The sequence below is a fragment of the Streptomyces prunicolor genome (assembly GCF_045162825.1).
GTDB lineage: Bacteria > Actinomycetota > Actinomycetes > Streptomycetales > Streptomycetaceae > Streptomyces > Streptomyces prunicolor.
Window position 1 is genome coordinate 2,617,199 of the sequence record NZ_CP108676.1, and the last position, 55,658, is coordinate 2,672,856.

56 protein-coding genes and 2 pseudogenes (2 of these 58 running past the window's edge) are annotated in these 55,658 nt (G+C 70.8%); 29 read left to right on the forward strand and 29 right to left on the reverse strand.

The genetic code is table 11. From position 1 onward, the window contains the following. A protein-coding gene (locus OG588_RS11750; protein ID WP_405947222.1) for an extracellular solute-binding protein crosses the window boundary here: on the reverse strand, positions 1–64 show its start. Its footprint begins 1,343 nt before the window's first position; the window shows 64 of its 1,407 coding nt (coding positions 1–64); it begins with the start codon at positions 62–64; its stop codon lies off the left edge, out of view. Positions 65–236: 172 nt separating this feature from the next. Here OG588_RS11750 and OG588_RS11755 point away from each other — a divergent pair, with 172 nt between their 5' ends. Further along, positions 237–608, forward strand: a complete 372-nt coding sequence (locus OG588_RS11755; RefSeq protein ID WP_405947223.1) for a response regulator — start codon at positions 237–239, stop codon at positions 606–608. A 213-nt stretch (positions 609–821) separates the two neighbouring features. Continuing rightward, on the forward strand, positions 822–1,769 hold the full coding sequence (locus tag OG588_RS11760; RefSeq protein ID WP_405947224.1) for a hypothetical protein: 948 nt from the start codon (positions 822–824) through the stop codon (positions 1,767–1,769). 29 nt (positions 1,770–1,798) lie between these two features. Here OG588_RS11760 and OG588_RS11765 read toward each other — a convergent pair whose 3' ends face one another. Beyond that, a complete protein-coding gene (locus OG588_RS11765) occupies positions 1,799–2,221 on the reverse strand; it encodes a Rieske 2Fe-2S domain-containing protein (RefSeq protein WP_405947225.1) in 423 nt (140 codons plus the stop codon). A gap of 217 nt (positions 2,222–2,438) precedes the next feature. On the opposite strand from OG588_RS11765, the gene OG588_RS11770 reads away from it, so the two are divergent. Both OG588_RS11770 and OG588_RS11775 read left to right on the forward strand, forming a co-directional pair. After that, positions 2,439–3,488 (forward strand): LacI family DNA-binding transcriptional regulator, encoded by a 1,050-nt coding sequence (locus tag OG588_RS11770; protein ID WP_405947226.1) that lies wholly within the window; start codon positions 2,439–2,441, stop codon positions 3,486–3,488. After that, positions 3,485–4,396, forward strand: coding sequence for a carbohydrate kinase (locus OG588_RS11775; RefSeq protein ID WP_405947227.1), 912 nt, complete (start codon positions 3,485–3,487; stop codon positions 4,394–4,396). Before OG588_RS11770 ends, OG588_RS11775 begins: the two co-directional genes overlap by 4 nt. A gap of 99 nt (positions 4,397–4,495) precedes the next feature. Here OG588_RS11775 and uvrA read toward each other — a convergent pair whose 3' ends face one another. Then, positions 4,496–7,474: an excinuclease ABC subunit UvrA gene (gene uvrA, locus OG588_RS11780; RefSeq protein WP_405947228.1), complete on the reverse strand. Its 2,979-nt coding sequence runs from the start codon at positions 7,472–7,474 to the stop codon at positions 4,496–4,498. 225 nt (positions 7,475–7,699) lie between these two features. Between uvrA and OG588_RS11785 the strand changes: the two genes are divergently transcribed. Further along, positions 7,700–8,386 carry a maleylpyruvate isomerase family mycothiol-dependent enzyme gene (locus tag OG588_RS11785; protein ID WP_405947229.1) on the forward strand — a complete coding sequence of 229 codons (687 nt, stop codon included), beginning with the start codon at positions 7,700–7,702 and terminating at the stop codon, positions 8,384–8,386. Here the strand turns inward: OG588_RS11785 and OG588_RS11790 are convergent. Together OG588_RS11790 and OG588_RS11795 are read right to left on the reverse strand one after the other, a co-directional pair. Then, complete coding sequence (locus tag OG588_RS11790; RefSeq protein ID WP_405947230.1) at positions 8,381–8,671, reverse strand: hypothetical protein; 291 nt, start codon at positions 8,669–8,671, stop codon at positions 8,381–8,383. The genes OG588_RS11785 and OG588_RS11790 overlap by 6 nt on opposite strands. Beyond that, complete coding sequence (locus tag OG588_RS11795) at positions 8,668–8,880, reverse strand: MYXO-CTERM sorting domain-containing protein (protein WP_405947231.1); 213 nt, start codon at positions 8,878–8,880, stop codon at positions 8,668–8,670. Before OG588_RS11795 ends, OG588_RS11790 begins: the two co-directional genes overlap by 4 nt. On the opposite strand from OG588_RS11795, the gene OG588_RS11800 reads away from it, so the two are divergent. The 4 genes from OG588_RS11800 (at position 8,789) to OG588_RS11815 (ending at position 12,306) form a co-directional block, all read left to right on the forward strand. Further along, positions 8,789–9,445: an MBL fold metallo-hydrolase gene (locus OG588_RS11800; protein ID WP_405947232.1), complete on the forward strand. Its 657-nt coding sequence runs from the start codon at positions 8,789–8,791 to the stop codon at positions 9,443–9,445. The genes OG588_RS11795 and OG588_RS11800 overlap by 92 nt on opposite strands. A gap of 304 nt (positions 9,446–9,749) precedes the next feature. Continuing rightward, the gene (locus tag OG588_RS11805; RefSeq protein ID WP_365307566.1) at positions 9,750–10,634 is read left to right on the forward strand and encodes an ABC transporter substrate-binding protein; all 885 of its coding nucleotides are present in this window, start codon (positions 9,750–9,752) and stop codon (positions 10,632–10,634) included. Next, positions 10,631–11,548: an amino acid ABC transporter permease gene (locus OG588_RS11810; RefSeq protein ID WP_405947233.1), complete on the forward strand. Its 918-nt coding sequence runs from the start codon at positions 10,631–10,633 to the stop codon at positions 11,546–11,548. Before OG588_RS11805 ends, OG588_RS11810 begins: the two co-directional genes overlap by 4 nt. Beyond that, complete coding sequence (locus OG588_RS11815; RefSeq protein ID WP_019060487.1) at positions 11,545–12,306, forward strand: amino acid ABC transporter ATP-binding protein; 762 nt, start codon at positions 11,545–11,547, stop codon at positions 12,304–12,306. The genes OG588_RS11810 and OG588_RS11815 overlap by 4 nt, the downstream gene beginning before the upstream one ends. Positions 12,307–12,351: 45 nt before the next feature. Here OG588_RS11815 and aroQ read toward each other — a convergent pair whose 3' ends face one another. Continuing rightward, positions 12,352–12,825, reverse strand: coding sequence for a type II 3-dehydroquinate dehydratase (gene aroQ, locus OG588_RS11820; RefSeq protein WP_405947234.1), 474 nt, complete (start codon positions 12,823–12,825; stop codon positions 12,352–12,354). A gap of 173 nt (positions 12,826–12,998) precedes the next feature. Here aroQ and OG588_RS11825 point away from each other — a divergent pair, with 173 nt between their 5' ends. Then, the gene (locus tag OG588_RS11825) at positions 12,999–14,276 is read left to right on the forward strand and encodes an MFS transporter (protein ID WP_405947235.1); all 1,278 of its coding nucleotides are present in this window, start codon (positions 12,999–13,001) and stop codon (positions 14,274–14,276) included. Positions 14,277–14,410: 134 nt separating this feature from the next. Here OG588_RS11825 and OG588_RS11830 read toward each other — a convergent pair whose 3' ends face one another. From OG588_RS11830 to OG588_RS11855, 6 genes are all read right to left on the reverse strand, one after another. Continuing rightward, positions 14,411–15,514 carry a calcium:proton antiporter gene (locus tag OG588_RS11830; protein WP_405947236.1) on the reverse strand — a complete coding sequence of 368 codons (1,104 nt, stop codon included), beginning with the start codon at positions 15,512–15,514 and terminating at the stop codon, positions 14,411–14,413. Between the two features lie 174 nt (positions 15,515–15,688). Continuing rightward, entirely contained in the window at positions 15,689–16,681 is a 993-nt protein-coding gene (locus OG588_RS11835; RefSeq protein ID WP_405947237.1) for a TerC/Alx family metal homeostasis membrane protein, read from the reverse strand. Positions 16,682–16,915: 234 nt separating this feature from the next. Then, positions 16,916–18,931, reverse strand: coding sequence for a TerD family protein (locus OG588_RS11840; RefSeq protein WP_405947238.1), 2,016 nt, complete (start codon positions 18,929–18,931; stop codon positions 16,916–16,918). A gap of 48 nt (positions 18,932–18,979) precedes the next feature. Next, entirely contained in the window at positions 18,980–19,558 is a 579-nt protein-coding gene (locus OG588_RS11845) for a TerD family protein (RefSeq protein WP_019060481.1), read from the reverse strand. 158 nt (positions 19,559–19,716) lie between these two features. Next, complete coding sequence (gene uvrB, locus OG588_RS11850; RefSeq protein WP_405947239.1) at positions 19,717–21,849, reverse strand: excinuclease ABC subunit UvrB; 2,133 nt, start codon at positions 21,847–21,849, stop codon at positions 19,717–19,719. 40 nt (positions 21,850–21,889) lie between these two features. After that, positions 21,890–22,753, reverse strand: a complete 864-nt coding sequence (locus OG588_RS11855) for an MHYT domain-containing protein (protein WP_405947240.1) — start codon at positions 22,751–22,753, stop codon at positions 21,890–21,892. Positions 22,754–23,031: 278 nt separating this feature from the next. Between OG588_RS11855 and OG588_RS11860 the strand changes: the two genes are divergently transcribed. Beyond that, the gene (locus tag OG588_RS11860; RefSeq protein WP_405947241.1) at positions 23,032–23,907 is read left to right on the forward strand and encodes a glycerophosphodiester phosphodiesterase; all 876 of its coding nucleotides are present in this window, start codon (positions 23,032–23,034) and stop codon (positions 23,905–23,907) included. Positions 23,908–23,952: 45 nt separating this feature from the next. Then, positions 23,953–24,507: a methylated-DNA--[protein]-cysteine S-methyltransferase gene (locus tag OG588_RS11865; protein ID WP_405947242.1), complete on the forward strand. Its 555-nt coding sequence runs from the start codon at positions 23,953–23,955 to the stop codon at positions 24,505–24,507. 163 nt (positions 24,508–24,670) lie between these two features. Here OG588_RS11865 and OG588_RS11870 read toward each other — a convergent pair. After that, positions 24,671–25,042 (reverse strand): annotated as a pseudogene (locus OG588_RS11870) (MFS transporter); the annotation flags it as partial. Between OG588_RS11870 and OG588_RS11875 the strand changes: the two are divergent. The 4 genes from OG588_RS11875 to OG588_RS11890 all read left to right on the forward strand — a co-directional run bounded on the left by OG588_RS11875 (position 25,030) and on the right by OG588_RS11890 (position 28,463). Continuing rightward, entirely contained in the window at positions 25,030–25,203 is a 174-nt protein-coding gene (locus OG588_RS11875; RefSeq protein WP_405947243.1) for a hypothetical protein, read from the forward strand. The pseudogene OG588_RS11870 and the gene OG588_RS11875 overlap by 13 nt on opposite strands. A gap of 70 nt (positions 25,204–25,273) precedes the next feature. Further along, positions 25,274–26,506 (forward strand): formaldehyde dehydrogenase, glutathione-independent, encoded by a 1,233-nt coding sequence (gene fdhA, locus OG588_RS11880; protein ID WP_405947244.1) that lies wholly within the window; start codon positions 25,274–25,276, stop codon positions 26,504–26,506. 137 nt (positions 26,507–26,643) lie between these two features. Then, positions 26,644–27,552, forward strand: coding sequence for a pseudouridine-5'-phosphate glycosidase (locus tag OG588_RS11885; protein ID WP_405947245.1), 909 nt, complete (start codon positions 26,644–26,646; stop codon positions 27,550–27,552). After that, positions 27,549–28,463, forward strand: a complete 915-nt coding sequence (locus tag OG588_RS11890; protein ID WP_405947246.1) for a carbohydrate kinase family protein — start codon at positions 27,549–27,551, stop codon at positions 28,461–28,463. The genes OG588_RS11885 and OG588_RS11890 overlap by 4 nt, the downstream gene beginning before the upstream one ends. A 149-nt stretch (positions 28,464–28,612) precedes the next feature. On the opposite strand, the gene OG588_RS11895 is transcribed toward OG588_RS11890, so the two are convergent. Continuing rightward, positions 28,613–29,407, reverse strand: a complete 795-nt coding sequence (locus OG588_RS11895; RefSeq protein WP_405947247.1) for a methyltransferase domain-containing protein — start codon at positions 29,405–29,407, stop codon at positions 28,613–28,615. A gap of 261 nt (positions 29,408–29,668) precedes the next feature. Between OG588_RS11895 and corA the strand changes: the two genes are divergently transcribed. Continuing rightward, the gene (gene corA, locus OG588_RS11900; RefSeq protein WP_405947248.1) at positions 29,669–30,796 is read left to right on the forward strand and encodes a magnesium/cobalt transporter CorA; all 1,128 of its coding nucleotides are present in this window, start codon (positions 29,669–29,671) and stop codon (positions 30,794–30,796) included. A gap of 48 nt (positions 30,797–30,844) precedes the next feature. Here the strand turns inward: corA and OG588_RS11905 are convergent, their stop codons facing one another. Next, positions 30,845–31,273: a CBS domain-containing protein gene (locus tag OG588_RS11905; RefSeq protein ID WP_019067604.1), complete on the reverse strand. Its 429-nt coding sequence runs from the start codon at positions 31,271–31,273 to the stop codon at positions 30,845–30,847. A 176-nt stretch (positions 31,274–31,449) separates the two neighbouring features. Then, positions 31,450–32,082 carry a uridine kinase gene (locus OG588_RS11910; protein WP_405947249.1) on the reverse strand — a complete coding sequence of 211 codons (633 nt, stop codon included), beginning with the start codon at positions 32,080–32,082 and terminating at the stop codon, positions 31,450–31,452. Between the two features lie 262 nt (positions 32,083–32,344). On the opposite strand from OG588_RS11910, the gene OG588_RS11915 reads away from it, so the two are divergent. The 3 genes from OG588_RS11915 to OG588_RS11925 are packed head-to-tail and all read left to right on the forward strand — an operon-like array spanning position 32,345 to position 33,824. Next, entirely contained in the window at positions 32,345–32,734 is a 390-nt protein-coding gene (locus tag OG588_RS11915) for an NAD(P)-dependent oxidoreductase (protein WP_405947250.1), read from the forward strand. Then, positions 32,734–33,045: a hypothetical protein gene (locus OG588_RS11920; RefSeq protein ID WP_405947251.1), complete on the forward strand. Its 312-nt coding sequence runs from the start codon at positions 32,734–32,736 to the stop codon at positions 33,043–33,045. Before OG588_RS11915 ends, OG588_RS11920 begins: the two co-directional genes overlap by 1 nt. A 44-nt stretch (positions 33,046–33,089) precedes the next feature. Beyond that, a complete protein-coding gene (locus tag OG588_RS11925; protein ID WP_405947252.1) occupies positions 33,090–33,824 on the forward strand; it encodes a DUF2293 domain-containing protein in 735 nt (244 codons plus the stop codon). Positions 33,825–33,859: 35 nt separating this feature from the next. On the opposite strand, the gene OG588_RS11930 is transcribed toward OG588_RS11925, so the two are convergent. Further along, on the reverse strand, positions 33,860–34,015 hold the full coding sequence (locus OG588_RS11930) for a hypothetical protein (protein ID WP_405947253.1): 156 nt from the start codon (positions 34,013–34,015) through the stop codon (positions 33,860–33,862). Between OG588_RS11930 and OG588_RS11935 the strand changes: the two genes are divergently transcribed. Both OG588_RS11935 and OG588_RS11940 read left to right on the forward strand, forming a co-directional pair. Beyond that, positions 34,014–34,493: a DUF1772 domain-containing protein gene (locus tag OG588_RS11935; protein ID WP_405947254.1), complete on the forward strand. Its 480-nt coding sequence runs from the start codon at positions 34,014–34,016 to the stop codon at positions 34,491–34,493. The two genes, OG588_RS11930 and OG588_RS11935, sit on opposite strands and share 2 nt — an antisense overlap. Before the next feature lie 179 nt (positions 34,494–34,672). Next, positions 34,673–36,160: a glutamate synthase subunit beta gene (locus OG588_RS11940; protein ID WP_405947255.1), complete on the forward strand. Its 1,488-nt coding sequence runs from the start codon at positions 34,673–34,675 to the stop codon at positions 36,158–36,160. Positions 36,161–36,169: 9 nt separating this feature from the next. Here the strand turns inward: OG588_RS11940 and OG588_RS11945 are convergent, their stop codons facing one another. Then, the gene (locus OG588_RS11945; RefSeq protein ID WP_405947256.1) at positions 36,170–36,691 is read right to left on the reverse strand and encodes a carboxymuconolactone decarboxylase family protein; all 522 of its coding nucleotides are present in this window, start codon (positions 36,689–36,691) and stop codon (positions 36,170–36,172) included. Between the two features lie 46 nt (positions 36,692–36,737). Here OG588_RS11945 and OG588_RS11950 point away from each other — a divergent pair, with 46 nt between their 5' ends. From OG588_RS11950 to OG588_RS11960, 3 genes are all read left to right on the forward strand, one after another. Further along, entirely contained in the window at positions 36,738–38,207 is a 1,470-nt protein-coding gene (locus tag OG588_RS11950) for a PLP-dependent aminotransferase family protein (RefSeq protein WP_405947257.1), read from the forward strand. Between the two features lie 83 nt (positions 38,208–38,290). Further along, positions 38,291–38,617 carry a hypothetical protein gene (locus tag OG588_RS11955; RefSeq protein ID WP_405947258.1) on the forward strand — a complete coding sequence of 109 codons (327 nt, stop codon included), beginning with the start codon at positions 38,291–38,293 and terminating at the stop codon, positions 38,615–38,617. Then, positions 38,557–39,150: a fused DSP-PTPase phosphatase/NAD kinase-like protein gene (locus OG588_RS11960; RefSeq protein WP_405947259.1), complete on the forward strand. Its 594-nt coding sequence runs from the start codon at positions 38,557–38,559 to the stop codon at positions 39,148–39,150. The genes OG588_RS11955 and OG588_RS11960 overlap by 61 nt, the downstream gene beginning before the upstream one ends. A gap of 126 nt (positions 39,151–39,276) precedes the next feature. On the opposite strand, the gene OG588_RS11965 is transcribed toward OG588_RS11960, so the two are convergent. From OG588_RS11965 to OG588_RS11975, 3 genes are all read right to left on the reverse strand, one after another. Further along, entirely contained in the window at positions 39,277–40,080 is an 804-nt protein-coding gene (locus tag OG588_RS11965) for an SAM-dependent methyltransferase (protein WP_405947260.1), read from the reverse strand. Between the two features lie 92 nt (positions 40,081–40,172). After that, positions 40,173–40,427, reverse strand: a complete 255-nt coding sequence (locus OG588_RS11970) for a DUF397 domain-containing protein (RefSeq protein WP_019060458.1) — start codon at positions 40,425–40,427, stop codon at positions 40,173–40,175. Beyond that, complete coding sequence (locus tag OG588_RS11975; protein WP_405947261.1) at positions 40,428–41,288, reverse strand: helix-turn-helix domain-containing protein; 861 nt, start codon at positions 41,286–41,288, stop codon at positions 40,428–40,430. 359 nt (positions 41,289–41,647) lie between these two features. On the opposite strand from OG588_RS11975, the pseudogene OG588_RS11980 reads away from it, so the two are divergent. The 3 genes and pseudogenes from OG588_RS11980 to OG588_RS11990 all read left to right on the forward strand — a co-directional run. Next, positions 41,648–42,256, forward strand: a pseudogene (locus OG588_RS11980) (ATP-binding protein); the annotation flags it as partial. Between the two features lie 404 nt (positions 42,257–42,660). Next, complete coding sequence (locus OG588_RS11985; protein ID WP_405947262.1) at positions 42,661–43,104, forward strand: hypothetical protein; 444 nt, start codon at positions 42,661–42,663, stop codon at positions 43,102–43,104. 303 nt (positions 43,105–43,407) lie between these two features. Continuing rightward, positions 43,408–45,342: an ABC transporter ATP-binding protein gene (locus tag OG588_RS11990; RefSeq protein ID WP_405953097.1), complete on the forward strand. Its 1,935-nt coding sequence runs from the start codon at positions 43,408–43,410 to the stop codon at positions 45,340–45,342. 4 nt (positions 45,343–45,346) lie between these two features. Here OG588_RS11990 and OG588_RS11995 read toward each other — a convergent pair whose 3' ends face one another. The 4 genes from OG588_RS11995 to OG588_RS12010 form a co-directional block, all read right to left on the reverse strand. Beyond that, entirely contained in the window at positions 45,347–45,529 is a 183-nt protein-coding gene (locus tag OG588_RS11995; RefSeq protein ID WP_405947263.1) for a hypothetical protein, read from the reverse strand. A gap of 168 nt (positions 45,530–45,697) precedes the next feature. Continuing rightward, a complete protein-coding gene (locus tag OG588_RS12000; protein ID WP_405947264.1) occupies positions 45,698–46,387 on the reverse strand; it encodes a DUF899 domain-containing protein in 690 nt (229 codons plus the stop codon). Between the two features lie 113 nt (positions 46,388–46,500). Then, positions 46,501–47,691: a cytochrome P450 gene (locus tag OG588_RS12005; RefSeq protein WP_405947265.1), complete on the reverse strand. Its 1,191-nt coding sequence runs from the start codon at positions 47,689–47,691 to the stop codon at positions 46,501–46,503. A gap of 21 nt (positions 47,692–47,712) precedes the next feature. Further along, positions 47,713–49,065, reverse strand: coding sequence for an amidohydrolase (locus tag OG588_RS12010; protein WP_405947266.1), 1,353 nt, complete (start codon positions 49,063–49,065; stop codon positions 47,713–47,715). A 161-nt stretch (positions 49,066–49,226) separates the two neighbouring features. Between OG588_RS12010 and OG588_RS12015 the strand changes: the two genes are divergently transcribed. Then, positions 49,227–50,177, forward strand: coding sequence for an endonuclease/exonuclease/phosphatase family protein (locus OG588_RS12015; RefSeq protein WP_405947267.1), 951 nt, complete (start codon positions 49,227–49,229; stop codon positions 50,175–50,177). A 46-nt stretch (positions 50,178–50,223) separates the two neighbouring features. Here the strand turns inward: OG588_RS12015 and OG588_RS12020 are convergent, their stop codons facing one another. From OG588_RS12020 to OG588_RS12035, 4 genes are all read right to left on the reverse strand, one after another. Beyond that, positions 50,224–52,083 carry an FUSC family protein gene (locus tag OG588_RS12020; protein WP_405947268.1) on the reverse strand — a complete coding sequence of 620 codons (1,860 nt, stop codon included), beginning with the start codon at positions 52,081–52,083 and terminating at the stop codon, positions 50,224–50,226. Between the two features lie 588 nt (positions 52,084–52,671). After that, positions 52,672–53,403, reverse strand: a complete 732-nt coding sequence (locus OG588_RS12025) for a hypothetical protein (RefSeq protein WP_019060447.1) — start codon at positions 53,401–53,403, stop codon at positions 52,672–52,674. A gap of 41 nt (positions 53,404–53,444) precedes the next feature. Then, positions 53,445–54,233 carry a nucleotidyltransferase domain-containing protein gene (locus OG588_RS12030; protein WP_405947269.1) on the reverse strand — a complete coding sequence of 263 codons (789 nt, stop codon included), beginning with the start codon at positions 54,231–54,233 and terminating at the stop codon, positions 53,445–53,447. A 126-nt stretch (positions 54,234–54,359) separates the two neighbouring features. Further along, positions 54,360–55,658, reverse strand: the 3' portion of a protein-coding gene (locus tag OG588_RS12035) for a TIR domain-containing protein (RefSeq protein WP_405947270.1). Its footprint extends 612 nt past the window's final position; only the last 1,299 of its 1,911 coding nucleotides appear in the window; the start codon falls outside the window, past its right edge — the gene reads right to left on this strand; its stop codon occupies positions 54,360–54,362.

Below are 55,658 nucleotides of genomic sequence, written 5' to 3' on the forward strand. Positions count from 1 at the left end.
CCCGACGGGCCCGACCGGCCCCGCGGACACCAGGCCACGCGCGCGTGGCACTCGTTCCGTTCATCGCACACCCCCACCCGACCGGACGACATGGTCTCCCCAGGGCGCCGTCATGCTACCGCCCGTCGTATCCCCCTCGCCCTGCGTGCACGAGAACCTTCGGTCGCGGCACGGGAGTTCAGCACTTTCCGGCTAGCTGGAAGGCGCGACCGACCACTGGTTGGCAAGCTGGGCACATGTCGCTGCGCTGTCTCCTCGTCGATGACAGCGCCCGGTTCCTGGAGGCGGCTCGCGCCCTGCTGGAACGTGGCGGGGTGGAAGTCGTCGGCATCGCCTCGACGGGCGCGGACGCCCTCTCCCAGGCCCGGGAAAGGGCCCCTGACGTCGTCCTGGTCGATCTCGACCTCGACGGCGAGAACGGCTTCGACGTCGCGCGCCGACTGGTGGGCAACGTACCGGCGGTGATCCTCATCTCGACCCACTCCCGGGAGGACTTCCAGGAACTCATCGCCGCCAGCCCCGCACACGGCTTCCTCCACAAGTCGGCCGTGTCCGCGCGGGCGATCAGGGACGTGCTGGGCGACGACGGGCCGCCCGCACCGCAATGAGCGCACCCACCGCGACCCGGCCAAGTCACATATGCCTGATGGACGACAGGTGTTGTCGGGACTTGGTCAACACGCTTCAATGCGGGGGAACTCGGGGCGTGAATATCGGCGTACGGATGTGAAGACCTTTCTCCGGTGCCGACGGGGGCCCCGAAGCAACTCGCGTGAACGGCCTGACCAGCCGTTGTGAACATTCACAGAAAGGGCCCCTGCATGCCGCACGCCACACAGCAGGCGGACGTCGCCACCGCGGAACTGGACTCGGCCCTGCGCGGCGGCCCCTTCCACGTCGCGCTGCGCGCCGCCATCGCCGCCCGCGGACTGCCGCTGCAGCGCGTCCAGCACCACCTGACGCGCTACGGGGTCAAGGTCGGTGTCACCAGCCTGAGTTACTGGCAGCAGGGCGCCCGCCGCCCACAGCGCCCCGAGTCGCTGCGCGCCGTACGCGCGTTGGAGGAGATCCTCCAGCTCCCGGAGGAGTCACTGATCCGGCTGCTCGCCGAGGCCGAGGAACGGTCCGTCGCGCAGCGCCCGGCGGCCCGCTCGTACCGCTCCTTCGTCGAGGCCTCCGGCGTCCTGGAGCAGCTGCTGGCCGAGCTGGAATCCTCGCTCGACAGCGGCCTGCACACCCTGGGGCACCACGAGCGCGTGCGCATCGGGCCGCACCGCGAGTTGGCCGGCCGCGAGTCGCACCACATCGTCCGCGCCCACCGGGACGGCATCGACCGCTTCATAGCCGTCCACTACGGAGACCCCGGCTGCGCCCCGGACCGCATGACCGTGCATGCCCTGGAGAACTGCCGCACCGGCCGCGTCCGCCGCCACCACGAGACCGGCATGCTGGTCGCCGAGCTCCTCTTCGGCACCCGCCTGCGCTCCGGAGATACGTTCCTCTTCCGCTACGGCGTCGAGGACGGCACCGCCGGCGTCTCCCGCGAGTACGTCCGTGACTTCGGTATCGCGGGCGGCCAGTACGCGCTCCAGGTGCGCTTCGACGAGAACGCGCTGCCGGTGCGCTGCCACCGCTTCACCCAGCACTCGGCGGCGGCCCCGCGCAGCGGCCGCCAGGAGCTGCGCCTGACCGGAGGGCACCACTCGGTGCACCTCGTGGAGCCGCGGATGCGGTCGGGGATCGTGGGCATCGGCTGGGACTGGGAGTGAGCCGTCGGGGCCCGGACGCGTCCTGAGGATCAGGCGGCGGGCCCCGCGACGATCTTGCCGTTCTCGGCCGTCACCTTCAGCTCGTGCAAGGGCTCGGTGGCCGGCGCCTGCACCACCTTGCCGGTCATGGCGTTGAACTCGCTGCCGTGGCACGGGCAGATGAGCGTCGTGCCGTCCAACTTGTTGATGGGGCACTGCGCGTGCGTGCAGATCGTGCTGTACGCCTTGAGGGTGCCGTTCGCCGCGCGGCTGACGACCACGTTCTGATCGCGGTACAGCTTGGCGCTCCCCTTGGCGACCTCGCTCTCCGCGCCGAGCTCCACGGGCGCGGTCGGGGTCGCGGCGGCCCCCGAGCCACCGCCCGAGCAGGCGGCGAGTCCGAGCCCGGCGACGGGCGTGAGGGCCGCTCCGCGCAGGACGGTACGACGGCTCGGGGCGGGGCGGCCGGGCATGGGGGTCTCCAGCTGTTGTTCGGGCTGCTCAAGGGGGACTGCACGGCGACGATACCCGCGCGGTTCCGCCCGCTTTGAGGTGGGTTCACCGGAGAGGCGCTCACGGTACGTAAACGTTTGCGCAAGCGTTTACGTCTGGCGGCGGATGGGATACGTTCCCGACCAGAAGGCCAGCCACATTCCAAGGCCCGCCGCACCTCGGGGAGGGGGATCCGCGATGGCCACCATGGTCGACGTCGCTCGGAGCGCCGGTGTGTCCGTAGCGACCGTCTCGCACGTCCTGAACGACACCCGTCCGGTGCTGCCCAGCACACGAGAGGCCGTACTGACCGCGATCGAGGAACTGGGCTACACCCCCAACACCCTCGCCCGCTCGCTGGTCACGTCCCGCACCCGCTCCATCGGCCTCGCGGTCTCGGCGATCAGCAACCCGTACTTCACGGAGATCCTCCAGGGCATCGAGGCCGGCGCCCTGGAAGAGGGCTACAGCCTGCTCATCGCCGATCCGCACGACGACCCGGAGCACGAGCGCAAGGTCGTCCAACTCCTGCACGAGCGCCGGGTGGACGGCATGATCGTCGCCCCGTCGGCGGCCCCGGACGCCCTGGTCGCCTACCTCGGCCGGCACTCCGTACCGACGGTGTTCCTCGACCGGGTGGTCGAGGCGCCCTCGGCAGACGCGCCGCCCGTCGACCAGGTGTGCGCCGAGAACGTCGAACCGACGGCCCAGCTCGTCACCCACCTCGCCGGACTCGGCCACCGCCGCATCGGCCTGGTCGCGGGCCTGCCCGGGCTCAGCACGACCCGCGAGCGGATCACCGGATACCGCTACGGCCTCGCCGCCGCCGGACTCCCTTACGACGAGCGGCTGTTGGCGTACGGCGACTCCGAGTCGGCCGCCGCCGAGCGGGCCACCGAGAAGCTGCTCTCCCTCGCCGCCCCGCCCACCGCCCTGGTCACCGCCAACAACGCGATGACCATCGGCGCCCTGCGTGCCCTGCGCGAGCGCGGCCTGTCCGTCCCCGGCGACCTGGCGCTGTGCTGCTTCGACGACTTCACCTGGGCCGACCTGTTCGAGCCCCGGCTGACCGCGATCGCCCAGCCCAGCAAGGAGATCGGCGCCCAGGCCGTACGGCTGCTGCTGGACCGGCTCTCCGCGCCGGACCGGCCCGCCCGCGTCCTGCGCCTCCCCTGCACCTTCGTCCACCGCACGTCCTGCGGCTGCCCCACCCCGTCCGAACAGTCCCAGAAGGGAAACATCTCGTGATCGTCGTAGCCGGTGAGGCCCTGATCGACCTGGTGCCGCAGGGCACGGGCCCCCTCGCCGCCCTGAAGCCGGCGCTCGGCGGCGGCCCGTACAACACCGCCGTCGCCCTCGGCCGACTCGGCTCCCCCACCGCCTTCTGCTCCCGCGTCTCCTACGACGCGTTCGGCGAGGCCCTCCTCGCCGGGCTGCGCCAGGCCGACGTGGACGTCCTGGACGTACAGCGCGGCCAGGAGCCGACGACCCTCGCGGTCGCCACGCTCGACGCGAACGGCTCGGCCACGTACTCCTTCTACGTCGACGGCACCGCCGACCGGCTCTTCGAGGTGCCCGCCGCGCTGCCCGCCGAGACCGAGGCGGTGTCCTTCGGTACCTGTTCGCTCGTCCTGGAGCCGGGCGCGAGTGCCTACGAGGAGTTGATGCGGACCGCGTCCGGGCAGGGCGTGTTCACCCTGCTCGACCCGAACATCCGGGCCGGGCTGATCCCCGACGCGGACGCGTACCGGGCGCGTTTCAAGAGCTGGCTGCCGTACGTGTCGCTCCTCAAGGTGTCCGAGGAGGACGCGCTGTGGCTGGGCGGCACCCCGCGCGAGTGGCTGGACGCCGGTCCCTCGGCGGTCGTGATCACCCATGGTGGCGACGGCCTCGCCGCGTACACCCAGGACGGCACGGTGTACCCGATTCCGGGCGAGAAGGTCGACGTCGTGGACACGATCGGCGCGGGCGACACTGTCAACGCGGCGCTGCTGCACGGTCTGTCCGCCCGGAACTCGCTGTCCGCGGAGGGGATGGCCGTCCTGGGCCGCGACGGCTGGACCCAGCTGCTGCGGTTCGCGGCGCGCGCGGCCGCGATCACCTGCTCACGGGCGGGGGCGGAACCGCCGTACGCCTCTGAACTGGGCGATCTGTAGCGGGCATTCGGCGGTGGCGGGCCGTGCTCGCCACCAAGTGCGGCGCCCCGCGGGGAAGTTCCCGCGGGGCGCCGCACTCGTGTTCCTGCTGTGTGCTGGTCAGGCCTTGCGGGCTCGCGTCGTCTTCTTCGCGGGCGTGGCCTTCTTGGCGGGCACGGACTTCTTCGGCGCGACCGCCGCGGTCTTCTTGGCAGCCGTCTTGCGCGGGGCCTTCACCGGGGCTCCGTCGCTGATCCGGTCGGCGTCGAGGATCTCGCGCAGGAACTTGCCGGTGTGGCTGGCTCCTACGGCGGCGACCTGCTCCGGGGTGCCCTCGGCGATGACGAGACCGCCGCCCGCACCACCCTCCGGACCCATGTCGACGACCCAGTCGGCAACCTTGATCACGTCGAGGTTGTGCTCGATGACGATGACCGTGTTGCCCTTGTCGACCAGGCCGCCGAGCACCGTGAGGAGCTTGCTGATGTCCTCGAAGTGCAGGCCGGTGGTCGGCTCGTCCAGGACGTAGACCGTACGGCCCGTGGAGCGGCGCTGGAGCTCGCTGGCGAGCTTGACGCGCTGGGCCTCACCGCCGGACAGGGTGGTCGCGGACTGGCCGAGCCGGACGTAGCCGAGGCCGACGTCCTTGAGGGTGTTGAGGTGGCGGGCGATCCCGGGGACCGCCTCGAAGAACTCGGTGGCCTCCTCGATCGGCATGTTCAGGACGTCGGCGATGGACTTGCCCTTGTAGTGGACGTCCAGCGTCTCCCGGTTGTAGCGGGCGCCGTGGCACACCTCGCACGGGACGTACACGTCCGGCAGGAAGTTCATCTCGATCTTGATGGTGCCGTCGCCCGCGCAGTTCTCGCAGCGACCGCCCTTGACGTTGAAGGAGAAGCGGCCGGGCAGATAGCCCCGCACCTTCGCCTCGGTCGTCTCCGCGAACAGCTTGCGGACGTGGTCGAAGACTCCGGTGTACGTCGCCGGGTTGGACCGCGGGGTGCGGCCGATGGGCGACTGGTCGACGTGCACGACCTTGTCGACGAGGTCGTCGCCGTCCACGCGCGTGTGCCGTCCCGGCACGCTCCTCGCGCCGTTCAGTTCGCGGGCCAGGTGCGTGTACAGGATGTCGTTGACCAGGGTCGACTTGCCGGAGCCGGAGACGCCGGTGACCGCGGTGAACACGCCCAGGGGGAACGAGACGTCGATGTCCTGGAGGTTGTTCTCCCGGGCGCCGTGCACCGTGAGTTGGCGGGACAGGTCGCGCGGGCGCCGGATGTCTGGCAGCGGGATGGCCTTCTTGCCGGACAGATACTGCCCGGTCATCGACTCCTCGTTGGCGAGCAGTTCCTTCAGGGAGCCGCTGTGCACGACCTTGCCGCCGTGCTCGCCCGCGCCGGGGCCGATGTCGACGATCCAGTCGGCGACCTTGATGGTGTCCTCGTCGTGCTCGACGACGATGAGCGTGTTACCCATGTCGCGGAGCCGGACCAGGGTCTCGATCAGCCGGTGGTTGTCACGCTGGTGCAGGCCGATGGAGGGCTCGTCGAGGACGTACAGGACGCCGACGAGTCCGGAGCCGATCTGGGTGGCCAGGCGGATGCGCTGGGCCTCGCCGCCGGAAAGGGTGCCGGCCGCGCGGTTCAGCGAGAGGTAGTCGAGGCCGACGTCGACCAGGAAGCGCAGCCTCTCGTTGCACTCCTTCAGCACGCGCTCGGCGATCTTCTTGTCACGGGCGTCGAGCTTCATGCCGCCCAGGAACTCAGCGCAGTCGCTGATCGACATCCCGGAGATCTCGGCGATCGACTTGTCCATGATCGTGACCGCGAGGACGACGGGCTTCAGGCGGGTGCCGTGACAGGTGGGGCAGGGCACCTCGCGCATGTAGCCCTCGAAGCGCTCCCTGCTGGCGTCGCTCTCCGCCTCGCCGTGCCGCCGCTTCACGAAGGGGACGGCGCCTTCGAAGGGCGTCGTGTAGACCCGCTCGCGTCCGTATCTGTTCCGGTACCGGACCTCGATCTGCGTCTTGTGGCCGTACAGCAGGGCCTTCTTGGCGCGCTGCGGGAGGCCCGCGAAGGGGATGTCGGTGCGGAAGCCCAGCGCGTCCGCGAGGGCGCCGATGAGACGGCTGAAGTAGTCCTTGGTGTGGCCGTGCGACCACGGGTGGATGGCGCCCTCGTCCAGGGACTTGTCCTCGTCCGGGACGATCAGCTCGGCGTCGACCTCCATGCGCGTGCCGATGCCGGAGCACTCGGGGCAGGCACCGAAAGGCGAGTTGAAGGAGAAGGAGCGGGGCTCCAGCTCCTCGAAGGACAGGTCGTCGTACGGGCAGTACAGATGCTCCGAGAACATGCGCTCGCGCTCGGGGTCGTCCTCGGGGAGGTCGACGAAGTCGAGCACGACCATGCCGCCGGACAGCCCGAGGGCTGTCTCCACGGAGTCGGTGAGGCGGCGCTTGGCGGAGTCCTTCACTGTGAGGCGGTCGATGACCACCTCGATGGTGTGCTTCTCCTGCTTCTTCAGGACGGGCGGCTCGGAGAGCTGGATCGTCTCGCCGTCCACGCGCGCGCGGCTGTAGCCCTTGGTCTGGAGGTCGGCGAACAGGTCGACGAACTCGCCCTTGCGCTCGCGCACCAGCGGCGACAGGACCTGGAAGCGGCTTCCCTCGGGCAACGCCAGGACCTTGTCGACGACGGCCTGCGGCGACTGGCGCGAGATGGGCCGGCCGCACTCGGGGCAGTGCGGCTTGCCGATGCGCGCGAAGAGCAGACGCAGGTAGTCGTAGACCTCGGTGATGGTGCCGACCGTCGAGCGCGGGTTGCGCGAGGTCGACTTCTGGTCGATGGAGACGGCCGGGGAAAGACCTTCGATGAAGTCGACGTCCGGCTTGTCCATCTGGCCGAGGAACTGGCGGGCGTACGAGGAGAGCGATTCCACATAGCGCCGCTGGCCCTCGGCGAAGATCGTGTCGAAGGCCAGGGAGGACTTGCCCGACCCGGACAGGCCCGTGAAAACGATGAGCGAGTCGCGTGGAAGGTCGAGCGAGACATTCTTCAGATTGTGCTCGCGCGCGCCACGGACGATGAGACGGTCGGCCACGCCGGTCCGCACCTTTCTTGAGAGAAGTGACAGGGGCGGGGCCCCCGTCGTTCTCAGACTAGGGGGAGCCACTGACAACGCCGGTCGGAATCCCGGCCGAGGCATAACAACCTCCGGCCTTCCAGCATGCCCGACGCCGCACCCGACGATATAGCACGTGCATTCGATTTACGGCACTGCTTCACCACCTTCACCCAAAGGTGTGGCGGGACTAGGGTCAGCAGCATGATTGATCACGCTCATGACCTGGCCTCTGTACGTGATGCGACCGAGCGAGTGCTCACCGCTGCCGCCGGACTGGACAACGCTTCCGTGGCCGAGCCGTCACGGCTTCCCGGCTGGAGCCGCGGCTACGTCCTCGCCCACCTCGCCCGGAACGCGGACGCCCTCGTGAACGTCCTGGAGGGCCGCCCCATGTACGCCACGGCGAGCGTCCGCGACTCCGACATCGATCGCGACGCCCCTCGCCCCCTGGACGTCCACCTCACCGATGTACGCGAGAGCGGGGCCCGCTTCCAGGACGCGGGTGCCGCTCCCGCGGACTGGTCACGCACCGTGGAGCTGCGCAACGGGGTCATGGACTCCGCGTCCCAGATCCCGTTCCGGCGCTGGGCCGAGGTCGAGCTGCATCACGTGGACCTGGGGATCGGGTACGAACTGGAGGATCTGCCGGAGGAGTTCACCCAGCGGGAGATCGCCTTCCTGGCCGAGCGGTTCGACGGGCACCCGGACGTGCCGTCGACCCACCTCACCGACGGCACGCACGCGTGGAGCACGGGCCGGTCCGCCGAGAAGCCCGAAATCACCGTCACCGGCAGCCCGGCGACGCTGCTCGGCTGGCTCAGCGGGCGCCGTGACGGGTCCGGTCTGACGATCGACGGGGGCTCCTTGCCGACACTGCCTCCCCTATAGACCCACGGCCCGGTCGTAGAGCCTCCGGTGCCACTCGTTGGCGTCGGGTGCGGGTTCGGCGGTGAGCACGGGGTTCGGGCCGGTCTCGATGAGGTGGAGGAGCGTCCAGGCGACTCCGTAGCAGTCGTCCGGACCGAAGCAGGCGGCGAGCGCCCGCGCTTCCTCTCCCGTGACCGGCTTCCCGATCGCGTCGAGCTGCCGGACGCGTCTGTCGATCTCCGCTTCGCTCGCGTCCCAGTCGGGGAGCGGGCCGTCGGCGACGAACGCACGCACTTCGGGTCTCATGGGCGAATGATCGACTTCCGTCGCCACGGCGGACAAGGCATCACGGTCCCGCGCTCGCACATCCGAAGGCCGGCAGTCCCTTCGGAGCGTCTCCGCGAACGCACTAGGCTGACCGCCATGACGTACAGCGGCGAGGTCACGGTCGGTGGACCGGCGGATGTGCACGAGCTCACGGACCTGATGATCACCAAGATCGCGGTCGGGCCCATGAACAACAACGCCTATCTGCTGCGCTGCCGGGCCACGGACGAGCAGTTGCTGATCGACGCGGCCAACGACGCGGAGACCCTGCTCGGCACGATCGGTGACGACGGCATCGCGTCCGTCGTCACCACCCATCAGCACGGCGACCACTGGCAGGCGCTCGCCGAGGTCGTGACGGCCACGCGCGCGCGTACCTACGCGGGCCGCGAGGACGCCGACGGCATCCCGGTGCCGACCGACGTCCTGGTCGACGACGGCGACACGATCCGGGTGGGCCAGGTCGAGTTGACCGCGCGTCACCTCGTGGGTCATACGCCGGGTTCGATCGCGCTCGTCTACGACGACCCGCACGGGCATCCTCATGTGTTCACCGGGGACTGTCTGTTCCCGGGTGGCGTGGGCAACACCCGGAAGGATCCGGAGGCGTTCGCGAGCCTGATCCGCGACGTCGAGACGAAGATCTTCGGCACGCTCCCGGACGAGACCTGGGTCTACCCGGGACACGGCAACGACACGACCCTGGGCGCGGAGCGCCCGCACCTGCCGGAGTGGCACGCGCGCGGGTGGTAAGAGGGCGGCGTGAATCGGTGCGTGCGCGCCCCGTGTGAATCCTTCGCACGCGCCGGTGTCCCGCGCGCGCTCCCGTCGTACGTGGTTGCGCGGTCAACTGGAAGCAGCCCCGCTCAGGACGACGGCTCCTGCGCGGATGGGCCGCCGGTCCATCGACCCCGCCCTAGACCGGCGGCCCCGGCGCACGCCACGGAATCGGCACCCCACAGGTGCTGTTCACAAGAGCGCAACACGTGTTCCCACTATGCGGACAATTGGCGCTGTGACCTGGACAATCAGGACGTTCGGCTGTCACTCTCCCGCCATGCACCTTGCCCCTCGCGTACTGCGCCGCGCGATATCCGCCGCAACCGTAGCCCTGCTCGCCACCGCCGTCGGCTGCGCTCCGCAACCGGAGGACAAAGCCTCCGACCAGGCCTCCGGTTCGACCGCGACCACCTGCGCCAAGGGCAAGTTGGCCACCCAGACCTCCGGCAAGCTGACGATCGCCACGGACGAGCCGGCGTACGAGCCGTGGTTCGAGGACGACAAGCCCGCCAACGGCAAGGGCTTCGAGTCGGCGGTCGCGTACGCAGTGGCGAAGCAGCTCGGCTACGACAAGAGCGCCGTCGTCTGGCAGAGCGTCCCCTTCAACAAGGCCTTCGCGCCCGGCGTGAAGACCTTCGACTTCGACATCAACCAGGTGTCGATCAGCACCGAGCGCAAGAAGGCCGTCGACTTCTCGTCCGGCTACTACGACGTGCGTCAGGCCGTCATCGCGCTCAAGGGCAGCAAGGCCGCCAAGGCGACGAGCATCGCGGGCCTGAAGGGCCTCAAGCTGGGCGCCCAGGTCGGCACCACGAGCCTGAACTACATCAGCGACGTGGTGAAGCCGACGCAGCAGGAGGCCGCGTTCTCCAAGAACGACCAGGCCGTCTCCGCGCTCAAGAACGGCCAGGTCGACGCGATCGTCGTCGACCTGCCGACCGCCTTCTACATCACCTCGGCCGAGGTGACCAACGCCAAGATCGTCGGCCAGTTCGAGAACCAGGGCGGCACACCCGAGCAGTTCGGGCTCGTCCTCGACAAGGGCAGCGACCTCACGTCGTGCGTGTCGTCGGCCGTGGACGCGCTCCGCAAGGACGGCACCCTGGCCGCGCTGGAGAAGCAGTGGCTCTCCGACGCCGTCGACGCCCCGGTCCTCAAGTGACCGTGGTGAAGGACGACTCCGGCCAGGAGGCCGTGGACGACAAGGGTGACATGCCCGGCGAGGGCGACGCGTACGTCCCCTCGCAGCGGCGCCTGGACCGCGAGCGCCACAAGCGCACGCGTGCCCGTCGCGCGACCGCGATCGCCGCGGTGTCGACCCTGGTGACGGCCGTCGTCCTGTACGTGGTCGTGGTCAGCGCGCCGGGCTGGGAGCGCACCAAGGAGACGTTCTTCGACGGGCACTACGCGCGCGAGGCGTTCCCCAAGGTCCTCGAAGGGCTCTGGCTGAACATCCGGCTGCTGCTGATCTGCGGCGTGCTGGTGCTCGTCCTGGGCATGCTGATCGCCATCGCACGCACCCTGCGCGGGCCGGTGTTCTTCCCCCTGCGGGTGCTGGCGGCCGCGTACACGGACTTCTTCCGGGGACTGCCACTGATCATCAACCTGATGATCGTGGTCTTCGGAGTGCCCGCTCTGCGCCTCCAGGGCGTGACCGTCGACCCCGTGTGGCTGGGCGGCGCGGCGCTGACGCTGACGTACTCGGCGTACGTCGCCGAGGTGTTCCGCGCGGGCATCGAGTCCGTGCACCCCTCGCAGCGTGCGGCGGCCCGCTCGCTGGGCCTGAGCAACCGGCAGGCGCTGCGGCACGTGGTGCTCCCCCAGGCCGTACGCCGGCAGGTGCCGCCCTTGTTGAACGATCTGGTGTCCCTCCAGAAGGACACCGGGCTTGTGTCGATCGGCGGCGCGATCGACGCCGTACGGGCGTCCGACATCATCGCGCAGCGCGCCCTGAACTACACGCCGTACATCGTCGCGGGGCTCGTCTTCGTGGCGTTGACCATCCCGATGACCCGCTTCACGGACTGGGTGACCGCGCGGATGGACCGGCAGCGCGCCCAGGGAGGCACGACATGAGCGACGACAACACCTCTCCCGTGCTGCGCATGGAGTCCGTCCGCAAGACCTTCGGTACGTCGGTCGTCCTGCGGGACGTCGACCTGGAGGTCCCTCCGCACACCGTGACGGCGCTGATCGGCGCCTCCGGTTCCGGCAAGTCGACGCTGCTGCGGTGCGCGAACCTCCTGGAGGACATCGACGACGGCGCGATCTGGCTGGACGGCGAGGAGATCACCGACCCGCGCGTCGACCCGGACGCGATACGGCGCCGTATCGGCGTGGTGTTCCAGGCGTACAACCTGTTCCCGCACATGACCGTCCTGGAGAACATCACCCTGGCCCCGCGCCGCGTGCACGGCGTCTCCCGCGCGGAGGCCGAGGCACACGCGCGTGAGCTGCTGGAGCGGCTCGGGCTCGGGGACAAGGCGGGCGCCTACCCGGACCGACTGAGCGGCGGTCAGCAGCAGCGGGTGGCGATCGTGCGCGCCCTGGCCGTACGTCCGAGGCTGCTGCTCTTCGACGAGATCACCGCCGCGCTCGACCCGGAGTTGGTCGGTGAAGTGCTCGCCGTGGTGCGGGACTTGAAGGACGAGGGCATGACCATGGTGCTGGCCACGCACGAGATGGGCTTCGCCCGGGACGTCGCCGACCAGGTCTGTTTCCTGGACGGAGGCGTCGTCCTGGAGCGCGGCACGGCCCAGCAGATCTTCGGCGACCCGCAACAGGAGCGCACACAGCGCTTCCTGCGACGGATCGTGGAGGCGGGACGGCTGTAAGGGGCGTACGCCAGGAGGCCGGTGCTTACGCCTGACGCATCGGCCTTACGCGTCGGCCTTCCCTGCCCCAGCCAGCGCGGCGACCCGCTCCACGCCGAACACATACCCCTGCACCCCGCACCCCGCGATGACACCGTCGGCGCGCAGCGAGACGTACGAGTGGTGCCGGAACGACTCGCGCTGGTGGATGTTGGAGATGTGGACCTCCACCACCGGCAGCCCGTCACAGGTGTTGAGGGCATCCAGGATCGCGACCGAGGTGTGCGAGTAGGCGGCCGGGTTGATCACGATGCCGCAGTGGTTCAGGCGTGCCTCGTGGATCCAGTCGACCAGTTCGCCCTCGTGGTTGGACTGCCGGAAGTCCACCGTGCCGCCGTGCCCGGACGCCGCCTTGACGCACAGGGCCTCGACGTCGGCGAGCGTGTCGGAGCCGTAGATCTCCGGCTGGCGCTGGCCCAGGAGGTTCAGGTTGGGGCCGTTGAGGATCATGATCGGGGCGTTGGCCAGGGTGCGGGGCACGGTTCCTCCGGTCCGTTGGGACATGTCGTTCGCGGCGGGGTTGTCGGTCGACGGCCGCTGCTCGGACCCGGTCTATCACGACCTCTCCGCACCTCCGCGCGCCCCCGTAACCGTTGCTCACTGTGGGTGGTTGACGCGGCATGCACGATGTACACACCGTAAGAACACCTTCCATGCTGCGCCTCGCGGCCGCCTCCCTCGCCGGGACCGCGATCGAGTTCTACGACTTCTTCGTCTACGGCACGGCGGCGGCCCTGGTTCTCGGGCCCCTGTTCTTCCCGACGTTCTCGCCGGTGGCGGCGACGCTGGCCGCCTTCGGGACGTTCGGCGTGGGCTTCGTGGCACGGCCGTTGGGTTCGATCCTGTTCGGGCACTTCGGGGACCGGCGCGGACGGCGACCGGTCCTCGTCGCCTCCCTGCTGCTGACCGGTGCCTCGACGGTCGCGGTCGGCTGTGTGCCGTCGTACGGATCGATCGGGGTGGCCGCTCCCGTGCTCCTCCTGGTACTGCGTTTCCTCCAGGGCCTGGGGCTCGGCGGGGAGTGGGGCGGGGCAGTGCTGCTGACCGCCGAACACGCGCCGGCCGGGCGGCGCGGGCTGTGGTCGAGCTTTCCGCAGATCGGGCCCGCGGTGGGGTTTCTGCTGGCCAACGGCGTGATGCTGGCGCTGTCGGCGTCCCTGACCGACGCTCAGTTCGCGCAGTGGGGCTGGCGGGTGCCGTTCTGGGTGGCCGGGGTACTGGCCCTCGGCGGGCTGTGGCTGCGTTCGTCGCTCGTGGAGAGTCCCCGGTTCCTCGAAATCGACGACCACGCGCGTGTGCCGCTCGCCGAAGTGGTGCGCGAGCACTGGCGGTTGGTGCTGCTGACCGCCGGGGCGCTGTCGGTGGGGTACGCCATCTTCTACGCGGTCACGACGTGGTCCCTCGCCTACGGCACGGAGCGGCTCGGGGTCGGCCGTACCGAGATGCTGGCCTGCATCATGGCCGCCGTGGTGGTGAAGGGCTCGCTGACCCCGCTGGTGGCGCTGCTGAGCGACCGCTACGGGCGCCGTCCGCTGTGTCTGCTGGGGTGCACGGCCGCCGCGCTGTGGATGTTCCCGATGGTCGCGCTGCTCGCCACGGGTGCGCCGCTGCTGATGTTCCTCGGGTTCCTCGGGGCGCTGCTCGCGTTCGTGACGATGTTCGCCGTGCTCGGCGCGTATCTGCCGGAGCTGTACGAGCCTCGCGTGCGCTGCACGGGCGCCGCCGTCGGCTACAACCTCGGCGGGGTTCTCGGCGGCGCGCTCACCCCGATCGTGGCGACGGCGCTCGCCGAGCACAGCGGGCGTGTCCCCTGGGGCGTGGGCGCCTATCTGACGGGGGTCGCGCTGTTCAGCCTGGGCTGCTTCGCGCTGCTGCCGGAGACCCGGCCGGTGGAGGTGGAGGTGGCCGTGGTGGAGCCGGTCGCCGGGTGAGGGCTTGCGCGGCGGGTGACGTAAAGCAGCCGGGGACGTGAAGCGGCAGGGGACGTAAAGGCTTGCGCAAGCGTTTACGTGCCGTCCGGAACGCCTCGCGCTACGGAACTGCGCGCGTTACGGAACTGCGCGCGTTACGGATTGATCGCCAGCTCCAAGTACGCCGCGAACAGCACCAGATGGACTCCGCCCTGGAGCGGTGTCGCCCGTCCCGGCACCACGGTCAGCGAACTCACCACGACCGTCAGGGCGAGCAGCACCATGTGTGTGGAGCCGAGGCCGAGGACGAGCGGCCCGGAGAGCCAGATGGACGCGAGGGCTACGGCGGGGATGGTGAGGCCGATGCTGGCCATCGCGGAGCCGAGCGCGAGGTTGAGGCTGGTCTGCACCCGGTCGCGGCGGGCGGAACGCAGGGCGGCGATGGTCTCGGGAAGCAGCACGAGCAGCGCGATGATCACGCCGACGACGGCGTGGTGCAGCCCCGCCGCCTCGACGCCGGACTCGATGGTCGGCGAGACTCCCTTGGCCAGTCCGACCACGCCGATCAGGGCGAGGCCCAGCAGGCCCAGGCTGATCAGGGCGGTGCGGGCGGAGGGCGCGTCCGCGTGGTGGTCCTTGGTGATCGCATCGCCCTGGCGGGAGACCGGCAGGAAGTAGTCGCGGTGCCGCACGGTCTGCGTGGCCACGAAGAGGCCGTACAGGGCGAGTGAGGAGAGCGCGGCGAAGGTGAGCTGGGCGCCGGAGAACTCCGGGCCCGGCTTGCTGGTGGTGAAGGTCGGCAGGACCAGGCTGAGCGTGGCCAGGGTCGCCACGGTGGCGAGGGCGGCGCCGGTGCCCTCGGGGTTGAAGACCGCCGTGCCGTGGCGCAGCGAGGCGACGATGAGGACCAGGCCGACGATGCCGTTGCAGGTGATCATGACGGCCGCGAAGACGGTGTCTCTGGCGAGGGTCGAGCCCTTGTCGCCGCCGTCGGCCATCAGGGTGACGATCAGGGCGACTTCGATGATCGTGACGGCGACGGCGAGGACGAGGGAGCCGAAGGGTTCTCCGACACGGTGGGCGATCACCTCGGCGTGGTGCACCGCGGCCAGCACGGCGCCGGCGAGCACCAGGGTCACCAGGGCGACGACCACGGCGGGCAGATCCTTCCGCCCCCAGGTGAAGACCAGGAGGACGGCCGCGAGCACCGGTACGAGAGTCGTCCACCGGTTGGTGAGCGACCTGAGCCGAGTGATCATGACGCGATCCTCGCAGAGGGGCACAGGGCCCGCATTCCGGCGTTGCGGGGCCTTTCCCGCGCCCGGTGGACGCGGGTGCCGGGTATCCGACGAAGCGCCGGGAGCGGTGGTCGGCGATTCATGGTGCGGTGCTCCCGGTGCTCGTCTTCCTGCGTCTTTCTACGTCGGACGTGGTCAGGCGTCGATGCTGTCCTTCGGGGCGCCTTCGGTACCGGCCTCGGCAGCCGCCTGCTTCTTGTTGGCCATCAGGCTGGTGATCGTGGTGACGATCAGGACCGCGCAGATCACGCCCAGCGAGACCGGGATGGAGATCTCCGGGACATGGACGCCGGACTCGTGCAGCGCGTGCAGCACGAGCTTGACGCCGATGAAGCCGAGGATGACCGACAGGCCGTAGCTGAGGTGGACCAGCTTCTTCAGCAGGCCGCCGATGAGGAAGTACAGCTGGCGCAGGCCCATCAGCGCGAAGGCGTTGGCCGTGAACACGATGTACGGGTCCTGGGTGAGGCCGAAGATCGCGGGGATGGAGTCGAGGGCGAAGAGCACGTCCGTCGTACCGATGGCGAGCATCACGACCAGCATCGGGGTCATGACCCGCTTGCCGTTCTCCTGGATCCACAGCTTGGTGCCGTGGTAGCGGTCGGCCACGCCGAAGCGGCGCTCGGCGGCCTTGAGCAGCTTGTTCTCCTCGAACTCCTCTTCCTCCTCGTCGGCCCGGGCCTCCTGGATGAGCTTCCAGGCGGTCCAGATGAGGAAGGCGCCGAAGATGTAGAAGACCCACGCGAAGCTGGCGAGGATGGCCGCGCCGGCGGCGATGAAGATGGCCCGCAGGACCAGGGCTATGAGGACGCCGACGAGCAGCACCCGCTGTTGGTACTGCGAGGGCACGGCGAACTTCGCCATGATCAGGACGAAGACGAAGAGGTTGTCGACGCTCAGCGACTTCTCGGTGATGAAGCCGGCGAAGAACTCGCCGCCGGCCTGGCCGTCACCGAAGACGAGCAGGCCGAGTCCGAAGAGTCCGGCGAGGGCGATCCAGACGATCGTCCAGATTCCGGCTTCCTTGATCGACACGTCATGCGGCTTGCGGCCGATGAAGAAATCGACCGCGATGAGGGCCGCCAGCCCCACGATGGTCAGGACCCACAGGGTCACGGAAACATCCACTACTGCTCCTCCGGCGGTATTAACGGCAAATGGTCAGCGTCGTCGCTACCGGAGGTCTCTTCCACCTTGGACGGGCGTCCAGGGCCGACGCCCCGGGATCTGGCCTGATCCGTATTGACGGGTACGCCGCAGCAGATAGGGAGTACTCCCCTCCGTACGGAAAAGCCTACCCCAACCACCAAGGAAAGGTAAAGCGATTACCAAGGAAGAGATAAAAGGCCAGGTGGGAAGCCTTTACCTGTGCTTGGTGCGGGCCGCCGCGACCTCTGTCAGCACCTGCCGCAGCACGTGGCTGCCGGGCGGCACGCGCGAGGGCTCGTACGTCCAGGCGTGTCCGACCCAGGGGTCGGCGAGGTGGTCGTCGGGCAGCGGGGTGAGGCGCATCAGCGAACGCCAGAGGGGGTCGAGCAACGGGCCGTAGCCCGCGGCGTCCTCACGGTCCGCGACCATCATCAGATGGACGCCGACGGCCGGGCCCTCGTCCGCGAGATAGCGCAGCTGGGTCACGGCCCGGTCGTCGAAGCCGTGCGGGAAGTCGTTGACGATCAACAGCTGCTCGGCCGTGTCGAGGCCGGGCGGCAGCGAGTCGGCGGCGCCGCCGCGCACCGCCATCTGCACCAGGTCCACCCGCTGGGTGAGCCGGGTCAGGACGTCCGTCACCCCGGCGGCGCCCACCGCGGGCGGCGCCGCGAGCACGCCGGTGTGCACCAGCGGGACCAGCGCCTGCGCCGCCGAGCCGGCCGGGTCGATGACATGCACGGCGAACTCGCCCGCCGGATAGACGGCGAGCAGCCGGGCCGCGTGCGCCACGGCCGTGTCCAGCGCGAGCCGCCGCAGCTCGTGGGAGTCGGTGAACGAGCCGTCCAGGGACTCCGCGCCACCGCTGTCGATCCACAGGCCGCGCTCCAACGGCAGCCGGACCAGCATCGGGATACGCAGCTCGGGACTCTCCGGGAGGTGGAGATCGCCCAGGCGCAGAGCCATGGGGATCTCCATCGGGACGCGGTAACCGTGCCAGACGGGGTTGTCCCAACCGGCGAACGCGGGCGGAAGCGCGGGTTCCACCACCTCGCACTCGGCGGCCAGCTGGGCGAGGTCCCGGTCGAGGGCCGCCCGTGCCTGGTCGACGAGTTGGGCGTGCTTGGCCTGGGCCGCCTCGCGGGCCGCGTCGCCCTGACCGCCGATCCGGCTGCGCGGGTCGGACAGAGCCTGGTCGAGCTCCTTCTCCATGCGCGAGTCGGCGAAGTCGACCGCGCTGCGGTACGCCGCCATGGTGCGGGCCAGGTCCTCGAACATCCCCCACACCTGGTTGTACAGCCGCTCCTCCATCGACCACCCGGTCGCGTCCCCGGCGACGGGCCGCGCGGGCTGCCCGGGCGGAGTCGGCGGCACGGTCGGCGCGGGCTGCGGGGGCGCCCCGGTCTGCCGACGCGGGTGGCTGTAGTCGATCGGCCCGGCGGCGTGCTGGTCACCGGCAGGCGGATTCACGGCCGCCGCGCCACCGTCGTATCCGGACTGCGGCGCTACGGCCCCCGGAGTGCCCTGCGCCCCGTACGGAGACGTCGGCTGCGGTGCTACGGCTCCGGAGGCGCCCTGTGTCGTGGATCCGCTCCCCTCGGGGCCGAGGGCCGGGGTGGCCGTCTGGCGGGTGCGGTCGGTGTCCGGGGTGCGTGGTGGGGGCGCGGCCACGGAGCGGGCGAGGCCGTGGGCCACCGCTTCGTTGATGCTGCCCGCGAGGTGGGTGGCCTGGGTCAGGCCCTGGTCGGTGAGGAGTTCGGCGAGGCCGCCCGCGTAGCCCTGGCCCACGGCGCGCACTTTCCAGGCGCCCTGCCTGCGGTACAACTCCAGGGCGACGACGGCGGATTCGGCGTCCAGGCCGGTGATCGTGTAGCTGGCGACCTCGGTGCCGTCGAGGCCGGTGACCGCGACGAAGGGCGCGGCCACGGCGCCGAAGCGGGCGGGGCCGTCGCCGCCGAGAGGGAGGGCGAGCAGCACGCTGACGCGGTGCACGGCTTCCGGCATGGCACCCAGGTCCACCGCGAGGCGGTGGTCGGCGGCGGCCTGCTTGGAGACCTCCAGGCCGGGCAGGGTGGGCGTGCCCGGGTGGGCCACCCATGCGACGCCGTGGATCCTGCCGTGCTCGTCGCCGAGCGTGGCGGCGGCCACGACCGGCTTGCCGGCCGCGACCCGGATCTCCAGGCGCATCTGGGAGAGCGGGTGGTTCTGCCCTCGCACCAGCTCGGCTGCCATCGCTCGTCCCCCTGCTCAGCCGTGTCGTGTCGTGTGCGCCGGGCCGACCTACAGGTGCGGCAGGATCGCCGGCATCAGGTCCTGGAAGGTGCGGCCGTTGGTCGGCGTACCGAGGGCCGTCAGCGTCCAGCCCGAACCGGAGCGGTGCACCTTGGCCATGATCTGGGCCGTGTACTGACCGCCGCCCGCCAGCGTGTAACGGGCCAGCTCCTGGCCGTTGGTCTCGTCGACCAGGCGGCAGAACGCGTTCTGCACTTCCTGGAAGGTCTGGCCCGTGAAGGAGTTCACGGTGAAGACGATCTGGTCGATGTGGACCGGCACGCGCGCGAGGTCGACGAGGATCGCCTCGTCGTCCCCGCCCTGGCCGACACCGCCGACGAGGTTGTCACCGGTGTGACGCACGGAGCCGTCGTCGCTCACCAGGTGGCGGAAGAACACCACGTCGACCGGCTGCTTGTCGGCGAACAGCACGGCGGACGCGTCGAGGTCGATCTCCCGGGTGCGCGAGCCGAACAGGCCGCGCCGGGGAGCCGCCTGCCAGCCGAGCCCCATGCGCACCGCGGTCAGGCCGGTCCCGTCGTTCTTCTGCAGACTGATGGCCTGACCTTTGGTCATGTTGACCGTCACGGCTGTTCCCCTCTCGAACTGTCCCCTGTTGCCGCGGAATCCGCGGATGTCCAGAACCCTACGCAGCGCCACTGACAGTGCCGAACCCCGCATCGGACTTTGTGTCGGTCTTGCAACACTGAGCGGATACCCCGAGGTCCGGCGGTCCACCCGGGCGGTCAGGCCAGGCCGCCCTCCTTCATCTGCCGCAGTTCCTTCTTCATCTCGTGCACCTCGTCGCGCAGCCGGGCCGCGACCTCGAACTGCAGGTCGGCGGCGGCGGCACGCATGCGTGCCGTCATCTCCTCGATCTGCTCCGCGAGTTCGGCCGCGGGACGGTCGGTCGGGACCGTGGCCTTGCCCTTGGCGGACTTGGCGCTCTTCGCGGCCTTGCCGCCGAGCGCGGGCACGGGGGTCTTGGCGCCCTTGCCGTCCTTGGCCTTGCGGTAGCCCGAGCCGAGCAGCTGCTCCGTGTCGACGTCCTCGCGGGCGATCTGCGCGACGATGTCGTTGATCTTCTTGCGGAGCGGCTGCGGGTCGATGCCACGCTCCGTGTTGTACGCGACCTGCTTCTCCCTACGGCGGTTGGTCTCCTCGATGGCCTTCTCCATCGCCGGGGTGATCCGGTCGGCGTACATGTGGACCTGACCGGAGACGTTGCGCGCCGCGCGGCCGATGGTCTGGATCAGGGAGGTGCCGGAGCGCAGGAAGCCCTCCTTGTCGGCGTCCAGGATGGCCACCAGGGAGACCTCGGGCAGGTCGAGGCCCTCACGGAGGAGGTTGATGCCCACCAGGACGTCGAACTCGCCGGAGCGCAGCTCGCGCAGCAGCTCGATGCGGCGCAGGGTGTCGACGTCGCTGTGCAAGTAGCGGACCTGGATGCCGAGTTCGAGGAAGTAGTCGGTGAGGTCCTCGGCCATCTTCTTGGTGAGCGTGGTGACCAGGACCCGCTCGTCCTTCTCGGTGCGCTTGCGGATCTCGTGCACCAGGTCGTCGATCTGGCCCTCGGTGGGCTTGACGACGACCTCGGGGTCGATGAGGCCGGTGGGGCGGATGATCTGCTCGACGGCGCCGTCCGCGCGCGAGAGCTCGTACTTGCCGGGAGTCGCCGACAGGTAGACCGTCTGTCCGATGCGCTTCTGGAACTCCTCCCACTTCAGGGGGCGGTTGTCCAGGGCGGAGGGCAGCCGGAAGCCGTGGTCGACGAGGGTGCGCTTGCGGGAGGCGTCGCCCTCGTACATGGCGCCGATCTGCGGGACCGTGTTGTGCGACTCGTCGATGACGAGCAGGAAGTCTTCCGGGAAGTAGTCGATCAGAGTGTTCGGCGCGGAGCCGGGTTCGCGGCCGTCGAAGTGCATCGAGTAGTTCTCGACGCCGGAGCAGGAGCCGATCTGGCGGAGCATCTCCAGGTCGTACGTGGTCCGCATGCGCAGGCGCTGGGCTTCCAGGAGTTTGCCCTGCTTCTCCATCTCGGCCAGCCGCTCGCCGAGCTCCTTCTCGATGTCGTTGACGGCCCGCTCCATGCGCTCGGGGCCGGCGATGTAGTGGGAGGCCGGGAAGACGTAGAGGTGCTCGTCCTCGCTGATGATCTCGCCGGTGAGCGGGTGGAGGGTGGAGAGGGCCTCGATCTCGTCGCCGAACATCTCGATGCGGACGGCCAGTTCCTCGTAGACCGGGAAGATCTCGATGGTGTCGCCGCGGACGCGGAAGGTGCCGCGGCTGAAGGCCACGTCGTTGCGCGTGTACTGGATGTCCACGAAGCGGCGCAGCAACTGGTCGCGGTCGACCTCGTCGCCGACCTTGAGGGGGACCATGCGGTCCACGTACTCCTGCGGAGTACCGAGGCCGTAGATGCAGGAGACCGAGGCGACCACGATGACGTCGCGGCGGGTGAGCAGCGAGTTGGTCGCGGAGTGGCGCAGGCGCTCGACCTCCTCGTTGACCGAGGAGTCCTTCTCGATGTAGGTGTCCGACTGCGGGACGTAGGCCTCGGGCTGGTAGTAGTCGTAGTACGAGACGAAGTACTCGACGGCGTTGTTCGGCAGGAGTTCGCGGAACTCGTTGGCCAGCTGGGCGGCCAGGGTCTTGTTCGGCGCCATCACCAGCGTGGGGCGCTGGAGCTTCTCGATCATCCACGCGGTGGTGGCGGACTTGCCGGTGCCGGTCGCGCCCAGCAGGACGACGTCCTTCTCACCTGCCTCGACGCGTCGGGCCAGCTCGGCGATGGCCGCCGGCTGGTCGCCGCTGGGCTGGTAGGAACTGACGACCTCGAAAGGCGCCACCGTGCGTTCGATGTGGGAAACGGGCCGCATGGAACCAACCGTACGACCCGCCACTGACAACGGGGTCGGATCAGCGGTTCTGCGGGGTGCGGGAGCGGCGGTGTCCGAGGTCCCGGGCGGCGCGGACGGGGGCTCGCCGGGGGCGCGGGACGAGGGCGCCGGCCGGGACGCCGGGCTTGTGCTCGACGGGGGCCTGGGCGGGCTTCCCCATGACCATCATCGGGTCGAACATGACAACGACGCCGGCCAGGACGAGGAAGGCGAGGGGGCCGATCATCATGGGGGCGAGCAGGGACGCGGCCGACACGCCGTCAGTGGTCGGGGTCGTGCCGTGGACGTGGACGCTGAGGGCGGCCATACCGGTGTAATGCATGCCGGCGACGGCGAGACCCATGACGAGGCTGGCGCCGACGCTCCACAGGAACCCGCGGACCTGGCCGGCCGCCCAGAGGGCGCTGATCGCGGCCACGACCGCTATGACGACGGACACGGAGACGGTGAACGTGTTGTATTCGAGCTTTCCGTTGAGGCGCATGCTGGCCATGCCCAGGTAGTGCATCGAGGCGATGCCCAGGCCGGTGAGGGTGCCGCCGGTGAAGAGCGCCGTCCCCTTGGCTCCCTTGTAGCCGACGATGAAGATCCCGACGCCCACCATGACGATGGCGACGGCGAGGCTCGCGAAGGTCATCGGTTTGTCGTAGTGGACCGGTGTCTGGCGGACCGAGAAGCCCATCATCGCGATGAAGTGCATCGTCCATATGCCGGAACCGATCGCCGCCGATCCCAGGGCCAGCCATCCGGGGCGCCAGGACTGGGCCACGAGCATCGATCTGGTGGTGCAGCGCAGGCCGAGGGCGCCACCGAGGCACGCCATGAGATAGGCCACCAGCGGTGTGACGAGTCCGTAGCTGAATCCGTCGACCGTGCCCTGCATGCGCAGTTGCCCTTCCGCCCTGTTCCGTTCCGGAATTCCTGAAACGCGCCCAGCCCCGGGACCGCCGGAACGGTCAGGGTCGACGCAGAGAGTATGACCCCCACCGGAATGGTCGAACGATTTTCCGGCAAAGAAACACGACCCTGCCCCAGTTGTGCGGCACCGGTGAGCGGACTTGGGCAACACCATCCATTCTGTGTCCATCCTGTACCCCACGGGTAGTGACGTTCCGCTGTCATCCTTGAGCTGTATGTGATCGCTCGATGCGAGGAGTACGCATGCACCTGCGCGCAGTTGCCGCCTCGACCACCGCGCTCCTGGGGGCCGCCGCCCTTCTGCTCCCCTCCCCCGCCGCCCGGGCCGGCGACGCCACCGAGTGGCCCACGGTCGTGGCTCACCGGGGTGCGTCCTCCTATGCGCCCGAAAACACCCTGGCCTCCATCGACAAGGCGGCCGGGCTCGGCTTCCCGTGGGTCGAGAACGACGTCCAGCGCACCAAGGACGGTGAGCTCGTCGTCATCCACGACGACAGCCTGAAGCGCACCACCGACGTCCAGAAGGTGTTCCCAGATCGAGCTCCCTGGAAGGTGAAGGACTTCACCGCCGCCGAGATCGCGCGCCTCGACGCGGGAAGCTGGTTCGGCCCCGCGTTCACAGGCACGCGCGTGCCCACTCTCACGCAGTACATGCGTGAGGTTGAGCACAACCAGCAGAGCCTGCTCCTGGAGATCAAGAACCCGGAGCTGTACCCCGGCATCGAGCAGCAGACCCTCAAGCTCCTGGGCAACGAGGGGTGGCTGGACCCGGGGCACCTCGACGACCGGCTGATCGTGCAGAGCTTCAGCGCGGACAGCATCCGGATCGTGCACGACCTGAAGCCCGCCATCCGGACCGCCTTCCTCGGCACACCCCCCTTGTCCGCCCTTCAGGGCTACGCCGCCTACACCGACCTGATCAACCCGTCGTACGGCTCGATCTCCCTCGGCTACGTCTCCGCCGTGCACGGGCACACGGGCCCCCACGGCCGTCCGATGGAGGTGTACGCCTGGACCGTCGACGACGCGCCCACGGCGTGGAAGGTCGCTGGGTACGGCGTGGACGGGCTCATCACCAACAAGCCGGACGTGGTGCGGTCCGCGCTGAACGGGTTCTGAGGCCGCTCGCGGGGCGTTGTCAGTGCCGGGTCGTACGGTGGGCGCATGGACAGCCAAGGGCAGAACGAACAGCGGGTCGTGTGGACCGTCGTCGGCACCGACATCGGTCCGCTGCTGCTGGCCGCGACACAGGACGGCCTGGTCAACGTCGTGTTCCACGCCACGGACGCGGTGCGCGACAAGACCCTGGACCGACTGGCGTCGCGGCTGGGCACCGAGCCGGTCGAGACGCCCGACTCCCCCTTGCTGGCCGAGGCGATACGTCAGTTCGAGGCCTATTTCGCCGGTGATCGGCGCGACTTCGAGCTGCCGCTCGACTGGTCCCTGATCTCCGGCTTCAACCGGCAGGTGCTGCGCGAGCTGGCGTCCGGTGTGCCGTACGGCTCGGTCGTCGGGTACGGCGATCTGGCCGGGCGCGTAGGTCAGCCGCGGGCGGCCCAGGCGGTGGGGGTGGCCATGGGGTCCAATCCGCTGCCGGTCGTCGTGCCGTGCCATCGGGTCGTCGAGAGCGACGGCGGCATCGGCGGGTTCGGGGGCGGCCTGGAGACGAAGAGGAAGCTGCTGGCGCTGGAGGGGGTGCTGCCCGAGCCGTTGTTCTGAGGGCTCGGGCGGACGGGGAGACAGAGGGGGATGGCTTTGCTGGTGACGACGGCTGTGTCGGTGAGGAACGGCTTCACGCACGCGTGCGGTCACGGCGGCTTCACGCACGCGTGCGGTCACGGCGGCTTCACGCACGCGTGCGGTCGCAGTGTCATCGGGTGCGCGCCCCGCCGATCCCCGCCGAGGTGTTCATGGTGAGGTCGGACAGTCCCTGCGCGGCGGCACGCGCGGGCTGCGGCACCGAGTCCGTGAGCAGCGCCGAACCGGAGACGAGCCCCGCCGACCACCCCAGGCCAAGCACGAACAACCCCAGTGCGATCCGCCCATGACTCCCGCACGCCGTACCGGCGAGGAACGCGGCACAGGCCAGCAGCCCCACCGCGAGCCCTATCCCGGACAGCCGCCCGACCCGGTCGGACAGCCTCCCCATCAGCGGCGAGAACGCGTACATCCCCGCGATGTGCCCGCTGATCACCAGCCCGACCAGCTCGATGCTCGCCCCGTGGTGGCCCAACTCGACCGGTGTCATCGCCAGCGGTGGCCGGGCTGGTGGTCGCCGAGGCGAGCTACGGCTGGCTGAACCTCACCGCCGCCTGCCTGCTGATACCCCTGGCCGCGCTGGCCCTGTTCACCCGCTCCCGGAAGATCCCGGTTTCCGATGTCCCGCGAAGGGTGGCCGGGAGGCCGAGCCGGTAGCAGACTCCGCCGTGCGCGCGCACAGCCACTGGCATCCGGGGGATCGGAGCCGAAGGGACGGCGAACACGCATGAGTGGAAGCGGAAACAGGGCAGTCGCGTATCTCAAGCCGGGAGCGGTCGAGGTCAGGACCATCGACTACCCGACGCTTGAACTGCAGGACGGGCCGGGAGTCGCCCCCGCCAACGTCGGCCGAAAGGCCCGGCACGGGGTGATCCTGAAGGTGCTCGCCAGCAACATCTGTGGCAGCGACCAGCACATGGTGCGCGGTCGGACGACCGCGCCCGAGGGGCTGGTCCTCGGACACGAGATCACCGGAGAGGTCGTCGAACGGGGGCCGGACGTCGAGTTCATCGACGTGGGCGACATCGTCTCCGTACCGTTCAACATCGCCTGCGGGCGGTGCCGCAACTGCAAGGAACGCAAGACGGGCATCTGCCTGAACGTCAACCCGGCCCGCCCCGGGGCGGCTTACGGCTATGTCGACATGGGCGGCTGGGTCGGCGGTCAGGCCGAGTACGCCATGATCCCGTACGCGGACTTCAACCTGCTGAGGTTCCCGGACCGGGACGAGGCACGCGAGAAGCTGCTCGATCTGACCATGCTGTCGGACATCTTCCCGACCGGTTTCCACGGCGCGGTCACCGCGGGCGCCGGGGTCGGGTCCACGGTGTATGTCGCCGGGGCAGGTCCGGTCGGTCTGGCGGCGGCCGCGTCGGCGCAGCTGCTGGGTGCCGCGGTCGTCATCGTCGGCGATCTGAACGCCGAACGCCTGGGCCAGGCAAGGAGTTTCGGCTGCGAGACCGTCGACGTCTCACGCGGCGACATCGGGGAGCAGATCGCCGAGATCCTCGGCGAGCCCGAGGTGGACGCGGCGGTCGACGCGGTCGGCTTCGAGGCACGGGCCCACGGCCCGGACGCCCCGGAGGCGCCGGCGACCGTCCTCAACTCGCTGATGGGCGTCACGCGCGCGGGCGGTGCCCTGGGCATCCCCGGGCTGTACGTCACCGCCGACCCCGGCGGGGTCGACGAGGACGCGAAGAGCGGCACCCTGAAGGTGCGGCTCGGGCTCGGCTGGGCCAAGAGCCACGCGTTCACGACCGGTCAGTGCCCGGTGATGACGTACCACCGGAGTCTGATGATGGCGATCCTGCACGGGCGCGTGCACATCGCGAAGGCGGTCAACGCGACCCCGATCGCGTTGGAGGACGCACCGCGCGGCTACGCCGAGTTCGACCAGGGCGCCAGCCGCAAGTACGTGCTCGATCCGCACGGGACGCTGGCGGGCGTGAGCCCGGTCTGACCCGGCGGAAAGGGGGCCACGCACGCGTGGCCCCCTTTTTCCACGTCCACCGCTGGTGGTGTCTCCCACAGTCCGCGAGGGTTTCACCAGGCCCGGCACCCGCCAGGGATGAGGGAAGACCGAACGACAGGAGGCGCGTGGTGCTGGTGGTGTCCGAGGAAGTACGCGAGGCGATCGACGCGCGTCGACCCGTGGTGGCCCTGGAGTCGACGATCATCGCGCACGGGCTGCCGCGCCCGCGCAATCTGCAGGTGGCACTGGAACTGGAGGCGGCGGTACGGCAGGAAGGTGCCGTCCCCGCGACGATCGCGGTGCTGGACGGGCGGCCCCATGTCGGCCTGGACAAGGAGCAGTTGGAGCGGGTCGCCAACGAGGACGGGATCCGCAAGCTGGGCCACCGCGACCTGCCGCTCGCGGTGGCGGCCGGGGCCAGCGGGGCGACCACGGTGTCGGCGACGGCGCTGCTGGCCGCGCGGGCGGGCATCCGGGTGTTCGCGACCGGAGGGCTCGGCGGGGTGCACCGGGAGTGGACGGTGACGCAGGACGAGTCCGCCGACCTGGGGCTGCTGGCGTCCACCCGGATCACGGTCGTGTGCGCGGGCGTGAAGTCGATCCTGGACGTGCCGGCGACCCTGCAACGGCTGGAGACGCTCGGCGTGGCGGTCGCCGGATACGGCACGGACCGCTTCCCCGGCTTCTACCTCTCCGACTCGGGATACCCGGTGGAGTGGACGCTGGAGACCCCCGAGCAGGTCGCGGCCGTGATGCGGGCGCAGAACGCCCTCGACGCCCCGGAGTCGACGCTGATCGTCGCCAACCCTGTGCCCGAGGACGAGCAGTTGGATCCCGAGCTGCACGCGCGCGTGCTCGCCGACGCGCTGCACGCGTGCGAGGCGGAGGGCATCACCGGGCAGGCGGTCACCCCGTTCCTGCTCGGCTACCTCGTGGAGCACACCGACGGTGCCTCGCTCGCTGCCAACCTGGCGGCCGTGCGCGGCAACGTACGGCTGGCGGGGCGGATCGCGGCGGCCTGGGCCGAGGCGTGACACCGGAGCAGAACGGCGCGCTCCTGGTCGTCGGGGACGTCGTCACGGACGTCGTCGCCCGGCACCGGGGGCCGCTCGCCCCGGGCACCGACACCGCCGCCGCGGTCCGCACTGTGCCGGGCGGCGCGGGCGCCAACGTGGCCTGCTGGGCGGCCCATTGGGGCTGTACGGACGTACGGCTGCTCGGTCGCGTGGGTGCGGACGCGGCGGTGTGGCACGAGCGCGAGCTGGTCGCCTCCAGGGTGCGACCTCGTCTCGTCGTCGATCCGGAGGCGCCGACCGGGACGGTGATCTGCCTGGTCGACACGGGGGCGGCGGCCGAGCGGACGTTCCTCACCGACAGCGGCGCGGCCCTGCGGTTCGATCCCGACGACTGGTCGGACTCGCTGCTCGACGGCGTCGTACGGCTGCATCTGTCGGGCTATCTGCTGTTCTCCGAGCCGAGCCGGGCGTTGGTGGCCACGGCGGTGGAGTCGGCACGCGCGCGTGGGGTGCCGGTGAGTCTGGATCCGGCCTCGGCGGGGTTCCTGGTGGAGCTGGGCGTGGACCGCTTCCTGGCGCTCGTCGAGGGCGTCGACGTGCTGCTGCCGAGCCGTGACGAGGCGTGTCTGCTCACGGGGTTGCCCGATCCGGCGGACGCGGCGGCCAAGTTGAGCCGCCATGTCCCCCTCGTGATCACCAAGCAGGGCGCCGAGGGAGCCCTGGTGGCCCACTCCGGCACGATCCACGCACGCGTACCGGCCGAGTCGGCTGTTCCCCTGGACACCACGGGCGCGGGGGACGCCTTCACGGGGGCGTTCCTCGCGTCGCTGCTGGCGGGCGCTGATCCGGAGGAGGCGGCGCGGGAGGGGTGCCGGGCGGGGGCGCGGGCGGTGGAACGGGTGGGAGGGCGACCGCCGGTGCGGGAGTGAGGGGGCTTGTGTCGGACCGCCGGTCAACTGTGGAGGCCGGAGGGGGAGTTGTACGGGGAGGGCGGCCGCCGGTGTCGGGCGGCGACTCCCCTGCCCGGCACCGGCCCCGACGAAAACCCACCACCACTCCCCCAACTCCCGCCCACGGCCTACGCCTTCCGCCCCCACGCCGAGATCATCGGAGCCGTCGCCAGGTCCATCGTGCCGGAGGCGACGTTGGCCAGGTGGCGGTCGATGTCCTCGTCCGTGGCCAGGCCCGCGGTGACGAGTTGGTCGCGGATCTGGCGGACCGTCGCGGATTCCAGGGCGGCACAGGCCGGTGAGGTGACCGGGAAGTACGCGTCGGCCTCCACGCGGCGCAGGCCTGCCTCGCGGAGCAGGCGCGGGAGGCGGCGGCCGTAGGAGAGGTCGGCGCCGCGGTCGGCGAGGAGCTTGCGGAAGCCGTGGCGGAGGCGGTTCGCGAGTTGTTGCTCGGGGCCGTGCTCGTCGGGGCAGAGCAGGGGCTGGAGGGCGGGGTCGGCGTCCTCGACGAGGAGGCGCCCGCCGGAGCGCAGGGACTTGATCATCGAGCGCAACGCCCGTTCCCGGTCCGGGACATGGACGAGTACGAGTCGGGCGTGCACGAGGTCGAAGCCCTCCCCCGGCGGTTCCTCGGCACCCACGTCGTGCACGCGCACCTCGATCGGCGGGCGTGCGGCCGAGGCGACCTGGGAGGTGTCGATGTCGGTCGCCACGACCTTCCCCGTCGGCCCGACCTTCTTGGCCAGCCAGGACACCACCGAGGTGCCGCCGACGCCGACCTCCCAGACACGCCAGCCGGGTCCGACGCCGAACCCCTCCAGGTGCCGGAACGTCGTGGGGTCGAAGAGCGTGGCGAAGGCGTCGAAGCGCTGTCCCGCCTCGGACTGCCGGTTGTCGAGGAGATACCCGTCGGATCGCGTCATGCCGCGATCATCCCAGTTGCCCCGGTTGTCGACAGGGGGCGACGCTCCGGTTGTCGGGAGGGGCGAGGCTCCGGCCCATCGCACCCTTGTCGCGGCCCTGCGCCGGTTCGTCCACGGCTTCGTCCACGGCTTCATCCACAGCCGGGAACAAAGCGGAGGATTCCGTTCCCACAGGCTTACCCGCGGCTCACGTCGGCCTGGCAAACTGGCACGCCAAGGCGCAGAAATGCGATGCGAGGGGATCCACGCAAGGAGTTCCGGATGTCCATGGCAGGGAATCTTCGGAAGGTCACGGGCCTGGGCAGGGTCGGCGGCCTCCGCAAGGTGGCACGGCTGGCCCGCCGGCACCCGCGGGTCGACCTGAGCCACCACGCCCGGTCACCGCTGGGCTCCTCGGTGGTGAAGTGCGTCACGTATCAGGACGGCACCCGCGTCCCGGTCGCCGGCGACCTCGTGGACACCGTCGAGCGGGTGCGCAAGAAGGAGGACGGCTTCGTCTGGCTCGGCCTGCACGAGCCGACGAACGAGGAGTTCGCGGGCATCGCCGAGCTCTTCGACCTGCACCCGCTGGCGGTCGAGGACGCGATCGAGGCCCATCAGCGCCCGAAGGTGGAGCGCTACGGCGAGACGCTGTTCGCGGTGTTCAAGACGGTCTGCTACGTCGAGCACGAGAAGCTGACCGCGACGAGCGAGGTCGTGGACACCGGCGAGATCATGGTGTTCGTCGGCGCCGAGTTCGTCATCACGGTGCGGCACGGGCGGCACGGCTCGCTGGGGCCGCTGCGCGAGGAGTTGGAGTCGAACCCACGGCAGCTCGCGAAGGGACCGGCGGCGGTGCTGCACGCGATCGCGGACCATGTGGTCGACGACTATCTGAGCGTCACGGACTCCGTGCAGGCGGACATCGACCAGGTGGAGACGGACGTGTTCGCGGAGAACGGCGCGCGGGCGGACCCGGGCCGTATCTACCAACTGAAGCGTGAACTCCTGGAGTTGAAGCGGGCGGTCGTCCCCCTGAGCCGCCCGCTGGAGGAACTCGCCACCCGGCCGATGCGGGTGATCGGACCGGAGATACAGGCCTACTTCCGGGACGTCTCCGACCATCTGCTGCGGGCGAAGGAGCAGATCGCGTCCTTCGACGAACTGCTCAACTCGATTCTGCAGGCGCACCTCGCCCAGGTGACGGTCGCGCAGAACGAGGACATGCGGAAGATCACGGCATGGGCCGCGGTGATCGCCGTACCGACGATGGTGTGCGGTGTGTACGGCATGAACTTCGACCACATGCCGGAACTGCACTGGCGGTACGGCTATCCCCTGGTCATAGGCGTGATACTCGTGTCCTGTCTGGTGCTGTACCGGGGCTTCCGGCGCAACGGCTGGCTCTGAGCGTCAGCCGCTGAACCGGAACCGTCCGGTGGTTCGACGCATGTCGGCTCACCGCATGCCGCTCCGGGCGTAGACGCTCTCGACCCAGCCGGCGAGCTGTTCCTCCGTCAGATGCTGGGCGAGGTCGGCCTCACTGATCATGCCGACGAGGCGTTTGTTCTCGATGACGGGGAGCCGGCGGATCTGGTGTCCCTGCATCTCCTGGAGCACCTCGCCGACATCGGCGCCGGCGTCGATCCAGCGGGGTGTGCCCTGGGCCATCTCGCCGGCGGTGATCTTTGCCGGGTCGTGGCCCATGGCCACACAGCCGACGACTATGTCCCGGTCGGTGAGGATGCCGCAGAGCCGTTCGTTCTCGTCGCTGATGGGCAGGGCTCCGACGCCCAGTTCGCGCATCAGCTGGGCGGCGCGGTCCAGGGTTTCGTGCGCGGGGATCCACTGGGCGCCCCGGTGCATGATGTCTCCGGCGGTGGTCATGAAGTACCTCCCGGTGCCGGACGGCCGGCGCGGCACAGAACGTTCCGCTAGTCCCGGCGCCCTACATTCTCGCCGCGCGACGGGGTGAACGCACCCGGACGGTCACGACTTCCGGTTGCCGGACTCGGTGAGGCCCGCGCCACCCCAGGTCCCACGGGACTCACCGAATCCGTGACTCAGCCGTTCCACGCCGGATGGCGCGGATCGTCGGCGCGTACCAGGACGTCCGCCGTGCCGGCCGGGTCGGTCTCGTCCTCGTAGCGCTCGAAGGCGGGCAGGGTCCAGTGCTCGGTCTCGGGGGTACGGCGGCGCAGGGCGCCCGGTGAGAGGAGGACGTGGACGGTCAGGTCGAAGGGGAACCAGTGTCGAAGGAGGAGGGGGCCATGCAGCAACAGGACGCCGCCGGGCGGGAGTTGGACGTAGGGGCTGCGGGTGGCTCGGTCGGCGACCGGGTCCCACAGGTCGGGCAGGACGCGGCCGTCGCCGTCCGGTTCGAGCGGGCCGAAGACCTCGCGCCACAGGGCACGGGTGTCGAACCAGCCGTCGTAGTACGCCTCGACGTCCTGGCGCCCGTACTCCAGCCGCAGCGAGGCGGGCCGCAGGAACCCCTCGGTGCCGACGACGAGCGAGGGACGGCCGCGTATCCGCAACGCCTCCGAGACGCGCTCGGCGAGGTCGCCCGGGCGGGCCGCCGAGGCACCGTCGAGGGCGACGCGCGTCCAGGGACTGCCGTCGGCCGGCTTCAGGTCGAGCAGACGCTCGGCGAGATGGTCGCCGAGCCGGTCCCAGGTGATCGCTTCCAGTCGCACAGGGCCCATGATGCGGCAGGCACCGGTCAGGACGCGTCGCACCGGTGGTTCCTGCGGGCATCGCGGAGGAGGGACAGACAGGGTCGAACATGTCGGGGTCGAGCGGTTCCTGCCGTAGGACGTTCCGTACGGCGTCCCCTACGGCGTCCGTCGCGTCGGTCATGCGTCGAGGCAAGCGCCGATACCGTTGAAGTAACCGGGCCCCGGGTGTCCAACGTCCAGGTCGGGCGGCGAACGACGCTGCCGGACAAGGGGGTTGGGCATGGGCGGGATCGTCGTCTTCGGCGCCGGAGGCCGGGCTGGACGGGCGGTGACGACAGAGGCGCTCGGGCGTGGGCACGAGGTGACGGCCGTGGTGCGGGATCCGGCGCGGTACGTGGACCTCGCCGCGGACGGCGTCTCAGTCGTACGGGGTGATGTGACCGAGGTCGGGTCGGTGCGGGAGGTCGCGGGCGGGGCGGTCGGTGCCGTGCACGCGGTGTCGCCGTTCGGCGGGCCCGATCCGGGTTTCGACTCGCTCGATCCCGGCTTCTTCGCCAAGGCGGCGGACGCGCTGCTGGAGGGGCTGGCCTCGGCAGGGGTACGGCGGCTCGTCGCCGTCGGGCTGTTCGCGAACCTCCTCGGGGCGGACGGGCGGACGGGCGGCCGGTGATGGACGACCCCTCGGCGTTTCCGCCCGCGATAAGGCCGTTCGCGCTGGCCCACACGGCCGGTCTGCGGCGCCTGCGGGAGGCGGGCGAGGACACGGCGGTGGACTGGGTGATGCTCACACCGGGCGGTGGACTCGAACAGGACGCCCCGCGCACCGGGCGCCGGCGGCTGGGCGACGAGCGGGTGCCGGAGGGGGCGCCCGGGCTGTCGTACGCGGATCTGGCCGTGGCGGTGCTCGACGAGATCGAGACGCCGACCCGGCACCGGACGCGCGTGTCGGTGTTCGTTCCGCGTGGTGTGCGGAGGGCGTAAGAGAGACAGGGGAGACGCGCCCAGCAAAGGGGAATACCTCTCGTATGTCTCGTACGGCGGCGCTCGCGACTCCACCCACCCACCGGGGACCGCTCGTTGTTCAGCCGCTCAGGAAGCGGCACTGTGCCGAATGCCGGCGGGGACCGTTGCCGTTGGTGGTCGTCGAGGGTGGGGTGCCGCGGTGTCTGGACTGCGCGGATCTCGGGCATCTGGTGTTCCTGCCGCGCGGGGACACGGCGTTGACGCGCAGGGCGCGGGAGGAGAGTGGGCTGTCGGCGGTGGTGGTGCGGTTCGAACGGCGGCGGGGCCGGTACGAGCGGCAGGGCGTTCTCGTCGAGGAGGCGGGGCTCGCGCGTGCCGAGGAACGGTGCCTCGCGGACGCGGAGGCGCGGCGGCGGCGCCGGGTGCGGGACGCGGCGCGGCGGGCCGCGGAGGACGTGCGGTTCGCGGAGGCGTTCGCGGCGGAGATACGACGGCTGTTCCCCGGCTGCCCCGAGGCGCGGGCCCGGGCCGTCGCCGCGCATGCCTCGGCGCGGGGCAGCGGGCGGGTGGGGCGGAGTGCGGCGGGGCGGGCGTTGTCGGAGGGGGCGGTGTTCTCGGCGGTGGCGGCATCCATACGGCATGTGGACACGCCCTACGACCAGTTGCTGATGAGTGGGGTGCCGCGACATGAGGCCCGGCGGCGGATCTCGGTGGGGGTGGAGGGGGTTCTACAGGGATGGCGGGAGGGCGGGGTTCCGGCGGAGGCAGCGGCCGGGGTGGAGATGGACGCAGGGTGAGGGGATGGCGGGTGAGGAGATGGCGGCCCTACGGGTCAGTCCCACGCGCCACCCCCGGAGGGCCCGTGGACGTCCACGTATGCCCCGGCGATTCTCGGCCATGGTGACCCGGTCAGGGGCGGGATCGACTTGTCCCGGTGGTCGGTGGTGGGCAGGATCTCGGCTCTACGGGCGGGAGTTGGTGTCGGCATGATCGGTGAACCGTATGTGACCCTGACGGTTCTGGGGGTGCTCGCGACCGGGGTGATGGCCGGGGTGTTCTGTGCCTTCTCCGTGCTGGTCATGCGGGGGCTGGCCGAGTTGCCGCCCGCGCAGGGGGTCGCCGCGATGAACGCGATCAACACGGCGGCGATGACGCCCGTCTTCATGGTGCTGTTCGCCGGTTCCGCGGTGCTGTGCGCGGTGATCGCGGTGGTGACGTTCGTGCTGTGGCCGGATCGGGGCACCGTGGAGTTGCTGCTGGGCAGCGCGCTGTATCTGTTCGGGGCGTTCGGGCTGACCCTCGTCGCGAACGTGCCCCGGAACGAAGCGCTGCTCAAGCTGGACCCGGGGACGCCGGAGGCCGCAGCGTACTGGCCGACGTACATACGCGAGTGGACGATGTGGAACCACGTCCGCGCGGGCGCCTCGGCCGCCGCCGCGCTGGTGTACATGCTGGCTCTCACCTGAGAGAAACCACATGATCACCTGAGCGAAGGCTGGTGAGGGCCCACGGAGCCGCCTGCCGCAACGCTTGAGAAAGCCGTCTCGTCCCACTCTGCGCGCCCGGCCCGGGGGCCTTATCGTGGCTGAAAGAGTGCCGCCCGATGACGCACGGCCTGTCGTACGCGGACGCAAGGAAGACGGCCATGGCGGATCCCAAGGGTTTTATGACCACCCCGCGCGAGGAGTGGCCCCGCAGGCCGGTCGCGGAGCGGGTGCGGGACTGGGACGAGGTGTATGTCCCGGGCGCGCTGCTGCCGATCGTCAGCAAACAGGCCGACCGGTGCATGGACTGCGGGGTCCCGTTCTGCCACGACGCCTGTCCGCTCGGGAACCTGATCCCCGAGTGGAACGATCTGGTCAGCCGGGACGACTGGCGGGCGGCGGCCGACCGACTGCACGCCACCAACAACTTCCCCGAGTTCACCGGGCGGTTGTGCCCGGCGCCGTGCGAGGCGGGGTGCGTGCTCGCCATCAACCAGCCCGCCGTCACCATCAAGAACGTCGAGGTCGCCATCGCCGACCGCGCCTGGAGCGACGGTTTCGCGCCACCGAGGCCGCCGGACCGGTTGTCCGGGCGGACCGTCGCGGTGATCGGCTCCGGGCCCACCGGCCTAGCCGCGGCACAGCAGTTGACGCGGGCCGGGCACACGGTCGCCGTGTACGAGCGCGACGACCGGCTCGGCGGCCTGATGCGGTACGGCATCCCCGAGTTCAAGATGGAGAAACGGCATCTGGAACGGCGGCTGGAGCAGATGCGCGCCGAGGGCACCAAGTTCCGTACGTCGACGACGGTCGGGCGGGACATCGGGGCGGCCGACCTACGGGCGCGCTACGACGCGGTGGTGATCGCCACGGGAGCGACGGCCTGGCGTGAACTGGACGTGCCGGGGCGGGAGTTGACCGGCATCCACCAGGCGATGGAGTACCTGCCGCTGGCCAACCGGGTGTGCGAGGGGGACGTGGCCGCCTCGCCCCTGTCCGCCGCCGGGAAGCATGTCGTGATCGTGGGCGGCGGTGACACAGGGGCCGACTGTCTCGGCACCGCGGTGCGTGAAGGGGCCGCGTCCGTCACGCAGTTGGACATCTACGCCCAGCCGGACGCCGAGCGCGACGAGGACGCGGAGCCCTGGCCGACGTATCCGAAGATCTATCGGCTCTCGGCCGCGCACGAGGAGGCGCGGGACTTGGAAACGGCGCCGGCGGCGGACGCGGACGCGCGGCTCTTCGCGGCGTCGACGCTCCACTTCGAGGGGGACGCGGATGGGCACGTGCGGTCCTTGCACCTGGTCGAAGTCGACGCGGAGCGGCGGCCGTTGGACGGTTCCGGGCGCAGCCTGCCCGCCGATCTCGTGCTGCTCGCCCTCGGGTTCTCAGGGCCCGACCGCGGCGACGGGCTCATCGATCAGCTGCGGCTGGCGATGGCACCGCGCGGCACGATCACCCGGGACGTGGACTTCGCGACGAGTACGCGCGGGGTGTTCGTCGCGGGGGACGCGGCGCGGGGGCAGTCGCTGATCGTGTGGGCGATCGCGGAGGGGCGGGCGGTGGCGGCGGCCGTCGACCGTTATCTGACGGGGAGTTCCCAACTCCCGGCGCCGATCGGACCGTACGACCGCCCGATGGTGGTGTGAACGGGCGGCTCAGCGGCGCTGGTCCGTGCCCGCCGTCTTCGCGGTCGACAGGGCCACCCTGTTCCAGGTGTTGATGGTGAGGATCAGGGCGAGGACGTGGGCCAGTTCCTGCTCGTCGAAGTGGGCCGCCGCCTGCGCGTAGACGTCGTCCGGGACACCGCCGTCGGCCACCAGGGTCACCGCCTCCGTGAGGGCGAGGGCGGCCTGTTCGCGCTCCGTGAAGAAGTGCCGGGCCTCGCGCCAGACGGCGACCATGTGCAGCCGGTCCTCGCTCTCGCCGGCCTTGCGGGCGTCGTTCGTGTGCATGTGCAGGCAGTACGCGCAGTGGTTGAGGTGCGAGGCGCGGATCTGGATCAGCTCGACCAGGGCCGGGTCGATGCCCTCGCGGGCGGCGGCGTCGAAGCCGATGAGGGCGCGGAAGACCTTCGGGGCGGCCTTCGCGAGGTCGATGCGGGTCGCCGCGGCGCTGACATCAGCGTGCGTGTTCGTCGTCGCGTTCGTCGTCGTGTTCGTCATCGCGTTTGTCGTCATGTGATGAATCTACGAGCCGGAAAGACCCACTGTAGGGTGCATTTCCATGGCGAAATCGTGGGTCAATTCCGCGGAGCGGATCGGCGCCGATCTACATCTGGAGCTGTCCGGGAGTGGTGGACGGCGGGCCGCGCTCATCGACGCGCTGCGGGCGGCCGTGCGCAGTGGGCGGCTCGCCCCGGGCACCCGGCTGCCGCCGTACCGCTCGCTCGCCGCGGACCTCGGGGTCGCCCGCAACACGGTCGCGGACGCGTACGCGGAACTCGTCGCGGAGGGCTGGCTGACCGCGCGCCAGGGCTCGGGCACCCGGGTGGCCGAGAGAGCTCGGCCGCTGCGGGCGCAGCCAGTGCGACACGCCGCGAAAGGCCCGGTTACGGCACCTCCACGCGCGCGTGCACCCCGGCACGACCTCCGCCAGGGCACGCCCGACGCGTCGGCGTTCCCGCGTGCGGCCTGGCTCGCGTCCTACCGGCGGGCGCTCCAGCAGGCGCCGGACGAGGTGTTCGGGCCCGGCGACCCGGCCGGCCGGGTCGAGTTGCGGGAGGCGCTCACGGAGTATCTGGCACGCGCGCGTGGCGTACGGACCGCACCCGACCGGATCGTGATCTGCTCCGGCTTCGCGCACGGGCTGCGGCTGCTGTTCGGCCAGGGCGGCGGGCCGTTGCGCGGACCGCTGGGCGTGGAGTCGTACGGACTCGGCTTCCACCGGGAGTTGCTGCGGACGGCCGGCGTCCGGACCGTGCCGCTGCCGGTCGACGAACACGGCGCGCGCGTCGAGGAGTTGACGAAGGAGCGGGCCGTACTGCTCACGCCCGCGCACCAGTTCCCGACCGGCGGCCCCCTGCACGCCGAGCGCAGGACCGCCGTCATCGACTGGGCACGCGCACAGGGCGGGGTGGTCCTGGAGGACGACTACGACGGGGAGTTCCGCTACGACCGCAAACCCGTCGGGGCGCTCCAGGGGCTCGACCCGGAGCGGGTGATCCTCCTCGGCTCGGTCAGCAAGAGCCTGTCGCCCGCGCTGCGCCTGGGCTGGATGGTGCTGCCGGAGCGGTACGTCGAGGGCGTGCTCACGGCCAAGGGCGAACGCGAGGCCTGGGCGAGCATCCTCGACCAGCTGAGCCTCGCCGACCTCATCGTGTCGGGGTCCTACGACCGTCATGTGCGGCGGATGCGGCAGCGGTACCGGAGCCGCCGTGACCGTCTCGTCGCGGCGCTCGCCGCGCAGGCCCCGCACATCGAGGTCACCGGGGTCGCGGCGGGCCTGCACGCGGTGCTGCGGCTGCCGCCCGGCACGGAGCGCTCCGCCCTCAAAGCCGCCACGTGGCAGGGCGTCGCGCTGGACGGGCTCGCCGCGTTCCGGCATCCGGAAGCGGAGACAGCTGCGACAGCGGATCAGGACGGCCTGGTCGTGGGGTACGCGACGCCCTCGGAGGCCGCGTTCGGAGCCGCGTTGGAGGCGCTGTGCGAAGTGCTCCCTCCGGACGGGTCGGCGGGAGTCCCTGCCGCCGGATGAGCGGTCGCACTCCCCCGCTCGCGCCTAAGGACTCGCACTTGGGGAGGAGACGGGTGAAGGAAAGTGACGCCAGACAACGGGAGTTGACTGAGCGTCAGGAAGATGTGCTGGTCCGGCTGCGGCAGGGGTCCGTCGAGCGCGAGGGTGCCCGTTTCCGCTGGCTGGAGGAGACCGCCGACCGTACGTACGTCTTCGTGCCCGTCCTCATGGTCACCGGGGTGCTGCTGTCCGGGCTCGCCTGGGTGGTGCAGCGGATCGCCGCCGCAACCGGGCGGCCTACCGAACGGCGGCTCGCGGGACGCCTCGCCGTGCTCGCCGCTCCCGAACAGCCGGGCGCGCTGGGTCGCGCATGGCAACCGTTCCCGTACTCGCTCCCTCGCCTCAACTCAGCCTGCCCGAACGCGCGATGAGGCTGCTCCTCGGCGTCACCCTCGGCTATGTCGCCCTGCGGGCCACCGGCGCGCTGGGCATCCTCGCGCTGTCGTGCTGGGCGCGCGAGGAGACCCCGCCGCCTCCGGGGACCCGTACCGCGCAGGGCATCCATCACTTCCAACCCGTGGACACCGAGGGCAAGTTGTGGCGAGGCGCCGCTCCCTCTCCCGCCGGCTACCGGGAGTTGGCCCGCCTCGGCTTCACCGCGGTCGTGGATCTGCGGGCCGAGGACCTGAGCGCGGCACAGCTCGCCGAACCGCGCAGGGCCGGGCTGGACGTCGTACGACTGCCCATCCGTGACGGGCAGACGCCAACTCCCGCGCAGGTGGGGCAGTTTCTCGACGTCGTCGCGTCGGCGGGCGGGCCGGTGTTCGTGCACTGCGGTGCGGGGGTGGGCCGTACGGGGACGATGGCGGCGGCGTATCTCGTACGGACCGGGGAGGCGTCGTCGGCGCGGGCGGTCCGGCGGAATCTCGCCGTCGGACCGCCGTCGATCGAGCAGGTCTACTAGGCGCTGAGCCTCGGGCCGGGACCAGGCCGACCGGAGCAACCGCCGTTGCCGGTGGTCGCCGTCAGTCAGCTGGTGGACGCGCCGCGCCGCATGCTGTCGTGGTTCTGAAGGAGCGCGTCAGGGGCCTCAGGGCTTGCGGCCCACCGCCCCGTACCCCGGAATCACCCCGTCCTCCTGCCCCGGCACCACCTCGCCCAGCTCCGGATGCCACCGGTCGATCACCGCGACGCCCGGCTCGACCAGGTCGAGGCCGGTGAAGAAGCGGGCGAAGCCGGTGCGGGAGCGCAGTGCCAGGGTGATGCCCGCCGCCGTGAGCTTCTCGACCGCCGCCGTCGACTCCTCCGGGGTGAAGTCGGCGGTGGCGTGGGTCATCATCAGGTAGCTGCCGGTGGGGAGTTGGGACAGCAGGCCGTCGACCAGCTCGTGCGCGCCGTCCTCGTCGGGGACGAAGTGCAGCAGCGCGACGAGGGACAGGGCGACGGGCCGGGTGAGGTCGAGGACCCGCTTCGCGCCCTCGATGATCGCGTCCGGCTCCCGCACGTCGGCCTGCAGATACTCGGTCGCACCCTCGGGCGTGCCGTGCAGCAGGGCCGCCGAATGGGCCGGCACGATCGGGTCGTTGTCGCAGTAGACGACACGTGCCTCCGGCGCGATGGCCTGCGCGACCCGGTGCAGGTTCGGCTCGGTCGGGATGCCCGTGCCGATGTCCAGGAACTGCCGTACGCCGTGCTCGGTGAGCCAGCGGGTGGCCCGGTGCATGAACGCGCGGTTGACACGTGCCATGACCGGCACCCTCGGGTCGAGGGCGAGCATCTGGCGGCCCATCTCCTCGTCGATGGGGTAGTTGTCCTTGCCGCCGAGGTACCAGTCGTACATACGGGCGGGGTGGGGCCTGCTGGTGTCGGTCTCGTCGGTGGGCCGCCCTGTCATGACGTGCTCCATAAGCCGTTACAGCGACATGTGCTCAAGTCAGTACCAAAATAAGGAGGTTGGGTAAGGAAAAAGCATTCAGCACAGGCCGGTCAGGAGAGCAGGAAATCCGCCTCGCCCGCTTTCGCTCCCTCGATGAAGGCCGTCATCTCGTCGGTCGTGTAGATCAGGGCCGGCCCGTCCGGGTCGGTGGACTGGCGGACGGCGATCCGGCCGTCGGCGAGCTTCATCGCCTCCAGGCAGTTGCCGCCGTTGCCGCCGCTCCACGGCTTGTGCCAGCCTTCGCTTCCCAAGTCCCGCGCGGGCATACCGTTGTAGACGCTCATACGCGGCTTGATGCGATCCATTCACAGCTCCTTGCGGAGATCCTTGAGGATCTCCTTCGTGCGATGTGCCGTAGCGGCCTGCGCCGCCATGCGGTCCATGACCTCAAGGTGGGTCGCCACCTCTTCGCGCGCGTCCAGATAGACGGCGCCGGTCAGGTACTCGCTGTAGACCATGTCCGGCAGTTCTGACATGGCAAATCGGAACAGCACGAAGGGCCCGAACGTGCCCGGGTGCGGCCCCGAGGAGAACGGGGCGACCTGCAGGGTCACGTTGGGCAGCTTCGTGGCGTCGAGCAGTTTGTCGATCTGGGCACGCATCACCTCCGGGCCGCCGACCGGGCGGCGCAGGGCGGTCTCGTCCATGACGACCCAGAAGCGGGGGGCGTCGGGGCGGGTGAGCAGGGCCTGGCGCTGCATGCGCAGGTCGACGTGGCGCTCGATGTCGTCGGGCTCGGTCTGGCCGATGGCACCGGACTTCAGCACACCGCGCGCGTAGTCCTCGGTCTGCAGCAGCCCGGGCACGAAGTGCGGTTCGTACGCCCGGATGAGCGCGGCCGCGCCCTCCAGGCTGACGTGCATCGAGAACCAGCCGGGCAGGATGTCGTGGAAGCGCTGCCACCAGCCGGGCCGGTTGGCCTCCTCGGCGAGCTGGACGAAGGCCTCGGCCTCCTCGTCGGAGACGCCGTAGGACTTCAGGAGGAACTGGAGGTAGGGGATCTTGAGGGAGACCTCCGCCATCTCCATGCGGCGGACCGTGGCGGGTGCGACACGGAGGACGCGGGCTGCCTCCTCGCGCTTGAGCCCCGCGCGTTCCCGCAGGTCCAGCAGGCGCCGGCCGAGGACGACCTGGCCGACCGTCGGTGCGGACCGCGGCTCGCTCACGCTCCACCTCCACGAATGAGTACCGAGTACCGAGTGAGTGACGAGTTAAGTACTGCGTAATGGGTTGAGTACTGACAGCGCATGCGTCCGTACAGTCCGTCGAAAGGGTTCTCACGGTCCGGTGAACCGGTCCCGACGAACCGATCCCGGCCCGACGTACCGATCCCGGCGAACCGAATCCTGACAGCCCTGCGGCGCCATTCGAAGACTCATTCGAAGATCGGGACAGACCTCCGGAGATCCCAACTGGCGCCGCGCGACTTTCTGTTGCGAGCAGTGTGCCACGACCGTGCAGACCGTCATACGGCACTCTGCATTTTTCATAGTGACACTTGCCAAGTGTTCACGGCGGGGCGATAGTGGCAAGCGTGATTCCGTCCGCGCCCTTAGGAACAGACGCCGCCGCAGGCCGCCTCGGTCTCGGTGCCGCCGCGGGAGCCGTCCCTGGTGGGGCCGCTGCCGAGCGCCGGTTCCGGTTCGAGCTGGCCGCCCATCCGGGTTCCCCGGCCCAGGCGAGACGCCTGACGCGGGCCCGGCTGTCCGGCTGGTCCGTCTGCGAGGACACCTGCGACACGGCGGTACTGGTCGTCTCCGAGCTGGTCACCAACGCGATCGTGCACACCGCGAGCAGCCACATAGTCTGCGAGCTGCACGATGGCGACGACCTGGTGCGGATAGCCGTCCGTGACGAGGGCTGCGCTCCCGGTGAGCCTCGCCCGTCGCCGCAGCGGCCGGATGAGGAGCACGGGAGGGGACTGCTTCTCATCGACGGGCTCTGCCGGGCCTGGGGCGCTCAGGAACACGGACCCGGCCTGCTGGTCTGGGCCGACCTGCCACGGCAGGCGGACCCGGCACACGGCCACCACCCGGCCCCCGGCCTCGACAGTTCCGTACCGCGCAACGACCTGGGTTGGGGCGCACGACCCAAGCCGGGCTCGTCGGGCGGTTCGGGCGACGAGGACGAGGCGACGGCACACTTCGGGGCATTCGAGGATCTGGGCGTTTTTCCGGGGCGGGGGCATGGGGGTGCCTCCGGCAGCTGGCATGGGGGTGCCGGCGACTTCGGAGGTCCGGATCTCGGCGGCTTCGGGGGCCGGGAGCACGAAACCGGAGGCGGCCCTGCTCGTGGTGGGGCCGGCTCCGGTACGCGGGGCCGGGAGGGCGCGGGCCACTTCGGGGGCCTCGGTCAGGAGGCCACCGGTCTCTTCAGGGGCCGGGGACACCAGGACGCCGGCGCCCTCCCGGACTCCGCGGAGACCGGGGAATCCGGTGAGTTCGCGGATATCGGTGGGCTCGGGGACATCGGTGGGATCAGGGACACCGGTGGGTTCAAGGGATCCGGCGGACTCGGGGACTTCGGTACGGGGGTCGAATGGGTGTGAGCGGCGGGTCTCGTCCCGGCCAGGTGCTCAGTCTCGACACGCTGGTCCGGCTGGGGCGTGCGCTGCACGGGCCGGGTGCGCCGCGCCGCCTGGCCGTGCCCGAGGGCATGACGGCTCCGCTCGGCTGCGACGCCGTCGCGATCCCCGCGCATTTCGGACCACTGGTCCTGCCTCGCCTGCCGCGCGTCGGCTGTGTCTACGCCGACGAGACGCACTGGTGGTGGATCGTGCCGTCCGACTCCGACTACGCCCTGGACTGGCCTGCGCCGGCGCGGTACACCACGGGGGCACTGGTGCCGGACTCGCCTCGCGCGCCCGGTCTTATCCATAAGCCGGACGGGAAGTTGCCGTATACGCCGCCGATTCCGTTGTACCTGGCGGTGTGTCGGGTTACGGGGACTACGCCTTCTTGGTCTCGCCCTATTAGTGCTTAGCGCTCCGCGGGTTGAGCGGGGTTTTCTGCGGGTCGGTAGGGACGGGTCCGGGGTGAGCGGTTTTCGTCTGCGGGTCCAGTGGGGGCTTGTCGCGCAGTTCCCCACGCCCCTTCGGGCGCGATGCGCCCGCCCACGACCGAGCCGCACACCGACAAGACACCGCCCCGCCCCTCCACCTTCCCGGCGTACGCCCGCGCGTCCTCACCCCTCCCTCCCGCGCTCTCCCCCGCACCCCTCCCACCCCGCGATAGTGGCCGTTCGTTCGTCCACGAGCGGGGGAGGTCGGTGGTGGGAAGCAAGGGCATGGGGGACTCGGGGCCAGGGGAGCCGTCCGCGTCGGAGCGGCTGCTCTTTGGTGGGCCCTTGCGGTACGACACGGGGTGGAGTCAGCACAACGACGCGTTTCTGGAGCTGAGCTTCCGGTCCATGGTGACGCGGTTGCCGGCGATGCTGCGGTCGAGTTTCCGGCTGGCCTGGCAGGCCGATCCGCGGGCCGTGCGTACCGTGCTGGCCGCCGAGGCGTGCCGGGGTGCCACCCAGGCGGTCAGTCTGCTCGCGGTCAACAGCGTGCTGGGGCGGCTGATCACCGGCGGGGCCATCGCGGACCGGCTGCGCGGTGCCGCCCCCGCGCTGGTCACGATGGCCGCCGTGATGGTGGTGGGCACGCTGCTGCGGGCCGCGTCGACGTATGCGACCGGGCGGCTGGAGCCGAAGGTGGAGCGGGTCGCCACCGAGCTGTATCTGGAGCGGGCGGCGGCCGTGGAGCTGGCCGCGATCGAGGACCACGCGTTCCACAAGCTGCTGGACACCGCGCAGTACGGCGCCGTGTCGGCCCGCCACATGATCTCGCACGCGATCAACGTGATGAACGCGCTGATCTCACTGGTCGCAGCGGCGGGCGTACTCACCGTGCTGCACCCGGCGCTGCTCCCGCTGCTGGCGACGATGACGCTGCCGAGCGCGTGGGGCGCGCTGACGAACGCGCGGCGCCATTACGAGTCGTTCCACACCTGGGTGCAGCACGTCCGGGCCGGCCGTCTCATCGGTTCGCTGCTCACCGAGCCGGAGGCGGCCCCGGAGATCCGGGTGCACGGTGTCGGACCGTTCCTGTTGCACCACTTCCACGAGATGTCGGAGAGCGCGGAGGCGGAACAGGCCCGGCTGGCCCGGCTCACGGCCCGTACGGGGCTGATCGCGGCGACCTGGACGGGCCTCGCGACGGCGGCGACGTACGCGACGCTGGGCGGGCTGCTGCTGTCCGGGGCGATGGCGCTCTCGGTGGCGGGTACGGCGGTGATCGCGATCCGGACCGGGTCCGCGAGCCTCGACACGCTCGTCCTGGCGGTGAACCAGCTGCACGAGGAGGCCCTGTTCGTGGGCGATCTGCAGAAGCTGTACGTGGAGGCGGCCGAGCGGGCGATCCCGGTCGGCGGGGCGGCGCTGCCCGAGGAGCCGCGGGAGATCCGCTTCGAGAACGTCACGTTCAGCTACCCGGGCGAGGCCACCCACCCCGCGCTCGACGATGTCTCCCTCGCCCTGCCGCTCGGCCGGATCATCGCGCTGGTCGGCGAGAACGGCTCCGGCAAGACGACCCTGGTCAAGCTGCTGGCCGGGCTGTACCGCCCGGACCGGGGCCGGATCCTGTGGGACGGCGTGGACGCGGCGGGCGTGGACCGGCGGCAACTCGCGGACCGGATCGCGATGGTGGCGCAGAACTTCAAGCGCTGGCCGTTCACCGCCCGCGTCAACGTGGCCGTCGGGCGGTCGGCGACGCCGATCACCGAGGAGCGGCTGGCCGGTGCGGTCGCCGAGGCCAGTGCGCAGGACGTGGTCGCGGATCTGCCGCGCGGTCTGGACACGCTGCTGGCCCGCAACTTCAGCGGCGGGCACGAGCTGTCGGGTGGTCAGTGGCAGCGGCTCGGGATCGCGCGGGCCGCCTACCGCAAGGGCCGCGTCCTGATCGTGGACGAGCCGACCGCGGCCCTCGACGCCCGGGCCGAGCTGGAGGTCTTCGAGAAGATCCGCGCGCTGGCCGGCACCGGGCAGACGGTCGTGCTGATCACGCACCGGCTGGCGTCCGTACGCCACGCCGATCTGGTCCATGTCCTGGACCAGGGGCGGCTGGTGGAGTCCGGGACGCCCGACGAGCTGCTCGCGAGCGGCGGGGTGTACGCGGAGCTGTACGCGCTCCAGGCGGACCAGTTCACGGTGAAGGTGCCCGCCCCGAAGGCGGGCTGACCTCTCAGGCGGCGGCGTCCACGACGTCGCCGCTGCGCACGACGACCAGGAACGCGTCGGTCGCGATGTCCATGACGACCTCAGCCTGCAGGCCCTCCAGACGGCGCGCCTGCGCGAACTCCTCCGCCGGCCACGAGCCACGCGGCCCGCCGGCGGGAAAACGCTCAATCACCGTTCGCCCGTTCACCCTGTACCTCCCTGTCGTGCTGAAACTCGGAGAGCTTCGTGAAGCCTCATAGAGTTAAACGCCGACAGTACGGTGAACGGCTCGGGAAGTGACGGTACTGAGACATAGTCGACACCCGGCCGCACACTTTCCGCACACGGCCCGCGTCAGCCCCCGTCACCTTCCGGGTCAATCCTCGTATTCGTCGTGATACCGGACGCGCTCACTGCCCGCAGGCGCCCCGAGCGCCGACGCACGCCCCTTGGGCACCTCCCACGCCTCCTGCCGCCCCAGCGCGGTCAGGTCCAGGAAGGTGGTGGTCGAGCCGAGCCCGTCGAGCCCGCGCTCATAGGTCGAGTAGGTGTGGAACACCCGGTCGCGGTCCCGCAGGAAACAACTGATCCCGGGCCGCTCGACGAGTTCCCCGTCCCCGTCGAACGTGACCTCGAAATCCCAGTTGAAGCCCCCGCCGCTGGACGAGTACCAGGGCAGCGTCCACCCCATCCGCGCCTTGAACGGCAGGATCTTGGTGTACGGCGCCCTCGACACGGCGGCGAACGTCGTGCCGCGTGCCTTCAGATGGGCCAGGTGCCCGATCTGGTCGAGGAACGCCGAGCAGCTGCGGCAGCCCGCGTCCCACTCGGGCGCGAACATGAAGTGGTAGACGACGAGTTGGCCGCGCCCCTCGAAGAGGTCGAGCAGGGTGGCCTTCCCGTCGCCGCCCTCGAAGAGGTACTCCTTGTCGATCTCCACCATGGGCAGCCCGCGCCGCTCGGCGTTCAGCGCGTCCCGCGCACGCGTGGCCGCCTTCTCCTTGGCCAGCAGTTCCTCGCGCGCCGCGCGCCACTGCGCACGCGAGACGATCTCCGGAAGCGACATGGGGGCCCTCCTGTGACAACGGTCCGTTGAGGGGTGGACCGGAGGGAGGACGGGAACTCATCGCTGTCCTGAGAAAAGCCCCAAAAAACTTCAGACGGGCTTCGCCGCGTACGTCACCGGAGGCTCTTCCCGTACGACACCGGAAGCGCGAGCAGCCCCCGCGCGCGCAGCGAAGGCCGCCACCGCACTTCCCCCTCCCCCACGCCCAACTCCAGCCGCGGGAACCGCTCCAGCAGCGCGGCCAGCGCGATCTCCGTCTCGGCGCGGGCGAGCGGTGCGCCCAGGCAGTAGTGGATGCCGTGGCCGAGCGCGAGATGCCCGGAGGTGTCGCGGGCGAGGTCGAGCCGGTCGGCGTCGGGAAAGCGGCCCGGGTCACGGTTCGCGGCGGACGCGGACACCCACACCGTCTCCCCGGCGGGGATCGTGACCCCACCGATGGTGACGTCCTCGACCGGGAAGCGCCGGACGGCGAGCAGCGCGGGCCCTTCGTAGCGCAGGAACTCCTCTACGGCGGCGGGGAGTTGGGCGGGGTCCGCGCGCAACGCGGCCAGCTGCTCGGGGTGTTGCAGCAGGGCGAGCACGGCATTCCCGATGAGCTGCACGGTGTTCTCGTACCCGGCGAACAGGATGAGGAAGGCGAGGGACATCAGCTCGTCCTCGCTGAGCCGGTCGCCCTCGTCGCGCACGGCGATCAGGTCGGAGAGGAGGTCGTCGCCGGGCTCTTCCCGTTTGTCGGCGAGGAGTTGGGTGAAGAAGCCGAGCATCGCGACGACCGCGTGCTTGCCGGCCTCGGGCGGTGTCCCGGGGGCGGGCGCGACGAGGGTGTCGGTCCACACCCGGAAGTCCCGCCGGTGCCGGTCGGGCACGCCGAGCAGGTCGCAGATGACGGTGATCGGGAGGGGCGCCGCGTAGGAGGCGATGAGGTCGGTGTCGCCCTCCTCCCCCAGCGCGTCGAGGAGTTGGTCGGCGGTGCGCCGAATGGGCTTACGGAGCTGCTCCGTTCGGCGCGGGGTGAACGCGCGGCCGACCAGGCGCCGGATGCGGGTGTGGTCCGGCGGGTCCATGTTGAGGAGGTTCGCGTCCAGCGCGGGCGGCAGCGAGAACCCCTTGTAAGTCCCGGCCGTGGCATGCCTCTTGTCCAGCGAGAGCCGCGGGTCGGCCAGCGCCGCCCGCACGTCCTCGTACCGGGTGACGAGCCAGGCGGGGGTGCCGTCGGGGCCGGCGATGCGGTGCACGGGGGCGCTGTCGCGCAGGCGCCGGTACACGTCGTACGGGTGGTCGAGAAGGCCGTCCGCGAGATCCATGCGCCTAGCGTAGAGCGCGGCTCAGGTGTCGTATTCCTGGATCCGCCGACCGTGACTCCGGTCCACGAGGCCGGGCAGCCGCTCCCCCAACTCCCGTACGACAGCGGGTACATCGAGGGTGAGCAGCTCGCGGTCGCGCATCAGGACGCGACCGTCGACGATCGTGGTGCGCACGTCGGCGGAACGGGCGCTGTGCACGAGGGTGGCGGCGAGGTCGTGGACGGGCTGGGTGTGCGGCCCGGTGAGGTCGACGAGGATCAGGTCCGCCCGGCACCCCACCGCGATGGACCCGATCGAGCCACCGAGTCCGACCGCCCGCGCACTCTGGAGGGTCGCGTGGTGCAGGGCTTGACGGGACGTCAGCCAGCGCGGATCACCCTCGGCGGACTTCTGCACCAGCGACGTGAGCGCCATCGACTCCCACACATCAAGGGAGTTGTTGGAGGCGGCGCCGTCCGTCGCGAGCCCGACCGGGATGCCGATGGCACGCAGGGCGCGGATCGGAGTGGTGTCCGGCCAGCCGAACTTGAGGTATCCCCGGGGCGCGGTGGCGACCGCGATACGGCCGCTCGCGCGCTCCAGGACGGGGAGGTCGCGGTCGATGATGCCGGTGCCGTGGGCGATGAGCAGGTCGGTGGCCAACAGGCCCGCGCGGTCGAGGAGTTGAATAGGGGTGATGTCGTGCCGGGCGAGGCTCGTGTCGGTCTGGTCGCGGTTCTCGGCGGCGTGGATGTGCACGGGGAGGCCGTGTTCCAGGGCGAGTTGGGCGGTGGTGGCGAGGTCGGCGTCGGTCACCGTGTAGGGGGCGTGCGGGGCGAGGGCGGTGGTGATGCGGCCCCCTGCCGTGCCCCGGTGCCGTAGCGCGAACTCCAGGGATTTCTCCCGGCCTTGAGGACCCTGGGTGGAGAAGTAGGCCTCGCCGAGGTGGGCGCGCATCCCGCACTCGGTGACGACGGCGGCGACCGTGTCCATGGAGAAGTAGTGGTCGGCGAAGCAGGTGACCCCGGCGCGGATCATCTCGGCGCAGGCGAGCCGGGCCCCCAACTCCACGTCTTTTTCGGTGAGGTTGGACTCGACGGGCCAGACGACGTCGTTGAACCACTCCTCCGTGGGCAGGTCCTCGGCGAGCCCGCGCAGCGCGACCATCGGCGCGTGGGTGTGGCAGTTGATCAGCCCCGGCAGGGCGACCTGGCCGCGCGCGTCGATACGTTCGACGGCGGCGAGACCGACCGCATCCGCCGCGCTCGTCACCGACTCGACGCGTCCGTCCCGTACGACGATCGCGGCGTCCTGCTCGAAGCCGATGCGCTCCTGGTCGTCGTGGACGAGGACAGTGCAGCCGGTGATCAGCAGATCTGCGGGAGAGTGGCTCACTCTTCCAACGTACGGCGTGGTCCTCGCCTCGCGTGAGCCGAACCGCGCATCCGGCCGTTGCACTGCCGCGGGCCGCTCCGGACCAGCACGCTTGCCTCACGACCAAGGCTTCTGGCGCACGACCAAAACCTCACGCCCAAGGCTTATGGAAGGGGCCCCGCATGCTCCTCGGCACCTGGAACCTGGAGAACCTGTACCGCCCCGGCGGCCCGTCCGGCCCCAAGGACAAGGCCACGTACGAGACGAAGCTCGCCTCACTCGCCGCCGTGATCACGGAACTTGACCCGGTGCTGCTCGGCGTCCAGGAGGTCGGGGACCCGGCGGCGCTCGACGATCTGGCCGGGCTGCTGGACGGCGAGTGGCACACCGCCGCCTCCGCGCATCCGGACGGCCGGGGCATCCGGGTCGGCTTCCTCAGCCGTACGCAGCCGCGGGTCGTCGCCGACACGAACGCGTTCCCGGCGCAGCTGCGCCCGGTGCAGTCCGACGACTCGGGCGCCGAGGAACCGACCGCGGGCCGGGGTTTCCTGGCCGTGGAGGTCACGCCGGCGACCGGCCCGCTGACGGTGGCGGTCGCCCACCTCAAGTCGAAGCTGCTGACCTACCCGGGCGGGCGTTTCTTCCCGCGCGACGAGGGCGAACGGGCCCGCTACGGCGCCTACGCCCTCTACCGCAGGGCCGCCGAGGCGGCGACCCTGCGCGCGCTCGCGGACGACCTGCTCGCCGGTGAGGGCCGTACCCGGGACGTGGCGGTGCTCGGCGACATGAACGACGAGGTGCCGGCCGCGACCACCCAGATCCTGCTCGGCCCGCCCGGTTCGGAGATCGGCACGCCCGGCTACGACCGGGCCGACCAGGGCGACGCGGTCCGCCTGTGGGACGTGGCCCCGCTGATCCCCGCCGACCAGCGCTACTCCCGGATCAACTCCGGGCGCCGCGAGCTGATCGACCACATCCTGCTCAGCCATCACCTGGTCCACCGGGTGACGGCGGCGGGGACGGGACTGCCGGGTGAGGGAACGTTGCGGCTGCCGTCGGTGGGCCCGGATCCGGCGGAGCGGCGGGAGGCGCCGGGGTCGGATCACGCGCCGGTGTGGGTGCGGGTGGAGTAACTCTCCATGTGACCGAGTGGAGTTGACTCCTATGTAGCCGAACTGGCTAGACGGCGATGGTCAGTTCGATCGCGCGCAGCCCGACCCGTCCCCGCCCGCGCTCGAACTCCTCCAGCAGTTCGGTGAGTTGCTCGATGTGGCGGGAGGTGAGCCGTCCCGTGTCGTCGAGATGGACGGCGCAGGCGGTGGTCGTGTCCACGAGCCGTTCGAGGACGGCCGCGACCTCGTCCGTGCCCTCCGTGTGCCGGGCGAGGGCGGGGAGTTCGGCGGCCGAGACGGCGATCGCGCCGCGGGCCTCGGCGAGCGTGCGGTAGGCCTCGCGGCGCAGGGTCCAGCGCTCGGCGCGGTCGTCGGACTCGCTCAGTACGTGCACGAGGTAGGCGTGCGCGGCGGCGCCCGCGGCCGCGAGCCGGGCGCGTACGCCTCCGCCGCGCTCCCCCGGCATCGGCAGATGTCCGACGATCAGCACGATCGCGCAGGCCAGCAGCGTCTCGCCGATCCGGCCCGCGGAGGCCTGCGGTTCCCCGCCGACCATCACGAGGGAGAGCACGAGGACGGTGACGACGGCGGTCTGCGCGGCGAAGTGCCGGGTGGCGACGGGAATGAGCGCGCCGCTGAGGGCCACGAGCGCGATGAGCCCTTCGGGCCGGGGCAACACGGCCGCGAACCCGGCAAAGACCAGCGCCCCCAGCACGGTCCCCGCCGCCCGGCTCAGCGCCCGCGAGGCGAGCGGTCCGAGGTCGGGCTTGACGAGGAAGACGGCGGTGGCGGGCAGCCAGTACCAGTGCTCGTGCTGCCCGTACCAGCGGGCCTGGTGCAGCGCCTGCGCGACGGCGACGCTGGTCCCGAAACAGAGCGCGACCCGGATCCCGTACTCCCGTCCCCCGGCCCCAAATGCCTTACGGATCAGGCCCGTTGCCGTACCCCTGCGTGCGTGCAGATCGCTCCCCTCCGCCTGGTCGAAGGCGTCGGCGGCGTGCAGCAGCGCGTCGTCGAGGGCGCGCAGCGCGGGTGCGGAACGGTTGGGCGCGGGCAGCGGCCCGGTGGCCGCGTTGTCACGCACGGCGGCGGCGAGCCTGCGGGGCCCTTCGCCCGCCCGGGCGGACACCGGCTCCCCGGCCCAGGCGATCGCGGTCGCGGCCTCGGCGAGCGGCAGCGCGGCGGCGTACTGCCCGTGCAGCCGCCGCTCGGCCGCGGAACTCGCGTACCGCCGCAGCCGGGGCCCGGCGAGGGCGTCCTGCGCGTGATCGAGCGCGGCGGTCAGCGCGGCGCGCCGCCCCGTCGCCTCCGCCCCACCACTGGCGTCGAGCAGCGCGGCGATCGCGTCGTACACGGCGGCTACGGCGTCCCGCTCGCCGTCGAACCGGTAGTCACCGGCGATCGCGCCGGGCGTGGGCAGCGCCAGCCGCAGCAGGACCAGCCAGGCGGCCCCGGCGAGGAACGCGAGGGCGCGTTGCCATCCCGGTTCGGGCAGGGGCATCCCGGCGCCGATGGCGGAGGCGACGAGCAGTTGGGTACCGGCGCCGGACGCGACCGGCCCGATGGCGATGAAACCGCCGGCGACCAGCCCGATCCCGGTGAAGAGAAGCGTCAGCACGACAGCCCCGACATGTGCCCCGGTGTACGTCCCGATCAGCAGCCCCGCGGCTCCCGCGAGCGCGGGTCCGCCGAGCCGCTTGACCGAGGCCCGCCGGCTGCCGGGCCGGTCGTTGATCCCGGCGAGCATCGCCCCGAGCGCGGCCAGCACTCCGAGGGACGTATGCCCGACGAGCACGGCGACCATCAGCAGCGGTCCGGCGGCCAGCGCCCCTCGCGTGACCGCGCTCCAGGGAACCGGCCCGCGCTGGGCACGGAGCGTGTGGGCGAGCCAGGGCGGAAGCGAGAACGCGTCGGTACGACGGGACACAGGGCTCCTGTCTTGACGAGGGCGGGGTGTGCCTTCGGGCGACGGTGGCCGGGGCTGAGGCTGTGGTGTCCACGGTAGTTCGGGTACGCGTGCGGAACGGGCCGTGCGCATTTCGGGGGTGTGAAGGTTGGCCGTAAAGCCGCTTTCTTTATGAACGCAACGCCGGGAAGAGACCGGGAGGAAGCCGGGAAGAGACCGGAGGGCAGCGGCGGCGGGGGCGGAAGTGGGCCCGAAAGGGAGCGGGTGGGGAGCGGATCCGGGGGCGTAGCCTGCCCCCGGACCCTGTGATGCCGCCCATGCGGCACGCCGGCACGCTTGAGGACCCAGGTCAGTCATGATGTCGCCGCGTCCTGCCTTTGGACCACCGCGCATCGAGCTGCGCGGGCCGGACTTGAACCGGCATTTCGACGTGCGGGGCCTGGGCCCGGTCGATCCGGCGATCGGCGGCGAATGCTGAGTCTGGAGCGAGAGTCTGAGATTGATCACGGGCGGGATTCAGTGTCCCGACCGTGCCGTCATGACAAGCTTCAGTTTCAGCTTTGCGCTCCTCGCGCACCCCGGTCACAAAGGACCGGGGAGTCTGGAAGGCTACCCGAAGAGGTAGCCGAACACGGCGTCACCGACCCGCTGGTCGACGACGTCGGAGCCGTTCGCCTCTTCGCGGGCGAATTTCACGGCCTGCTGCAACTTCTCGACGCGGTCGAGGAGTTCGTTGACGCGGCGGGCGGGAAGGGCTCCCGAGAACTTCACGGTCGTCCAGTACCCGACGGGAATGTCCTCGTAGTACACCTCGACCTGGGCGGGATGCTTGTCGGTCGCCTCCGCCTTCACGTGGTTGCGCGGCACCTTCTTGGTCCGCAGCGTGCGCACGGGCTCCGTCTTCCACGCGTCGGTCGACGGGTCCTGGAGCCAGGACTCGGACGCGTCGAGCAGCGGCAACTTCCGTACGAACGTGGTGAGATCGACCAACTGCTTCTCCAGGAAGAGCAGATAGGACACGGGAACGTCGGCGACGAGCACCCGTCCGTCCACGGTCACGTCCGCCCGCGCGGCGCAGTTGGCCCAGTCCTTCGTGGCGGTCACGTCGAACAGCCGTGACAGGGTGGCCGCGGTCTCCCGCAACACGTCCTCGGCCTGCACCTGCACCCGCGTGGACTCGGGCGGCAGCTGCTCGCCCTCCTCGTCCTTGGGCTGGTACGTCCGCGAGATACCGGCCAGCAACGCGGGCTTCTGCAGCCCGTGATGAGCCGCCGTCAGGTCCTGGTGGGCCTTGGACTTGACGCCCTTCTCCACTGCGATGATCTGATTGAGTTTCGCCACGGGAGCGACCGTACCAGCGACAACTGCCGTTTCCCCAAGGGTTATCGGTCCGTCGACTGCCCCGAACACGCCGTACGGAAAAGGGACTCCGTGGCGTCGACCGCCTCCGCCGACGCGTCCGAGCCGGATCCCGCGCCCAAGGACGCGACGATGCGGTCCACTTCGCGCAGCCCCGCCCGGTCCAGCAGTCGCTTCTCGTTGGTCACCCACTCCCCGCGAGCGGCTAGCACCGCGTGGCCGGTCTGCGCGGCGGCGGTGGCGATGGCTCCGGCGACCTCGGTGCGGCGGCCGTCCGGCGCGTGGTTGTCCCTCGCATAGGCGAGCGTGGCAAGGGCAGTTGAGTACCAGCGCTCGTGGGCGGTCCGCCGGAGTTTCTCCGGATACCCGGCGGGCTGCGGGAGTTCACCGCGCAGCACGCGGTTGATCGCCAGTTCGGCGACGACCAGGTAGCTGGGAATCCCGGCGAGGTGGAACAGCAGCGGTTCCACCCGGAAACGCCCTTCGTCGGCGTCCGCCAACTCGTGCTCCACCACGTCGAGATCGCGGTAGTGGACGTCCACGCGCCGCCCGTCGACCGTCAGCCAGGCGCCCCCGTTGAAGACCCCGCCGCCCCAACCGCCGACCTCGGACACCTCGCCCTCCCAGCCGAGGGCACGGAGGTCGGCGGGGTCGAAGGGGCCGCGGTAGTAGACCGCCAAGTCCCAGTCGCTGTCGGGTCGGTGGGTGCCCTGGGCGCGGGAGCCGCCGAGGGCTACGGCTCGGACCGTGGGGAGGATGGCGAGACGGTCGGCGGTGGTGTCGAGGAACTTCGCGTCGTCGGGGGTGGGCACGGCTGCGGCTCCAACGGGTGGGGCGGGGACGGGAATCGCCCGGAGCGTACGCAGGGGGCGCGGCCGGTGCCACGCGTTGTCGCACGGCCCGCGAGCCCGGTGGCACATGTCGAGGCGTGCCGCCGCTCAGCCCGTCGCCGCCACTCCGAAGTCCGCCCCCGAGATGCCTCCTAGCCCTTCCGCGATCCGCAGCAACGGCTCGCGCAGGGCGGTCAGTTCGGTTCGCATCGTATCGGCCTGCGGCCAGGCGGACTCGTGGTCCAGGGGGGCGGTGTCCGTCGGGCAGCGGGCCTCGTAGGCGGCCAGGCGGGGGTGCCAGGCGCTGGTGAAGGGGCGGATGGTGTCGTTGATGAGGGCGTAGGCGAGGCTCTGTACGGTCGGTGCGCCGGAACCGCGTTCGAGGCCGATGCTGTACGTGTGCAGCGTCCCGCGCGTGAAGTCGATCAGTGACTTCAGGGACGCCAGCGCCTCGCGCAGACTGCCGGTGCCCGGTGCCAGTTCCTGGACCCCGATCCGGGTGACCAGCTCGACCTGGATGTCGAAGGCGGCCATCCGCTCCGACTCGCTGGGTGCTGCCATGGGTGCCTCCCTCCGGCTGCCGGGGAAGGTCAGCGTAACCGGGTCGCGGCGGCCGCACAGGGTGCGCAGGGCGGCGTGCCGCAGGGACTCGGTGCGGGCGGGGGCCGGGTCGTGGTGGTGCCAGGCGTGCAGGGTGACCGGGTGGAGCCGCCAGCCGCCGTCGGCCACCGGTGCCAGCAGGCTGCGTACGCGCAGTTCGGCGACACCGTTCGCGGCCCGCCGGGCGGCGACGGCCCTGGGCACCCGGTCGGCGGCGGCGAGCACGCGTTCCGCGTCCTGCGCGGTCAGCGGCAGCGGGTGCAGTACGGCGGCGCAGCGCAGGACGTCGGCGGCCTCCGCCGTGTCCACGTCCCGTACGAGGTCGCCGGTCATGTCCGTCTCGGCGAGCGCGTCGAGGAGGGAACCCTCGCGCGCGTGCAGCCGGTCGTACAGTTCGCGCGGCCGATGCCCGGCCCGGATTCCGCGCCCCAGGAGTCCGAGGGCGCGGGGATGCCCCTCCATCGCCTCGGCCAGTGCCGCGTCACCGCCGACGAGCACACGCGCGTGCCGGTCGTCGAGCGGTCCGAGGTCCACGGGGGTGCCGATCCCGTCGTAGGCACGGCTGCGCAGGGTGAAGACGGTGCGGCCGAGCGGGTGGGGTGCCGCCATCGCGGCGATGTCACGGGCGGTGAGCCGGTCGGCGGGGACGGCGTCGACGACCCACAGGAACGGTTCGCCGATGTCGTCGAAGCGGCGGAACAGGCTGTCCCCACCGGAGAGCGCGCGCACGGAGTCGTCGTACGCCTGCCCGCTCACCCAGAAGACACCGCCGGAGTAGGCCGCCTCGAAGCGGAGGGCGTACTCCTG

Bases quoted from the DNA above. Each gene is read 5' to 3' on its own strand.
- OG588_RS12015 (WP_405947267.1), top strand. From the start codon at position 49,227: ATGCTCCTCGGCACCTGGAACCTGGAGAACCTGTACCGCCCCGGCGGC.
- OG588_RS11990 (WP_405953097.1), top strand. From the start codon at position 43,408: ATGGGGGACTCGGGGCCAGGGGAGCCGTCCGCGTCGGAGCGGCTGCTC.
- OG588_RS12005 (WP_405947265.1), bottom strand. From the start codon at position 47,691: ATGGATCTCGCGGACGGCCTTCTCGACCACCCGTACGACGTGTACCGG.
- fdhA (WP_405947244.1), top strand. From the start codon at position 25,274: ATGAGTGGAAGCGGAAACAGGGCAGTCGCGTATCTCAAGCCGGGAGCG.
- OG588_RS11940 (WP_405947255.1), top strand. From the start codon at position 34,673: ATGGCGGATCCCAAGGGTTTTATGACCACCCCGCGCGAGGAGTGGCCC.
- OG588_RS11920 (WP_405947251.1), top strand. From the start codon at position 32,734: ATGGACGACCCCTCGGCGTTTCCGCCCGCGATAAGGCCGTTCGCGCTG.
- OG588_RS11970 (WP_019060458.1), bottom strand. From the start codon at position 40,427: ATGGATCGCATCAAGCCGCGTATGAGCGTCTACAACGGTATGCCCGCG.
- OG588_RS12000 (WP_405947264.1), bottom strand. From the start codon at position 46,387: ATGTCGCTTCCGGAGATCGTCTCGCGTGCGCAGTGGCGCGCGGCGCGC.
- OG588_RS11915 (WP_405947250.1), top strand. From the start codon at position 32,345: ATGGGCGGGATCGTCGTCTTCGGCGCCGGAGGCCGGGCTGGACGGGCG.
- OG588_RS11865 (WP_405947242.1), top strand. From the start codon at position 23,953: ATGGACAGCCAAGGGCAGAACGAACAGCGGGTCGTGTGGACCGTCGTC.
- OG588_RS11825 (WP_405947235.1), top strand. From the start codon at position 12,999: ATGCTGCGCCTCGCGGCCGCCTCCCTCGCCGGGACCGCGATCGAGTTC.
- OG588_RS11930 (WP_405947253.1), bottom strand. From the start codon at position 34,015: ATGCCGACACCAACTCCCGCCCGTAGAGCCGAGATCCTGCCCACCACC.
- OG588_RS11795 (WP_405947231.1), bottom strand. From the start codon at position 8,880: ATGGGCCCGACCGCGATCTTGGTGATCATCAGGTCCGTGAGCTCGTGC.
- uvrB (WP_405947239.1), bottom strand. From the start codon at position 21,849: ATGCGGCCCGTTTCCCACATCGAACGCACGGTGGCGCCTTTCGAGGTC.
- corA (WP_405947248.1), top strand. From the start codon at position 29,669: ATGTCCATGGCAGGGAATCTTCGGAAGGTCACGGGCCTGGGCAGGGTC.
- OG588_RS11960 (WP_405947259.1), top strand. From the start codon at position 38,557: ATGGCAACCGTTCCCGTACTCGCTCCCTCGCCTCAACTCAGCCTGCCC.
- OG588_RS11945 (WP_405947256.1), bottom strand. From the start codon at position 36,691: ATGACGACAAACGCGATGACGAACACGACGACGAACGCGACGACGAAC.
- OG588_RS11905 (WP_019067604.1), bottom strand. From the start codon at position 31,273: ATGACCACCGCCGGAGACATCATGCACCGGGGCGCCCAGTGGATCCCC.
- OG588_RS11800 (WP_405947232.1), top strand. From the start codon at position 8,789: ATGACGTACAGCGGCGAGGTCACGGTCGGTGGACCGGCGGATGTGCAC.
- OG588_RS11860 (WP_405947241.1), top strand. From the start codon at position 23,032: ATGCACCTGCGCGCAGTTGCCGCCTCGACCACCGCGCTCCTGGGGGCC.
- OG588_RS11805 (WP_365307566.1), top strand. From the start codon at position 9,750: ATGCACCTTGCCCCTCGCGTACTGCGCCGCGCGATATCCGCCGCAACC.
- OG588_RS11855 (WP_405947240.1), bottom strand. From the start codon at position 22,753: ATGCAGGGCACGGTCGACGGATTCAGCTACGGACTCGTCACACCGCTG.
- OG588_RS11965 (WP_405947260.1), bottom strand. From the start codon at position 40,080: ATGACAGGGCGGCCCACCGACGAGACCGACACCAGCAGGCCCCACCCC.
- OG588_RS11790 (WP_405947230.1), bottom strand. From the start codon at position 8,671: ATGAGACCCGAAGTGCGTGCGTTCGTCGCCGACGGCCCGCTCCCCGAC.
- OG588_RS11770 (WP_405947226.1), top strand. From the start codon at position 2,439: ATGGCCACCATGGTCGACGTCGCTCGGAGCGCCGGTGTGTCCGTAGCG.
- OG588_RS11895 (WP_405947247.1), bottom strand. From the start codon at position 29,407: ATGACGCGATCCGACGGGTATCTCCTCGACAACCGGCAGTCCGAGGCG.
- OG588_RS11935 (WP_405947254.1), top strand. From the start codon at position 34,014: ATGATCGGTGAACCGTATGTGACCCTGACGGTTCTGGGGGTGCTCGCG.
- OG588_RS11985 (WP_405947262.1), top strand. From the start codon at position 42,661: ATGGGTGTGAGCGGCGGGTCTCGTCCCGGCCAGGTGCTCAGTCTCGAC.
- OG588_RS11815 (WP_019060487.1), top strand. From the start codon at position 11,545: ATGAGCGACGACAACACCTCTCCCGTGCTGCGCATGGAGTCCGTCCGC.
- OG588_RS11765 (WP_405947225.1), bottom strand. From the start codon at position 2,221: ATGCCCGGCCGCCCCGCCCCGAGCCGTCGTACCGTCCTGCGCGGAGCG.
- OG588_RS11840 (WP_405947238.1), bottom strand. From the start codon at position 18,931: ATGGCAGCCGAGCTGGTGCGAGGGCAGAACCACCCGCTCTCCCAGATG.
- OG588_RS11785 (WP_405947229.1), top strand. From the start codon at position 7,700: ATGATTGATCACGCTCATGACCTGGCCTCTGTACGTGATGCGACCGAG.
- OG588_RS11830 (WP_405947236.1), bottom strand. From the start codon at position 15,514: ATGATCACTCGGCTCAGGTCGCTCACCAACCGGTGGACGACTCTCGTA.
- OG588_RS11760 (WP_405947224.1), top strand. From the start codon at position 822: ATGCCGCACGCCACACAGCAGGCGGACGTCGCCACCGCGGAACTGGAC.
- OG588_RS11755 (WP_405947223.1), top strand. From the start codon at position 237: ATGTCGCTGCGCTGTCTCCTCGTCGATGACAGCGCCCGGTTCCTGGAG.
- OG588_RS11925 (WP_405947252.1), top strand. From the start codon at position 33,090: ATGTCTCGTACGGCGGCGCTCGCGACTCCACCCACCCACCGGGGACCG.
- OG588_RS11950 (WP_405947257.1), top strand. From the start codon at position 36,738: ATGGCGAAATCGTGGGTCAATTCCGCGGAGCGGATCGGCGCCGATCTA.